Annotated in this window: 38 protein-coding genes and 1 pseudogene; 14 read left to right on the forward strand and 25 right to left on the reverse strand. The window is 55.3% G+C overall.

Features of this window, described 5'->3' with window-relative positions; genetic code table 11:
* Window positions 1–321 (reverse strand): annotated as a pseudogene (locus HNQ59_RS16555) (transposase); the annotation flags it as partial.
* Window positions 322–1,356: 1,035 nt separating this feature from the next.
* Here HNQ59_RS16555 and HNQ59_RS16560 point away from each other — a divergent pair.
* Window positions 1,357–1,668 (forward strand): hypothetical protein, encoded by a 312-nt coding sequence (locus tag HNQ59_RS16560; protein ID WP_184041546.1) that lies wholly within the window; start codon window positions 1,357–1,359, stop codon window positions 1,666–1,668.
* Between the two features lie 198 nt (window positions 1,669–1,866).
* Entirely contained in the window at window positions 1,867–7,734 is a 5,868-nt protein-coding gene (locus HNQ59_RS16565) for a TcdA/TcdB pore-forming domain-containing protein (protein WP_184041511.1), read from the forward strand.
* A 294-nt stretch (window positions 7,735–8,028) separates the two neighbouring features.
* On the opposite strand, the gene acnB is transcribed toward HNQ59_RS16565, so the two are convergent.
* Window positions 8,029–10,617 carry a bifunctional aconitate hydratase 2/2-methylisocitrate dehydratase gene (gene acnB / locus HNQ59_RS16570; protein WP_184041512.1) on the reverse strand — a complete coding sequence of 863 codons (2,589 nt, stop codon included), beginning with the start codon at window positions 10,615–10,617 and terminating at the stop codon, window positions 8,029–8,031.
* A 213-nt stretch (window positions 10,618–10,830) separates the two neighbouring features.
* Here acnB and HNQ59_RS16575 point away from each other — a divergent pair, with 213 nt between their 5' ends.
* Complete coding sequence (locus HNQ59_RS16575; protein WP_184041513.1) at window positions 10,831–11,727, forward strand: transcriptional regulator GcvA; 897 nt, start codon at window positions 10,831–10,833, stop codon at window positions 11,725–11,727.
* Between the two features lie 140 nt (window positions 11,728–11,867).
* On the opposite strand, the gene HNQ59_RS19740 is transcribed toward HNQ59_RS16575, so the two are convergent.
* The 13 genes from HNQ59_RS19740 to HNQ59_RS16640 form a co-directional block, all read right to left on the reverse strand.
* A complete protein-coding gene (locus tag HNQ59_RS19740; RefSeq protein WP_246491050.1) occupies window positions 11,868–12,677 on the reverse strand; it encodes a PEP-CTERM sorting domain-containing protein in 810 nt (269 codons plus the stop codon).
* A 135-nt stretch (window positions 12,678–12,812) separates the two neighbouring features.
* Window positions 12,813–13,625 carry a PEP-CTERM sorting domain-containing protein gene (locus tag HNQ59_RS16585; protein ID WP_184041514.1) on the reverse strand — a complete coding sequence of 271 codons (813 nt, stop codon included), beginning with the start codon at window positions 13,623–13,625 and terminating at the stop codon, window positions 12,813–12,815.
* A gap of 276 nt (window positions 13,626–13,901) precedes the next feature.
* Window positions 13,902–15,773 (reverse strand): alpha/beta hydrolase family protein, encoded by a 1,872-nt coding sequence (locus tag HNQ59_RS16590; RefSeq protein ID WP_184041515.1) that lies wholly within the window; start codon window positions 15,771–15,773, stop codon window positions 13,902–13,904.
* 337 nt (window positions 15,774–16,110) lie between these two features.
* The gene (locus tag HNQ59_RS16595; protein ID WP_184041516.1) at window positions 16,111–17,793 is read right to left on the reverse strand and encodes an ABC transporter ATP-binding protein; all 1,683 of its coding nucleotides are present in this window, start codon (window positions 17,791–17,793) and stop codon (window positions 16,111–16,113) included.
* Window positions 17,794–17,811: 18 nt separating this feature from the next.
* Complete coding sequence (locus HNQ59_RS16600; RefSeq protein WP_425491402.1) at window positions 17,812–18,870, reverse strand: ABC transporter permease; 1,059 nt, start codon at window positions 18,868–18,870, stop codon at window positions 17,812–17,814.
* 69 nt (window positions 18,871–18,939) lie between these two features.
* Window positions 18,940–19,878 (reverse strand): ABC transporter permease, encoded by a 939-nt coding sequence (locus HNQ59_RS16605; protein ID WP_184041517.1) that lies wholly within the window; start codon window positions 19,876–19,878, stop codon window positions 18,940–18,942.
* A gap of 6 nt (window positions 19,879–19,884) precedes the next feature.
* Window positions 19,885–21,900 (reverse strand): M3 family metallopeptidase, encoded by a 2,016-nt coding sequence (locus HNQ59_RS16610; protein ID WP_184041518.1) that lies wholly within the window; start codon window positions 21,898–21,900, stop codon window positions 19,885–19,887.
* An 11-nt stretch (window positions 21,901–21,911) separates the two neighbouring features.
* Complete coding sequence (locus HNQ59_RS16615; protein ID WP_184041519.1) at window positions 21,912–23,783, reverse strand: ABC transporter substrate-binding protein; 1,872 nt, start codon at window positions 23,781–23,783, stop codon at window positions 21,912–21,914.
* A gap of 239 nt (window positions 23,784–24,022) precedes the next feature.
* Window positions 24,023–24,787 carry a TonB family protein gene (locus tag HNQ59_RS16620; protein ID WP_184041520.1) on the reverse strand — a complete coding sequence of 255 codons (765 nt, stop codon included), beginning with the start codon at window positions 24,785–24,787 and terminating at the stop codon, window positions 24,023–24,025.
* A complete protein-coding gene (locus HNQ59_RS16625) occupies window positions 24,787–25,206 on the reverse strand; it encodes an ExbD/TolR family protein (protein WP_137937173.1) in 420 nt (139 codons plus the stop codon). The genes HNQ59_RS16620 and HNQ59_RS16625 overlap by 1 nt, the downstream gene beginning before the upstream one ends.
* Before the next feature lie 2 nt (window positions 25,207–25,208).
* Window positions 25,209–25,910: a MotA/TolQ/ExbB proton channel family protein gene (locus HNQ59_RS16630; RefSeq protein WP_184041521.1), complete on the reverse strand. Its 702-nt coding sequence runs from the start codon at window positions 25,908–25,910 to the stop codon at window positions 25,209–25,211.
* 103 nt (window positions 25,911–26,013) lie between these two features.
* A complete protein-coding gene (locus HNQ59_RS16635; protein WP_184041522.1) occupies window positions 26,014–28,686 on the reverse strand; it encodes a TonB-dependent receptor plug domain-containing protein in 2,673 nt (890 codons plus the stop codon).
* Between the two features lie 530 nt (window positions 28,687–29,216).
* The gene (locus HNQ59_RS16640; protein WP_184041523.1) at window positions 29,217–31,733 is read right to left on the reverse strand and encodes a TonB-dependent receptor; all 2,517 of its coding nucleotides are present in this window, start codon (window positions 31,731–31,733) and stop codon (window positions 29,217–29,219) included.
* A gap of 440 nt (window positions 31,734–32,173) precedes the next feature.
* On the opposite strand from HNQ59_RS16640, the gene HNQ59_RS16645 reads away from it, so the two are divergent.
* From HNQ59_RS16645 to HNQ59_RS16655, 3 genes are all read left to right on the forward strand, one after another.
* On the forward strand, window positions 32,174–33,067 hold the full coding sequence (locus HNQ59_RS16645; protein WP_246491052.1) for an SDR family NAD(P)-dependent oxidoreductase: 894 nt from the start codon (window positions 32,174–32,176) through the stop codon (window positions 33,065–33,067).
* A gap of 104 nt (window positions 33,068–33,171) precedes the next feature.
* Entirely contained in the window at window positions 33,172–33,366 is a 195-nt protein-coding gene (locus HNQ59_RS16650) for a DUF3460 family protein (RefSeq protein ID WP_184041524.1), read from the forward strand.
* 106 nt (window positions 33,367–33,472) lie between these two features.
* On the forward strand, window positions 33,473–34,219 hold the full coding sequence (locus HNQ59_RS16655; RefSeq protein ID WP_184041525.1) for a metallophosphoesterase family protein: 747 nt from the start codon (window positions 33,473–33,475) through the stop codon (window positions 34,217–34,219).
* Between the two features lie 31 nt (window positions 34,220–34,250).
* Here the strand turns inward: HNQ59_RS16655 and HNQ59_RS16660 are convergent, their stop codons facing one another.
* Window positions 34,251–35,180: a LysR family transcriptional regulator gene (locus HNQ59_RS16660; RefSeq protein ID WP_184041526.1), complete on the reverse strand. Its 930-nt coding sequence runs from the start codon at window positions 35,178–35,180 to the stop codon at window positions 34,251–34,253.
* 94 nt (window positions 35,181–35,274) lie between these two features.
* Between HNQ59_RS16660 and metE the strand changes: the two genes are divergently transcribed.
* Window positions 35,275–37,611 (forward strand): 5-methyltetrahydropteroyltriglutamate--homocysteine S-methyltransferase, encoded by a 2,337-nt coding sequence (gene metE, locus HNQ59_RS16665; protein ID WP_184041527.1) that lies wholly within the window; start codon window positions 35,275–35,277, stop codon window positions 37,609–37,611.
* A gap of 122 nt (window positions 37,612–37,733) precedes the next feature.
* On the opposite strand, the gene HNQ59_RS16670 is transcribed toward metE, so the two are convergent.
* Together HNQ59_RS16670 and HNQ59_RS16675 are read right to left on the reverse strand one after the other, a co-directional pair.
* Window positions 37,734–38,213, reverse strand: a complete 480-nt coding sequence (locus HNQ59_RS16670; protein ID WP_184041528.1) for a copper chaperone PCu(A)C — start codon at window positions 38,211–38,213, stop codon at window positions 37,734–37,736.
* A gap of 242 nt (window positions 38,214–38,455) precedes the next feature.
* The gene (locus HNQ59_RS16675) at window positions 38,456–38,848 is read right to left on the reverse strand and encodes a DUF2946 family protein (RefSeq protein ID WP_184041529.1); all 393 of its coding nucleotides are present in this window, start codon (window positions 38,846–38,848) and stop codon (window positions 38,456–38,458) included.
* Between the two features lie 257 nt (window positions 38,849–39,105).
* On the opposite strand from HNQ59_RS16675, the gene kynA reads away from it, so the two are divergent.
* The 4 genes from kynA (at window position 39,106) to HNQ59_RS16695 (ending at window position 42,011) form a co-directional block, all read left to right on the forward strand.
* The gene (gene kynA / locus HNQ59_RS16680; protein ID WP_184041530.1) at window positions 39,106–39,948 is read left to right on the forward strand and encodes a tryptophan 2,3-dioxygenase; all 843 of its coding nucleotides are present in this window, start codon (window positions 39,106–39,108) and stop codon (window positions 39,946–39,948) included.
* Window positions 39,945–41,156: an aminotransferase class V-fold PLP-dependent enzyme gene (locus HNQ59_RS16685; protein WP_184041531.1), complete on the forward strand. Its 1,212-nt coding sequence runs from the start codon at window positions 39,945–39,947 to the stop codon at window positions 41,154–41,156. Before kynA ends, HNQ59_RS16685 begins: the two co-directional genes overlap by 4 nt.
* A 59-nt stretch (window positions 41,157–41,215) precedes the next feature.
* Window positions 41,216–41,485 carry a hypothetical protein gene (locus HNQ59_RS16690; RefSeq protein ID WP_184041532.1) on the forward strand — a complete coding sequence of 90 codons (270 nt, stop codon included), beginning with the start codon at window positions 41,216–41,218 and terminating at the stop codon, window positions 41,483–41,485.
* Between the two features lie 112 nt (window positions 41,486–41,597).
* Window positions 41,598–42,011 carry a hypothetical protein gene (locus HNQ59_RS16695; RefSeq protein WP_184041533.1) on the forward strand — a complete coding sequence of 138 codons (414 nt, stop codon included), beginning with the start codon at window positions 41,598–41,600 and terminating at the stop codon, window positions 42,009–42,011.
* A 22-nt stretch (window positions 42,012–42,033) separates the two neighbouring features.
* Here the strand turns inward: HNQ59_RS16695 and HNQ59_RS16700 are convergent, their stop codons facing one another.
* A complete protein-coding gene (locus HNQ59_RS16700; protein ID WP_246491053.1) occupies window positions 42,034–42,411 on the reverse strand; it encodes a YkgJ family cysteine cluster protein in 378 nt (125 codons plus the stop codon).
* A 52-nt stretch (window positions 42,412–42,463) separates the two neighbouring features.
* Between HNQ59_RS16700 and HNQ59_RS16705 the strand changes: the two genes are divergently transcribed.
* Window positions 42,464–43,156 carry a CAP domain-containing protein gene (locus tag HNQ59_RS16705; protein ID WP_184041534.1) on the forward strand — a complete coding sequence of 231 codons (693 nt, stop codon included), beginning with the start codon at window positions 42,464–42,466 and terminating at the stop codon, window positions 43,154–43,156.
* Between the two features lie 100 nt (window positions 43,157–43,256).
* Here HNQ59_RS16705 and HNQ59_RS16710 read toward each other — a convergent pair whose 3' ends face one another.
* Window positions 43,257–43,679 (reverse strand): DUF1178 family protein, encoded by a 423-nt coding sequence (locus tag HNQ59_RS16710; protein WP_184041535.1) that lies wholly within the window; start codon window positions 43,677–43,679, stop codon window positions 43,257–43,259.
* Between the two features lie 412 nt (window positions 43,680–44,091).
* Here HNQ59_RS16710 and HNQ59_RS16715 point away from each other — a divergent pair, with 412 nt between their 5' ends.
* The gene (locus tag HNQ59_RS16715) at window positions 44,092–46,335 is read left to right on the forward strand and encodes an arginine/lysine/ornithine decarboxylase (RefSeq protein WP_184041536.1); all 2,244 of its coding nucleotides are present in this window, start codon (window positions 44,092–44,094) and stop codon (window positions 46,333–46,335) included.
* Between the two features lie 65 nt (window positions 46,336–46,400).
* Here the strand turns inward: HNQ59_RS16715 and HNQ59_RS16720 are convergent, their stop codons facing one another.
* On the reverse strand, window positions 46,401–47,369 hold the full coding sequence (locus tag HNQ59_RS16720) for a tRNA-dihydrouridine synthase (RefSeq protein WP_184041537.1): 969 nt from the start codon (window positions 47,367–47,369) through the stop codon (window positions 46,401–46,403).
* A gap of 177 nt (window positions 47,370–47,546) precedes the next feature.
* Between HNQ59_RS16720 and HNQ59_RS16725 the strand changes: the two genes are divergently transcribed.
* Window positions 47,547–48,326, forward strand: coding sequence for a DUF2189 domain-containing protein (locus HNQ59_RS16725; RefSeq protein ID WP_343074307.1), 780 nt, complete (start codon window positions 47,547–47,549; stop codon window positions 48,324–48,326).
* Between the two features lie 93 nt (window positions 48,327–48,419).
* On the opposite strand, the gene HNQ59_RS16730 is transcribed toward HNQ59_RS16725, so the two are convergent.
* The 4 genes from HNQ59_RS16730 to HNQ59_RS16745 form a co-directional block, all read right to left on the reverse strand.
* The gene (locus HNQ59_RS16730; protein WP_184041539.1) at window positions 48,420–48,683 is read right to left on the reverse strand and encodes a PAAR domain-containing protein; all 264 of its coding nucleotides are present in this window, start codon (window positions 48,681–48,683) and stop codon (window positions 48,420–48,422) included.
* 28 nt (window positions 48,684–48,711) lie between these two features.
* Window positions 48,712–50,184 carry a hypothetical protein gene (locus HNQ59_RS16735; RefSeq protein ID WP_221320276.1) on the reverse strand — a complete coding sequence of 491 codons (1,473 nt, stop codon included), beginning with the start codon at window positions 50,182–50,184 and terminating at the stop codon, window positions 48,712–48,714.
* Entirely contained in the window at window positions 50,181–52,412 is a 2,232-nt protein-coding gene (locus HNQ59_RS16740) for a T6SS effector phospholipase Tle3 domain-containing protein (RefSeq protein WP_184041540.1), read from the reverse strand. Before HNQ59_RS16740 ends, HNQ59_RS16735 begins: the two co-directional genes overlap by 4 nt.
* Window positions 52,413–52,433: 21 nt before the next feature.
* On the reverse strand, window positions 52,434–54,407 hold a 1,974-nt coding region (locus HNQ59_RS16745; protein ID WP_184041541.1), incomplete at its 5' end, for a type VI secretion system Vgr family protein.

A 54,407-nucleotide genomic window follows, 5' to 3' on the forward strand; every position in this document is an offset into this window, starting at 1 on the left:
AGGACTTGAAGCGGCGGTCGAGCTCCGCCTGGGCGAAAAACGCGCTAGCAAGCTTCAGGATTTCATTGGCTTTGCGAAGTTCTTTGACCTCGCGCCCAGTTCCTTGACGCGTTGCAGCTCCGACGTGGTCGGCCCTTCTGCCTGGCCAATACCCCGTTTGTGCCGTCGCACCCAGGTGAGCAGGGTCTGCGGCGTGCAACCAATCTTGGCAGCGATGGACTCGATGGCTGACCACTGCGACGGATGATCAGCACGGCATTCAGTGGCCATGCGCACAGAGCGCTCGCGAACTTCGGGGGAGAACTTAACTGACTTCTTCATCGCTCTATCTTCTCAAGAGTTAGAGCCTCCATCAAACCCGGGGCGGTTCAGTTCGATTGACTGATTTTGCATATCATCGGTCACCGAACATCAGGCATTTCAATTTTGCTGGCGATGTTGCTGATCGCGTCAGCAGGACTCAGCACCCAGATGAACTCTGTCGGCGCGACACGGCCACATCCCTACACCTACCAAACACCCCGCATCAGGCCACACCCTTCAATTCTTTTTCCTTGAGTAGATCAGCACCGATAGCCTATCCATTGATTTACATGACTCTGTTATCTCAATCCGATGCAGGATGGGCCTTCCCACCCCCCAAGCCAATCCACGCCACTGCAACCACCCAAGCGTCATATCAACAACAATGACCAGCATTCAGCTGAACATTGCATCATGCCAGCTGACTAGGCATTTCCATAAAAGTTCAACCATATTTTCGTAATATGAATCAGATTTTTCAATATATATAAAAATAAAAATTGAATATATATTTTCACCTTTCAGAAATTTCAAAGAAGAAAGTACGGAGCCGATCAAAGACCAATATATAACCAATTCAAGATAAAAAGAACAGGAGCTTAGAAGGCGGTACTGCATCAAGCACCCAGCTATCTTGGACAGCTCACGGTCTACCTTTTTTCGCTAAAAAATAACAATCTATCCCTGCCCACACGACCTCTAACAGTGGTCATGCAGGAGGGCTTTTTTCCAAAAAACCGTAACCACTGATCAGGATCTCCGCACGGAAACCATGAACAACATGCACAAATTGAGATATTCAATCATCAACAACGCAACCTCTTTACGTAAGACACGAAATAGCAATTCCACATGACAATACAAAGTAACTACACTGAAATCATTAAATTTACTTAGGTATTTTTACCAAAACATGATCTTTATAAATTGAAATCATAATTTACTCTGTTACTCACAAACACCAATCAAGATATCGCACTGAAAACGCGGAAATCTCTCCAAACAATCACCATGCCATCTCAAATATTTTTCTCGGAAGCGGAAGGTTCTGAAGTGCATCAAACGATCAGTGGTTTTGCCTATCAGGAAAGGCTGTTGCTGCACTACCGGATACCAGCCGACGTCGAGCCGTCACAGCGTGAGCTGGCGGGCGAAACCGCCGATGGTGAGCCGATGGTCTGCCATTTCAGTCATCTGGATCTCAAGCACCGACTGGTGCCCACCCGCATGTTGAAACAGGACATCAGCTTTGTTTGGGCCGGGATGACTTTCATCGCAGAGATCAAGAACGACAGCCGCCGTGTCATCGACTACCTGCTGTCCCCGATCAAGGAGGTCTTCAGTGAGGCTATTCGCGAGCGCTGAGGGGCAACGACAGGGCGCCGACGCACCACGTGCAGCACTTCGCAGAGTGTCCGGTGCAGGTCAGCTGGATTCGTAATGGATATGGAGGACTCATCAAATGAATGAGGAGGTAACCACCACAATTTGAGCAGCAAATCATGACTGGACGCTATGAATGCCATAGCGTGATTTTGAGAATTAGCTAAGTAGGAAATTTACATGCCACGCGCGCACAGCAAAACAGAAGTCAATGTCAATCGAAATGGATTTAATTTCTCCTGGACATTCGATCCATCAACCGGCCTATCGGAAGGCTTTGATTTTTCAAGAGCAGAAGCAGCCCTGAAAGAAAAAGACTATGTCTTTGTCGGATACCATGGCACGAACATAGCAGCGGCCAAATCCATTGCCGAAGATGGCGTCAGAGACCCCGGAACCCGGAGTAAGACTGATCCGAATAATGTTTTCTATACCTCGCCCTCTGCAGAAGTGGCACATGGCTATAGTTTGCCGGGGGTGGCCAATACCGAAAAGGAGATAAAGGCACTCGGAAACTCACGTGGCGTTCTGTTGAGAGTCTATCTACCTGCTGAGGTAGTTCAGAAATACGGGTATCAGTTTGATGCATCAACTGATGCTCACATATCGCTCGGTGACGCCGATGTTCAAGATCTGCTCCGTCATATGCAGTCAAAAGGCGAACCTTTCCTGTTATCCGGGCCGCAAGGCTCTGCTGCGGAGGACATGAGCCATCGACTACCCGAGACCTTGATCAATTACCGGATGGCGGAACAGGCGATTGCCATCCCGTCGACAGTTGTCGGAACGAATCTGGATTTTGATCTTTATAGATCATCCAGCGCAGAGCCAACTGATCTTGCACATGTCAAGACCTTAGGTGTGTCAAAGAATGCGGCAGGCAAGCTGGTGTTCACACCACAGGAGTCACGTGCTCAATTGATTTCCGACATCTACGAGCCTGGGCTCGCCATGAAAGATGTTCAGCCCGTCCCGCGTGTCGATGTGGACCCAGCCGCTTTCTTTGCGCCCTCCGCCGAACCTGTACGTAATCTACTATTATGGAATGACTTCCAAAATACCCATGCCAAAACATTTTCGGCATTGGCCAATAGTAAATCCGTCGTTTCCAAATTCGTGCCACAGTCATTGTTCCTGAAGCAAGCCGAGGGCGATGCGCGTCTCGGGCTATGCAAAGGATTGAGTCAAATATGGGCTCAGGTCATGATGAAGGGTGGCGATACTGCGGTACAAGGCTTATTTGACAATCTGTTCATTTTGTCAGCAATGGAAGACCCCGCACGAACCTCCGTTGATGACTTGGCCTTTTCCAATATCTTCCGCAGTAATGTGGAGGATATCCACAATCAAATCAGTAACACGGATCTTTCCGCCAAAGGCTCACTCAGTTTGGCCGAGGTGATGTCTGGTCTGGCTGCAGCCAATCAAAGCAAGACATGGATGCTCAATACCGCAAACCACGCCATGGCGCTTTCTGTTACGGTAGAAGGCGGTCAACGTCGCTATTCGTTTTATGATCCCAATCTGGGGCAATTGACCTTCAATACGTCAGACGTGGATGTGGTGCGTAATACCATCCAAACACATCTGAACAACCTGCGGGATCTCTATCAGGTTAGTGACCGTTTTGCCGCAGTCTATGAGGTCAATCCTCCACAGTCCAGCCTAGCAATCGATGTGATGACCAAGCCATATCAGACCACGCTCGAAAAGCTGGTGGCAATGGACAACACGCAAGGTAAGATTTTTGGGGCAGGGCAGACAATTGGTCGCGCAGACTTGTTCAAAGCCGGCGCAACGATCAACGGTAACAGAGTCAACGAACGGACTGATTTCGACGCAGTCAACACGATGTCAGATCTGAAATTTGACAGTGAGCTGTTGTTGAAACAGATGATCGGCCTTTCACCCGAGACCACCGCGCAGTACATCACGCTGTTTGGCAGTAAAGCCAACACGCCGTTGAATGATGCCCAGCTGGTCAAACTGCTGGCAAGTAATGCCAGCCCAGAGGCGCTGGCAACGATTGCAACCTATCTCCATCTCCAGCTCCCTGACGCAGCGACATCACTGATCAATGCTAAACGTTCACCCAGCCTGGCTGAACGTCTTGCAGCCTACGCCAGTAAGTTGCTTACAGATAAAACCAATCCTCCCAGCACCTTTGGGCAGGAAATAGAGCACTGGTTCAAAGTCCAGGTATATGTTGATCAAACCGCGCCAGCAAGCGGGCTAATGGTGAATGATCCAGATACGGTGCGCAAACTTGGCAGCCAGCTGAAATTGGAAAATGGCAAAGTTCTGCTCGACATCAGCCAAGAGTCAGGCCTGTCCCGCACCCAAGCCCAGAGAATGCTGGTCGATGCGGTCAGCGCGGCCTCCATTTCCAAACAATGGAACACGGCAGTCGCAGCCCTGGCGGAAAAGCACGGCTTGGTCGACTGGCAAGCCCAGCCGCAGATCAAGGAAGAGCTTGCAGGTGACAAGATAGCGTTTTATAACCCCAACACGGAAGAAGTATGGTGGGTGGACGTGGACAAACCTGTCTTCCGTGAATTCAGCGATTTTATCAAGGAAAAAGCGACAGCATTCAGCCGTGGCATGCAATATGACCCGAAAACGGGTGAGGCATCCGTGCAGGAGCATGCATCGCCGGCAGTGCACACCGCGACAATGAACGCAGCCTTTCTGATCCAATCTCTGTTGAGCCTGCAGGATCACGGCCTCGATCACGCGGGGCCGGCATTGAAAACTGCACTGTACTTGCAACTGGCTCAGGGCGCACTCGGCATTGCCCAAGATGCTATCAGTGTTGCCTCTGTGGCCCGGGCTGCTATCAACAGTGAAGCGCAGATTGTCAACGCAGTCAGCAGAGCCACATCTGTCGTCAGCAAGGTATCGTCAGCGGCAGGTTCGGTGTTCGCGGTAGCCAATGTAGTCATGTCAGGTGTGCTGCTGGATCAAGCGATTCAAAAAAATGACCCCGTGGCAACTGCAAGTGCTGCAACCCAGCTGGCTTTCGCAATTGGAGGTGCGGGCCTTGCGGCTGGTTCATTGGCAGCCAGCGCTACGGGCGCGGTAGTGGCATCAAGCTTTCTCGATGGGCTGGCCGTACCGTTGGCAGGTATCAGCATCGGCGCAGTTGCGCTCGCTGAAGCCTATGCAGACAATGCCAGGAAATTTGACGAATTGTTGAAATATATCAACAATGTCGGGGAAAGTCTCGAAAACGGTGGCATTGTCAAGGATGCCGGGGCTGGTGTTCTGCGATTCAATGGTGATGTTGCCCTCAGCGAGATCAACCTGAAAAACATGAACATCCACTATGGAGATGTCAAGGCTACCGCCACTACAGGAGGAACCGATCGAACGACCCCTGATGGCTTCCCCAGTTATTTATCATCACCTATCGAGTCCAAAAGTGTTTCGGTTGATGTGTACTACCAACTGAATAAACAAAAGACAGATTTTAGCTATAGATTCAGTGATCCAATAACAACGCTGATTTTGCCATCAGGCACCTCTCGCTTCCTGGCACTATCTGACACTGAACAAGTGCATTTTAAACGCCCTTCTATTAAGCGCTCTGCGGCCTATACAATCATGGAAGGCGATCCGAATTTCATGGTGGCGTGGTTTGCCCCTCCGGGGGATTGGGCCTACACAAAAATAGATGTTCAACATAAATTCACCCCAGTCAATGTCATTCTCGATACCCGAGTCAAGACCATCATGACACCTGTCCTGAATACGGACACATCAGATGGACAAAAAGCAGATTCGTGGATGCGTGAGAATTTGTCGTACACACTGAACGGAGGTGGGGGCCAATACCGATTCGTTCTAGGAGATGGGCCGTTCAACCATTATGTGCAAATCAAGCAGTCCGGCCTCAAGGAGGAGGCTTGGTTGATTGACCCCTCCCCTCGTATTGATCTGAATGCATGGAAAGGCGAGAGCATACCATTTGTTGAGCGGATTTCCGGGCCAATCAATTCTGTATTGAGTACATTGCAGTTTGGGAATCTCTGGCTGCAAGTCAAAGGACAATCAATACGCTTTGATAGCAACCCACACAATGTCATGGTCGGCCTGCCAGACCTCCATGGAATACATTTGTGGGCAGCTCTCGACTTCAGCACCGGCAAGATGAGCATATCAGCCGACTTCCGTCACCCACTATATGATGCGCACGCTCCTGCCCGGAACATGCATTTCTTCGCCAAGGTTTTGCAAAGTTCGAGCATTACAAAAGATGCCCGTGTCACCAATGGAAAGGACATCCGATTCACATTCGGCCCGAACCTCAGCGGTATCTACAATGCCGAGAGCGATAGCATCACCTTCCTCAAGCAAGATGCCAATGGAAAAATCAGCGGTATCTGGATGACAAATGAGAACATGCTATGGGACTTACAAGCTGACCCAACCTTCAGCACTTATCAAAGCTATGATCAGATACTGAGCGCACAGAGCCAGCCTGTTCACCAAGGTGAGATTTTCACCAAGGATGATCATATGTTCATGAAAGCTCGTCTGCCGAATGGGACCAGCGGTCAATACGTGGCGGAAATCACGCCAAATGGTTTGCTATACCGCTATATCGACTTGACTTCACCATCAGACTCGGTGATTTCTGCACTTAAAAAAGGCCAGATCAATAGCCCTGATCAGTTGGCGGCAATACTTAAAGATGAGCTGGGATCAGCCGGTGTCACCATTGCAGCGGATGCGCTGCTGGTCACGGGTGATGCTAGAAATCGCCTATATTTCCAAGGCACGGATGGTAAGTATGCCCTGTCCCAAGGCACCTACACAGACAAGGGTGCCCGTTATACCTATAGCGCCCTTGATAAAGAGCAATTCATTCTGATCAAAGATGATATTGCCAACTATTCAGATACCTTGACCATCGATACCAGCGATGGGCTTTGGGCTGGTTGGGAGCCAACCAATGTCCAATTACTGGTGGAAAGCGATAGGCCTTATATCAACATCACCGCCGATGTAATGAGATTTAAAGAGACATTCATCGAGGCAACCGCCGATGGCGTGCTGCAGCAAGTCAAGTTCCTGTTTGACAAGAGCAAAATGTCAAATCTGAAAATTGAAAAGGATCTCGATGATCTCGTTCTGACCTTCGCTTCAAATGCAATGAACGGGCAGATCTCTCATATCCGGCTCGGGAATGCGCTGAAGGCAGGCTCACCGCAAGCCAATATTCAATTTGGCCAGGGACAGATCTATACACCCACCTCGCTATTTTTGAGCCAGTTCATGGGAACACCATCCACTTCTGGTGCAGGTGACTTGGGCACCAGCAAGCCACTCGTCAGCCAAAATGTGCTGGGTCTGGCGGATGGCGTGATGGTTCCAAAAGAGAAACGAAATGGGCTCATTGATGAGAGCTTCTTGACTGGAGATGGCCAGACCCGATTCGAAATCTTGTTTGACCAAAAAGAAGCTGCGCTATTCAGCCACGAGCTTGGCGCCTACGAAATCGACGACGCTGGCAATATGGTGAATCCCCGCATCCTCTCAACCAACCCGGACGTGATGAGCGATCAGACCATTTCGGTTGATGTAGCCCAAGGTAATCAGCTTGGATTCTTCATCATACCGAAGAATGTACTGCCCGGCGCTGGTGTATTGAGCTTGAAAGGTGCCCGAGGAGAGCAAGCGAATGTCCTGGACTTGAGCATCGGCGACGTGAAACTGACCCTTGGCGGGGTGGAGGTGGCAACACCGCTCCATAGCTATGGGAATTTCCTGAACCCAGATGATGTGGAGCATGTGGTCTCTGGTAAGTCGCAAGATGGTCAACGCCTGGTGATCGGTTTTGAGGACCAAGTGGGTGGTGGTGATTTTGATTACGACGATGTGGTGTTCAGTGTCAAACGGACTCCATCTGCGCCAACTCAACTCACCGCTGACAAATTGATCCAATCCATGGCGGGTATGCCCTCCAAAGGACTGATTACAGATGCCGTGCACGCTCCAGCATCCAGTAAATCCGCCCTGATCAATCTGGCGCCTTCGCGGGTCTGATTGCAAGTTCTCTGCACATTGGTAGTGCTTCGTACAACCGCCCTGTTGGTGATCCGCCGGCAGGGCGGTTTTTGCATGGTGGATGGATTGATCCACGGCATTGTGGCAGCCCCTACTGGCTGCTGGATCACAGAATGGCCATACCTATCCGCACTTCTATCAGCTAGCCATCAACACATCTGGCGCCTGAGTGGATCCTGTACACACCGTACAACTCTCCAGCGCGGTATGCTGGATGGCGCAAAGAAAAACGGCCTGCATCAGCAGGCCGCTTTTTTTATACCCAACAACAGCTTACTTGACAACGACCGTATCTGCGACGTCCTGATAGGATTTGATCTCGTTGAAGTTCATGTAGCGATAGACCTTGTCGGCATTTTGGTTGATGACGCCGATGTTGGCCATGTATTCCTCGTAGGTCGGAATCTTACCCAGCATGGAGCAGACTGACGCCAGCTCAGCAGAGCCCAGGTAGACGCGGGTATCCAGGCCGAGGCGGTTCGGGAAGTTACGGGTCGAGGTGGAGAACGCTGTGGAGCCCTTGCGGATCTGTGCCTGGTTACCCATGCACAGCGAGCAGCCTGGCATTTCCATGCGGGCACCGGTGCGGCCCAGAACGCCGTAATGGCCTTCTTCGGTCAGTTGTTGCGCATCCATCTTGGTCGGCGGGGCCACCCACAGACGTACAGGGATGTCGCTCTTGCCTTCCAGCAGCTTGGATGCGGCGCGGAAGTGACCGATGTTGGTCATGCAGGAGCCGATGAACACTTCATCGATCTTGTCACCAGCCACATCAGACAGGGTTTTCACATCGTCCGGGTCGTTCGGGCAGGCCACGATCGGCTCTTTGATATCAGCCAGGTCGATTTCGATCACTGCGGCGTATTCCGCATCTGCATCGGGCTGCAGCAGTTCCGGTTTGGCGATCCAGGCTTCCATCGATTTGATGCGACGCTCCAAGGTGCGGGCGTCAGCATAGCCATTGGCGATCATCCACTTCATCAGGGTGATGTTGGATTGCATGTACTCGGTGATCGGCTCTTTGTCCAGATGCACGGTACAACCTGCAGCGGAGCGCTCGGCTGAAGCATCGGACAGCTCAAATGCCTGTTCCACCTTCAGCTTGGGCAGGCCTTCGATTTCCAGGATACGGCCCGAGAAGATGTTCTTCTTGCCCTTCTTCTCAACGGTCAGCATGCCTTGCTTGATCGCATACAAGGGGATGGCGTTGACCAGGTCGCGCAGGGTGATGCCCGGCTGCATTTCGCCCTTGAAGCGCACCAATACTGATTCCGGCATGTCCAGCGGCATCACGCCGGTGGCAGCGGCAAACGCCACCAAGCCAGAGCCCGCCGGGAAGGAGATGCCGATCGGGAAGCGGGTGTGGGAGTCACCACCCGTGCCCACAGTATCGGGCATCAGCAGGCGGTTCAACCAGCTGTGGATCACGCCATCACCTGGGCGCAGTGCCACGCCACCCCGGCTGGAGATGAATGCTGGCAATTCGTGGTGCATCTTCACATCGACAGGTTTCGGATACGCTGCGGTATGGCAGAACGATTGCATCACCAGATCAGCCGAGAAGCCGAGGCAAGCCAGGTCTTTCAGCTCGTCGCGGGTCATCGGGCCGGTGGTGTCCTGTGAGCCGACGGTAGTCATCTTTGGCTCGCAATAGGTGCCAGGGCGCACGCCTTTGCCCTCGGGCAGACCACAGGCGCGACCAACCATTTTCTGTGCCAGCGAGAAACCTTTGCCGCTGTCTGCCGGGTCTTGCGGCAAGCGGAATGCGGTCGATACCGGCAGGCCCAGCGCCTCTCGTGCCTTGGCGGTCAGGCCACGGCCAATGATCAGCGGAATACGGCCACCAGCGCGGACTTCATCCAACAAGACGTCCGATTTCAGTGCAAACTGGGCAATCTCTTCACCATTTTTCTCGACTTTGCCGTCATAGGGGTAGAAGTCGATCACATCGCCCATGTCCATCTTGGCCACGTCGATTTCAACCGGCAGCGCGCCTGCGTCTTCCATGGTGTTGAAGAAGATTGGGGCGATCTTGGTACCAAAACAGAAACCACCAAAGCGCTTGTTGGGTACGAACGGAATGTCATCGCCCGTGAACCACAGCACCGAATTGGTGGCGGATTTGCGGGAGGAACCCGTTCCCACCACGTCACCCACATAGGCGATCTGATGGCCTTTGGCTTGCAGTGCGGCCAATTGCTTGATCGGCCCGACCTTGCCAGCCTCGTCCGCCTCGATCCCTGGGCGCGGGTTTTTCAACATGGCCAGCGCATGTAGCGGGATGTCAGGACGTGACCACGCATCCGGCGCGGGGGAGAGATCATCGGTGTTGGTTTCGCCGGTGACCTTGAACACGGTCAGGGTGATCTTTTGTGGCAGCTCTGGGCGACTGGTGAACCATTCAGCATCGGCCCAGCTTTGCAGCACCGCCTTGGCGTTGGTATTGCCCTTGTCCGCCAGCTCTTTCACGTCGTGGAAATAGTCGAACATCAGCAGGGTCTTTTTCAGGCCCGCTGCGGCAACCGCACCAACTGTGCTGTCAGCCAACAGGTCGATCAGCGGCTTGACGTTGTAGCCACCCAGCATGGTGCCCAGCAATTCTGTTGCTTTTTCGCGGCTGATGAGCGGGCATGCCTCCGTGCCGAAGGCGACAGCAGCCAAGTAGGATGCCTTGACCTTGGCCGCGTCATCCACGCCGGGAGGCACACGATGGGTGATCAGATCGAGCAAAGTGGCCTCTTCACCAGCCGGCGGGTTTTTCAATAACTCGACCAGCCCAGCCACTTGCTGTGCGTTCAGAGGCAACGGCGGGATGCCAAGAGCGGCACGTTCGGCAACGTGCTGACGGTAAGCTTCAAGCATGATAATGACCTTTATATGACGGAAAGCAGCGCTGCGGCCTCCTCCACCCCGCGACAACAGGGCGTGATGCTGCAGGCCACCGGTTGACCCAGTGCCAGCCCGACCATCGTCCAGACAGCCAGCCCAGCCTTTTTATCGGCGTGTAGATTACGCTTAACTGCTTAGATACACAAACGAGTAATTGCAACATGACTTGTGAGTTAAAATCACAGGATGAACGAGCATATCCCACCCCTCAATGCACTGCGAACTTTCGAAGTAGCTGCGCGATTGAGCAGTTTTTCAGCAGCTGCTGATGAGCTGTTCGTCACCCATGGTGCTGTGAGTAAACAGATCAAGCAGCTGGAAGACTGGCTAGGCGTCAAGCTGTTCGAACGCACGGGTCGCCGTGTCAAGCTCACTGAGCTGGGGTGGCGCTATCTGGTGCAGGTGCAGGACGGCCTCGATATCATTGCCAACGCCACCGCCCAGCTGCTGCAGCCCAATGTGCAACGGCGGCTGGTGATCAACTCCACGCCGACGCTCGCCATGCATTGGCTACTGCCACAATTGCCGGATTTCCAGCGCCGGTTTCCCGATGTTGAGATCCGCCTGATGACCTCTGACCGCGATGTCGGGCGCCTGGATACCGCATTCGATGTCGCATTGCGCCGCTGGCCAGGGGATTGGCCTGGCTACATCGCTCAGCCGTTTCTGGATGAGTGGGAGATCCCGCTCTGCAGCCCCGCCCTACTCCACGAAAAACCGATCAAAACCGCGAGTGATCTTGCACAGCACACCCTATTGCAAGCCGACACCCGACCCACTGCCTGGCAACGCTGGCTGACCCTGGCCGGCGTGCCGGATCTCAAACCCGCGCATACACAGCAATTCGACCATTTCTATCTCGCACTGCAAGCTGCCATGGATGGCCTGGGTATTGTGCTGGGCCCACTGCCGATGATGCAGCCCGAAATCGAGGCGGGTGGCCTGATTGCGCCCTTACCGTCACCCCGTGTACCAGTCAGAGGCTACTGTTGGGTGGTGCCCCGCGCCGTCATGAACGACCCCGCCATCGAAACATTTTGCCAATGGTTGGAAAGCCGCTCGAAGCCATCAACAAGCTACTGAATTTATAGACCAGGCATGCCGATAGCCACCATTTTTCGCATGATGATCATCACAGCCATTCGGCTCGATGGTCGTTCAAATGCGCCAAAAGCCGCTTACGCGGCTTTTGTGAATGGCTTGCTACCGTCAGGTGCCCGCCCTCAACCCATACCGGACATGATCCGACGACGTCTTTGAATTGCGAAGCCGACGATACCAAGCCCTGCCAACATCATGGCGTAGGTCTCTGGCTCCGGCACGGGTTGCCCCCACAGCGCATTCGCCACATTGACGCGCGAGAAATCGGTCAGGAAGACATCCATGGCACTGCTACCCAGATTCTCGAAAGTCACGAACATGCTACCCACACCTTCCGCGAAGCTGCCAATCCGCCCACCTGGACGGGCAATCTCGAACGCGTCGAAGCGGCGGGTGGTGGCGCCGTCTGGCGATGGAGCAGAGGCGGAGACTTCTAGACTGGAGAAGAAGTTGAACGCTGGCTCGTAGATGGATTTGGGAAAGTTACCCGCCTTATAGCCATAGTTCAGCATGATCTCCAGCCGCCCAGCTCCGAGCAATGTAAAGTGCCGGGTGAATGAGGAAATGCTTTGCACGCCCGCTGCAAAAGGCATCTCCCCCAGGGCGACACGCTGGGTGGTGGTGGTGCCGTCGGTGCCGGAGTAGCCCGATACCTTGCCACCCTGATAGCTCAATTCACCTGCTTCACCACCCAGCACCTTGGTGTCATAGCGATCCACCTTGCGCGGTACATCGACACCGATGGCCAATACACGATTCGGGTCTTCCACATCACGAATCGTCGGGGATTGCCCATCATTCGGATCGGTATCGATCAGCCGGTACTCCAATCGATGCCAGTATTCTGCATAGGGCGAATTCGCCCATGCTGGCGCACTCAGCATCACAAGTGCCGCGCAACTTGCCAATCCCAGTTTTTTCTTGTTCATCATCAATGAGTTCCTTCCCTTGCGGCCTGAGCCATACAGGCATGCCCGTCAGCAGGCCGATCTACATCCCAATGGCGGCTTGGCTTGGCCGATAGTTGCAATGTTGTATCGGCTGTCCGTTTCCGCCTACCAACCTGCTTATACGCCCTGGCCAGCCTTATGGCGGCGTGATCGCCGCACAGCGAACGCCACCATCAAGCCCCCAACCAGCATGGTGGCGTAGGTTTCCGGCTCGGGTACGGCTGCCACGGTCAGCCCGGACTCGCTGCCCAAAGTAGTACGCAGCATGAAGGTGGTCGGGTCTGTACCAAACGATTGAGCCGCCACGAACAGGCGTCCGTCTCCCGTTTCGGCCAAGTCCGGCCTGACGACAAAATTGGCGTGATCGGTGCGCGTCAAATACCCGCTCGGCGAATCCATGGCGGTGGACAGACTCAACTCGGCAAAACCAGCCGCCAGCGTGTTCTCGCCGTCATGCTGCTTTTCCGAAAAACCCCGATAGTGGTAATTCATGGAAATTTCGAGGCGCCCTGGGCCGGACAGGATCATTTCTCCATAACGAACCAAGTTGGCAAAGGTCGCGAAATGATTGTTGCTGCCCTGAGGCACCGGAGACATGACTACCGCCGTGTCTGCTCCCATGGCGGCCCCATTCACTTCTGCAGAGACCTCCATGCCTTGTGCCACATGCGAGACAGCGAGCGGCGATAACCAATCGGTGACACTTTTGTTGTCTTGCCAATTGATCGGTGAAGTGGCACCCGACACCTCGCTACGCACCGTTCGGAACGACAAGGTCGGGACAATGCCATCCATCGGATCGGTATCCACCACCCTGATATTGAATGAGCTGAAATCCGCCCACACACTCATGGATGATTTCACCGACCCCGCTACAGCCGGCAGTGACGCGGCCAGCAGCAATGCGGGAAGGGTAATATGTAGTTTCACAGCGCTTTCCTTATCAAAAATATTTAACAATGAAGCACCAGCCAACCAATAAAAGCACAATCCACGCCATTGCATGCTTTTCTCAATCCCACCAGCCAGCTACATTCAAGTAATTAATTTCGATAGAAAATATCTGTAAACCAAGCCGACATGGAATTTCAATCAATCGACATTTAATCAAATACGAAAATTCATTAAATCCACTGCTGACAGCCATGAAAAACGGCACTGGAACCCTGTCCCAGTGCCGCTTTGAACATCTATATGATCAAATTGTCAATTCAGGTATTTACCAAAGAATTTCTCCATTGCCTCATACGCCTCGAAACGATTTTCTTCATTGTGAAAACCATGACCCTCATTTTCCTTGACGATATATTGCACATCCACACCACGCTTCTTGAGCGCATCGACAATCTGGTTGGACTCGGCAATATTCACGCGTGGATCTTTCGCACCTTGTAGAACCATCAATGGCGTTTTGATCTTATCGGCGTGCAGCGCGGGTGAGCGTGCGGTAAGCAGTGCTTTGTCACGCACTGGGTGGCCGACCATGTCATGCATCTGATCCAGGAACTGCTTCCAGTAAGGCGGGATGGTTTTCAGGAAGGTGAACAGATTGGATACCCCGACATAATCGACCGCACACGCATACAGATCCGGCGTAAAGGTCACCCCAGCCAAGGTCGCATAACCACCATAACTCCCCCCGTAGATGCAGATCTTTTTCGGGTCGGCAATGCCCTGCTTCACCAGCCAATTCACCCCATCGGTGATGTCATCCTGCATGGTGCCGCCCCACTGTTTGAAGCTGGCACGCCAGAACTGCTTACCATAGCCGGTGGAGCCCCGGAAATTCATCTGCAATACTGCATAGCCACGGTTGGCCAGCCATTGCACTTCTGGGTTGTAACCCCATTGATCGCGTAACCATGGGCCACCATGCGGGTTCACGACCACGGGTAGGTTCTTCGCCTCTTTGTCGAGCGGCAGCGTCAAATAGCCATGAATCGTCAATCCGTCACGAGAGGTGTACTGGATAGGCTTCATTGGTGCCATCTGCTTCTCATCAAGCCAAGGAGTCACATCTGCAAGCTTGGTCAGCTGATCCGTCTTTGCTTCATACAGGTAGCGAGTCCCGCGTGTGCGATCGTTGTAGGCCACGATAACAAAGGTGTCTTCATCCTTGTTGGCGGCCCCGATCAACACCTCATATCCAGGCAATTTCTCTTCCAACTTTTTGTATAGCGCCTGGGTTTCTTCATCCAGATAGGCACGCTGCGGTTTCCAATCGATATAGTCAACCGAGGTCAATTTTTTACGCTTATGTGAATATTGAACCCCACTCACATCCACATCCGCACGCTTGTAGATCACCTCCTTTTCCTTGCCTGTTGCCGGGTCCACAACGACAAGCTCGGACTTGTCGCGCCCGATATTGGAAGTTGCATACAGGTATTTGTTGTCAAAGGTGAATAACCGTGGCTCCATTGATTCGGTGTAATTGGTGGTCAACACAGTCTTGAATGGTGACTTTTCGTCTTTCCGGTACAGCAGGCTGGTATTGACGCCATCCGAGCTGGTGGCCACGCGGATACGCCCTTCGTGGTCGGTGACCCAGCCGGTGATCTTGCCGGGGTTTTTTGCAACCAGGGTCAATTTGCCGGTCTGGACATTCAAGCGATAAGCATCGAATATTTCCGGGTTGCGTTTGTTCAAACCAATCAATACATCTGTCGGATGATCTTCCAGCTCGTCGATCAACTCCACACGTACCTTGTCGAAAGGTGTCAGATCGCGGGTCGTGCTCCCCTGCTTGTCCACTGCATACAGGTGATAATTCTCATCCCCCCCATTGTCTTTCAGGAACAACAGGTAATCATTGCCCTTCCACATGTATTGGGTGATATCACGGTCCTTGACCTGCGTAACCTGCTTGGGCTCGCCACCACGGGTTTGCACATAGATATTGAGGCGATGTTCAAATGGCTGTGTGAATGACACCATCTTGCCATCTGGTGAAATCTGGAAATTGGCCTGCTGTGGGTTTTTGAAAAAATCCCGGACAGGGATTGGTTCAGCTGCATAGCTGGATGCCCCCCCCAGCAGGGAAAACATCAATAATGTTGCTTGTGTTGCGCTTTTCATCTCGACCCTCTCTCATTGTGGCTTTGGCAAAACTGTTCTGTTCCCATCGGGGCAAGCCCGACCGAATCACTTTGTACTGCATCATCCGAAAATGTTCCTGCCTTGCTTTAAAAACACGCCAACCAGAATCTTTCATTGAAAGATATCTTTTATAGAAAGCTACCTTTTATAACAAGACACATCGGTAAAATAACGCGCATCTGATCAGGATGCGCGCTGAAAAGTCTATCGGAATTCACAACACCGGACAAGCAGTCCTATCGATATTCTCCATGAACCAGTGCTGTCCCCCTGCCCACACATCGCAACAAAGCCATGTCCGGGCAGAAAGCCACACCTAGTCTTTACCAGGAATGGCTGACAGCAGCTTTTTGGTATAGTCATGCTGCGGATCATGGTAGATGGCGTCGGAATTGCCATACTCCACCATCTGCCCTTGATTCATCACCAGGACTTCATCAGAGATATATTTCACCACAGACAAGTCGTGCGAGATGAAGATATAACTCATACCGTATTCATCCTGCAGCTCTTGCAACAGGTTCAACACCTGTGCCTGTACGGACACATCCAGGGCAGATACCGATTCATCGCACACGATGATTTCAGGCTTCAAGGTCAGGCACCGGGCAATCCCGATACGCTGCCGTTGTCCGCCTGAAAACTCATGCGGATATTTTCCGAAAGCCCGTTCATCCAGACCGACCCGCTTCAACAAGCCCAATGCGGTAGCACGGCGCTCGTCATCGTTGGCCCCGATGCCATGGATCTGCATCGGCTCTGTCAGGATCTGGCCGATGGTGAACCGTGGATTCAGTGAGGCATAAGGGTTTTGGAAGATGATCTGCAGCTTCTTCTTGTATGGCTGGAATTCCTTTTCGGATAACTGCAGCAGGTTCTTGCCGTCATACATGACCTCACCACCCTGTGCAGAGTGTAGTCTGAGCACTGCCTTGCCCATGGTGGTCTTGCCCGATCCGGACTCCCCGACCACGCCCAGGGTTTTCCCCTTGCGCAGCTTGAAAGACACGTCCTGTACCGCCGGGATCTCGTGCTTGCCAAACAAGCCACGTTTTTGCGTGTATACCTTACGCAGCCCTTTGACCTCCAGCACGATCGGGTCACTTTCACTGACACCCCGCGCCCGCTCTTCCTTGGGAAGCTGATCCTCCCGACCTTGCAGAAAATCATCCACCACCGGCAGGCGTACCGGGCGTCGATCCAGGGTCGGACGGCAGGCCAACAGCGCACGCGTGTATTTATCCTTTGGATCAGTAAACACCTGCGCGGCCGGGCCCTGCTCCTTGATCACGCCATGATGCATCACCACCACATGGTCTGCGATTTCCTTCACCAGCCCCAGATCATGGGTGATAAACAGAATCGACATACCGTGTGTTTCACGCAGCTTCATCAGCAGCTCGACGATCTGCTTTTGGATCGTGACATCCAACGCGGTGGTGGGCTCATCGGCAATCAGCAGCTTGGGCTCACATGCAATCGCCATGGCGATCATCACGCGTTGCTGCTGGCCCCCTGACATCTCATGCGGATAGCTGTTGACCCGCCGCTCTGGGTCGGGAATGCCTACCTCGCGCAGCAACTCGATCACTCGGGCCATGGCTTGCGATTTGCTCATGCCTTTATGCAAGCGCAGCACCTCGGCAATCTGGCTGCCAACTGTATAGACCGGATTCAAAGAGCTCATCGGCTCCTGAAAGATCATCGACATCTGATCACCGCAACGGTCGCGGCGCTGCAGGCGACTTTCGTCGAGCAGGTTCTTGCCTTCGAAAATCAAACGACTTTCTGGTGCGATGACAGTGTTCTCATGAGGCAGCAAATCCATCACCGCCATGGCAGACACGGACTTACCGGAGCCGGATTCACCGACCAGCGCGACGACACTGTTCTTGGGAATGGTAAAACTGACACCTTTCAGAGCAGTGAAAATCTGCCCCTGGCCCAGCTTGAATTCCACCTTGAGATCTCGAACCTCAAGCAATGCTTCATTGGACATGGTTGTTTCCTCGGGGCTTTATTTACGACGCGCTTTCGGGTCGAGCGCATCACGTAACAGATCGGTGAACAGGCCAAATGTCACGACAAACAGCGACATCACACCAGCAGCGGCAGCCAACTGCCACCACTTGCCCAATACCAGCTCGGCTCGCACCTCGCTGATCATCACCCCCCAGGAAACCGAGCTGGTCGGCACACCAAAGCCGAGGAAGGACAACACCACCTCGGACTTGATGAAATCCACCACCAGCTGCGATAGCTGAACCAGCATCAAATGGCTGACGTTCGGCAGAATATGTACAAACATACGGCGGCTATTGGATGCACCAATCGCATTCGCAGCCTGGATATATTCACGCCCACGTTGTTTCACATACTCAGAACGGATCAGACGATAGGTTCCTGTCCAGCCGGTCACACCAAGGATGAAAATGACGGTCGAGATGCCAGGTGTCCGTACAATCGAAGCAATGGCCATGACCAGCAGAATGTACGGCATAGCCGTAAAGACACTGTAGAGCCACTCCAACGCCGCATCGACCATGCCACCGAAGTAGCCGGCCATGGCACCCAGAAACGTACCGATGATCACCGCCAGCAAAGCAGCCAACACCCCGACAGTAATCGACACCTGCGATGCCTTGATCACCTTATCGACAACGTCGCGCCCCTGCTTGTCGGCACCCAGCGGGCGTGACCAATCCAGTGGCTTTTCTTCTTGGTGATATTGTTTTTCTGCCTCATCGAACTTGCCATAGTTGGCCGCCAGCGGATCGACACTGCGTAGTGCGTCATCGATTTCCAGCTTTTCATAGGTCAGACGGCTCGATTCACCTTGCGGGTTCGGCGCATCCTTCATGAAATCTGGGTTGGCATAGGAAACCGCAATCGGTTCATCCCAGTTGTTGGCAATCAACCCGACCCACCCAGCCAGCGTCGCAGCCAGAAACACCAACAGGATCAACACGCAGGCGCGTGCCAGCCATCCTGAGAACAGACGGCGCATGGCCTGCGCCCAAAACCCTTGACTATTGGACATGTTCAAGTCCTTGCTTGATTTCGACCCACCAGACATGAACCCCATGGCCCCCGCCCAGAGCAGCACACGCACCCAGAATCCTTGATGATTGGACATGTTCGGCTCCTATTTCAGCTCAACACGTGGATCGAGCACTTTGTAAAGCACATCCACAAACAGGTTGGCGAACATGGTGACGAAAGCAACCATCATGGTGATGGCTTTGATCACTGGGAAATCGCTCTTTTCAACAGCAACAATCACTTCCCGCCCAATGCCAGGGATCGAGAAGATCTGCTCGATGATGAAAGAACCCACCACCAGGCCAGGCAACGACAACGCCATGTTGGTGACAATGGGGATGGCCGCGTTGCGCAACACGTGAACATACATGATGCGGTTGTCGCTCACCCCTTTGGCACGGGCAGTACGCACATAGTCCTGATTGATTTCCTCAACCACGAACGAGCGATACAGGCGCAAGCTGGGGGTGATGGCCACGAACAGGATCAACATGATCGGCAGCCATGCATAGGTTGACAGGTTCGTCGCCAGACTATCGCCCCAACCTTGAACAGGCGCCCAGCCCAGCACCGAACCGAATACCCACTGCCCCACCACTGCGTACAGCAGCAAGCTGATCGACATGGATGCCGTACAAATCGCCATGACCACACGATCTGTCAGCGTGCCGCGCACATACGCGACACCCAGTGCCAACACCACCGCGATTGCGGCTTCCAATACCCATACCGGCAACATGATGGTCAAGGTGGCGGGCAGGCGTGCTGAGAGGATCTGCCCGACCGGCTCGTTGGTTGTCCAGCTACGGCCATAGTCAAATGAGATCACCTGCTTGAAGAACACCCACAGCTGCACAAACCAAGGCTCGTCCAGCCCCAGCTCCTTGCGGATGGCTGCAATCCGCTCTGGATTGGGCATTTTACCTGCCAGAATCTGGGCAGGGTCACCGGCGAAGAAATTGAACAATAGGAACAGCATCAAAATCACCCCGAGGATGGTCGGGATCATTTGCAGGATGCGTCGCAGGAAGTATGCGAACATGATGGCTTACCCCTTGGTGCCAGACTTGGCGTCGGCTGCCTGTGTGGTAGTACGTTGCCCGGTGATCTCGCGGAAGAAGGCATCTGGGCTGGTCTTACGACCCAGGAATTCTTCAACCAGCTTCATCGGGGGCACCTGGCCACCATTTTCAAGAATGATGGAACGATAACGGGCACCTGCTTTGGCATCCATCACGTTATCCCCAAAGCCGGACAACATATCGAGCGCCAGCACTTCCGACCACATGTATCCGTAGTACCCAGCCTGATAGCCGCCGATGACATGCCCGAACGCAGCAGGCGCCATCGTGCCATCTACATGACCCAGCGGCATTTCACGCTCACCATCCCGCCATAGCTGCATGGGGTCGCCTGGGTTGGCAGTGTGCAACGCCATATCCCACGTTGCAAAGAACACCTGGCGGGCATATTTCACACCCTGGCCAAAGCTGCGTGCGGCATTCATCTTGGCGATCAATGCCGGGTCGATCGGCTTGCAGGTGCTGCATACCTCATTGAACAGCTTATGTGTCTCGGGACGGCGGGCCCACTCTTCATACATCTGTGAGGGGGCTTCCACAAAGTCACGTTTGACCGATGTACCAGCCTGCATGCTGTATCGGGTTTTGGACAATACACCGTGCATCACATGACCAAACTCATGGAAGAGCGTCTCCAACTCATCCTGATCAAACCCATTGCGGTTGAAGTTGGTCACCAAGACCGAGATAGGGGTACGTTTGGCGATGGTGCTGACACCAATGGTCGGGAAAGCGGCGGCGTGCTTGTATTTGCCATCGCGTGGGAACAGGTCTAGATAGAAACTGGACAGATATTGCTTGCTCTTGCTGTCGTATACATCAAAAGCCCGCACATCAGGGTGCCATACCTTCTGTTGCTTGTTGGGGCGGAAATCCACACCATACAGCGTGCTGGTGACTTTCATCATCCAAGCCAATGTCGGCTCGGTCGGGAACTGCGCCCGTACTTCTTGTTGATCCAGGCTGTAACGCGCTTTCTTCAAACGGGTCTCATAGAAGAGCAGATCCCAGCGATACATCTTGGCGTCCGGATTGCCGGTGAATTTGGCCTTCTCTGCCGCCAATTCGCCAATTTCACGCTTTTCCAGCTCACCAACCCGGGTTTTCACATCGCCCAGGAACTGATTGACCGCCGCGGCGCTGCCAGCCATCTTGCGCTTCAACGACCAATCGGCAAAATTGTCATAGCCAAATAAACCAGCCAGCTCCTTCCGCAGGGTCACCACCTGTTTCAGGATGGTCAGGTTCGCTTCACCGCCACGTTTGTTGAATGCCTCATACATACGACGACGAGATTGCTCATTCTCGGCGTAATTCATGATCGCATCGTACTCAGGGTAATCCAATCCAAATACGAGGCGCCCTTCTGCATCCTTGGCCCGGCCTTCAAGCGCATCTTTCGGCACGCCAACCAGCTCGGCCTCTGTGTAGGTCACCTTCGCCTTGGTGTCGCGAACATTGCGTTGAAATTCCTGAGCCAGTTTATCCAACTCATTATTGATTGCAGCCACACGCTCGCGTTTGTCTTTAGGCAGGCTGACACCACGCGACTCAAACTCATCCAGAATGCTCTGGCGAGCCATCTCATCAATGGCATCCGCAGGCTTCAAAGCCTTGACCCGTTCATACAAGGCCGTGCTTTGCAGCATATCATTCAAATAGCCAGAAATCCGCAGATCGCATGCCTCGGCGGCTTTACGCACCGCCTCGTCCGGGCTGGTTTCCGACAGCAGGCCAATTGGCCCACCAGTGGCCTGAAGCTGGATATCCAACTGGTTCCAGGTAAGCAAGGTGTTGTCCTTGCTGACTTTACTCAAAGGTAATGATTCGATCTTGGCAACACGTTTTTTGGTGTCGTTGATTGCCTTGTCACACATTTTGCCGATTTCATCAGCCTTGGGCTGCACAATGGCACCGGGCAGCGCTGCATAGGTCTGCCCAATCATCGCCATTGCGGCCAGCGCAATCGCAGTCTTCTTCATGACCTCAATCCTTATTGCTGTTTCTTATATGCCTCGCGCTTGGCGAGGTCGATGTCGTAATACATGAATTTCACGTGATCCACTGGATGAGCAAGGAAGCCGGTGGTCCAGCTGTGCTCCATATGCGTACGAATACGGTGGACATTGAAATTCCATGGCGCGTAGGCCGCTACCAGCCGCACCATGCGCATCACCTTGGCTTGTCGCTCCGGTGAATCCGGCATCTGGCTGATCTCACGATAGAGGTCGTCATATTCCTTGAGTTTGAAGCAGGAATCGTTCCCCTCTCGGCAGTTAGGGCCATACAGCAGCTGCAGGAAGTTTTCGACATCGGGGAAATCCGCCCCCCAGGCACCACCTGTCAATTGGAATTTGCCATTCTGCTTGCGCTGGATCTGATCAGGGAAGGAGGTCTTCTCGGTGCGAAGGCGGATCTTGACCGCCTTGAAAGCCTGCTCCATCAACTCCTCGAAATCCCTTCGCCCACCAGTGGTCGTCCCGAGATAGGTGATCTCCAAAGGTTTCCCATTAGGCAGCTCACGATAACCATCACCATCTACATCCTTGTACCCGTAGGTATCCAAAATGGCGTTGGCACGCGCTGGGTTGTAGGCATGCAATGCATTTTTGAAGTTGGGATCGTAGCCGACAATGCCTGGGCCCCAAGGGGCCTCTGCTTCAATGGCTTGTCCAGCACGGGTGACCATGGCCTCTTTTTTAGAGTTGTAAGACATGGCAAGCGCACGTCTCAGTGCAACCTTCTCCGGCTCATACCCCCCCACCACCTCGTCTTCCATATTGAACTGGTTGAAAGTCACTTCAGGCTCCAATTCACGGAAAACCTTGATGCCTTTCTTGGCGTACTGCGGCTTCAGCTTGCCGCCAGGGGCCGATTGCAGGGCATATTCCGACCCAACCCGGTAGTGAATGTCGGTATCACCACGCAGAAAACCCAACCATTGTGCCTGGCCGTTTTCCATCACAGGCAGATCGATACGTCCAATCAACGGGAGGCGCTTGCCGCGCAACTCTGCCATCACTGTCTGATTGACGCCCGTTGCGTCTACCGGTGGCTCATACACCATCCCGCGATAGCTGGGACTCGCTACCAGCGAAGTACGATGTCCCCGCTCCCATTTCTGCAGTATGTAGGGTCCTGTTCCAACTGGGTGCGCACCAATATCAACCTTGCCATATTTATCCACGACCTCTTTAGCAAGCGCCCCGGTCGTGGTCATAGCAAGAATGTAGTTCAAATTGTAATCAGGCTTGGTCAACTTGATCTGCAGGGTATAACGATCCAGCGCCTTCAATCCCTCGACAGGAGTAGAAGGGTCGAAGGACCCTGCCGCCTTTGCAGCCTCAAGCTTCTCATCCAAACCAACGATCTTGCCACGCAGTAACCAGGAATTCGGGCGCTTGGTAGTTGGATCGACAAGGCGTTGCAAAGAGAAGACATAGTCTTGTGCGGTCAGCTCTCTTTTTACACCGTTGAATGCAGGGTCATCTGCAAAATAGATCCCTTTTTTCAGGCGAATGGTATATGTCCTGCCATCTTCGGAAACCACGGGCATGGCTTCCGCTGTTTGTGGCACCACTCTTGCAGGGCGTGACAAATAGTCGAACGTCAACATCGATTCGAACATTTGCGCCATGATGATATTGGAGTACTGATCTGAATATTCGGCTGGGTCAAAACCTGTTTCTGGAACTTCCAAGCCGAAGTGGAGGGTTTTATTCATGTCTGCGGACACTGCAACATTGCAGGCCGCCATGCCAAGAGCAGCGACGGTAAACGAATTCAGCAACGTCCAAGACAGACGCTGCCAGGTTGTCCGATTGCCACTCCCGCTGATTCGAGTAGAGCGAATGGAAGTGTTCATGGCCAAAATGTAGGTTGCAGGCAATGAAAAAGGCGGTAACGTCACCGCCCATCAGGTTGTGCACCAGCAAAGCTGGAAACACACCTTCAAACGAAATGCCAGCCAAACCAAGTATCGTTATGCCGCCAACAAATCAGACAGAATGCCAATTCGTCGACATCCTGCCCGCCAAAATGATCACATCAGCGACCACCTTGGCAGGCAGGAACACCTCAACTTAGCCAGCAAATCTGCCTAGATTAATTGACGTCGACGATTTCTTCTTCTTCACCACTGAGTGTGAAGTTCACCTCGTAGACACCAGTATGGGCTTGGCCGTCAGCATGGAATTTCCATTGCATCAGCTTGCGTTTGACCTCATTGGCCAACGCAGACCCACCTGGAGGAGATTTCTTGATTTCTACGTCAGTGACATCGCCATTACCATCAATGTGCGCCCAGGCAATAACCAAGCCCTGTACATCATTCTCACGCGCTTTCCGCGGATACTCGATGCCGACTTTGGACTTGGGTGCCAATCCCTTCACCGGGCCTGAGTTGACAGGCGCAGGTTTGGCATCCGGTGTCGGATTGCCAACTGCCGGCTTGGACTCACCTACTGCTGTTGGCACCGACATCCCTCCTGTCGAGGTAGCCGGCGTATCAACAGGCTTCGGTGCCTCCATTGGGATGGGGGCTTGCTCTGGTTGAGATTGTGGCTTTGGCGCCTCTTGTACCTTTTCGAGAATCTTTTCGACCTCTTTGGGTTTTTCCTCGACGATCTTCTCTGGCTCAGGCGGTGGTGGCGGCTCTTCTTCCACCACATCCACTACCTCCATGATCTGTTCCTTCTCGGCAATATGCTTGCCAGTAGGAGGGAACATGAACACTGCGGAGATAAAGGCGACCTCGATGACCGCAGCAATGGCCAGAGCCTTGCCGAAAGTCATGCCTTTACCAGTTGAGATGTCAGGGTCTGCCCAAAGAGGCACGCCAGGTTTTCCCGCAACAGTCATGGCGGTCATCAGGCTCCTCCTGCTTCCTTCTTGGTCGCGATGCCAACGGCGGTGATGCCAGCAGCCCGCACATCATCCATCACCGACATCAAAGTCTGCAGGGAAGTTGTCTTGTCACCAGCGATGATCACTTCAACCTTGGGTGCAGAAGCTTTCTTTTGCTTCAACAAGGCGGTCAGTGATTCATGCGTGTGTGCCTGATTATCGACCAGGATCGAACCATCTTCCTTGACACCGACTGCAACCTTCACAGGAGGCTGCATTGTGGTGGCCGTCTTTGAGGACGGCAATTGCAGAGTGATGCCTGCGCCTTCCATCATCTTCAAGGTCACGACCATGAAGAAGATCAGCAGGAACATCATGATGTCGATGAGCGGGATCACTTCGATCCGCGCTTCTTTATGCTCCAAATAACGGCCCGCGCGCATGATCAAGCACCTTGCGCAGCAACGTTAGGCTTTCCATTGGAAGCAGCTTGTGCAGCGGCTTTTTTGCCTTGGAGCACAGCATGATCAACACCACCACCGTGCAGACGGTTGATCAACATGGTCTTCACCAGCTCAAGCTGGTTGACTGTCAAGCGGATACGTTTATTGAAATAGTTCAGGAAGCCAACAGCAAAGATGGCGATCAGCAGACCACCAGCGGTAGCGATCAGCGCATGGCCGATACCACCTGTAATTGCATTCGGGTTCGATACGCCATGGTTACCGATCGCGCCGAATGCTTGAATCATACCGATAACGGTACCGAACAGACCGAGCAACGGTCCCAGCGTCACGCCTGTGTCCAATACCCACAAATTCTTGTCGAGCTTAGGCAGCTCCCACAGCAACGCCTCTTCAATATGGCGCTCCATGTCTTCTGCGCTTTCACCACGGGAAGCAACTGCGGCCTTCACCACGTTTGCCTGAGGGGAGCCCTCGTAATGTTTTGCAACTTGTTGCAGTTGCTCAACGCTTTGATACTTGACCAACAGAATGTCGTGCTCGATGGCATCACCAATCTTCACGACTTTGGCGATATACCACCAACGTTCGATGATCACCGCAAGGCTGATTAACAGCACCAGCGCCAGAACCGGCACCAGGCCACCTGAAAGTACACTTACCTCGATAATGAAATCCAGCATGTTATTTACTCCTAAGTTTATAGTGGGTTGCTGCTAAGACTGCCGCCACCCGCTGGTGGGTGACGGCAAAATTTCGAACGAGATTATCACAAACCCTTGGACATTAGAACTTATACGATGCAGAACCGTAAAAAGTTCTACCCAGGGGGTCTGTGTAGCGGTTATCAAACCCAAGCTGGTGCCCGCCTTGCGTTTTCACAGTAAAGGGCGGGCGTGTGTTGAACATGTTCTTGATACCGAACGTCAGCTCCAATGATTTGATACCAGCATACCGTGTCTGCCAGTCATAGGTACGGTAACCAGCAACGTACCTCGTGAGGTTATAGGTTTGCCCGGTTGCCAGATTATCGACATCTTGCGGCTGGTCCCAGTATCCAGACTTGTAGTTGATGGTAAAGGTATTTGAAAACTTACCGACATCCCATGTATTGATCAGCCGCCCTGAGAATTTAAAGGTCACCTCGGAGTCATTGTAACGGCCCAGGTTATTGAAGATGCCGTCACCAGGTGTTCGCTCGTAATCATTCTTCAGCATGTATGTGGCGATCAGCTGGGTTCCAAACCGTCCCACGCCGGAATTGACCGACAATTTTGAGTCAAAGTCGATGCCTCGCGTTATCTTCTTCCCCAAATTATTGTTTTTCAACAAGATTGCCAGATTCGTGGCATTAGATAGCGGATCCGTGTAGAGGATATAGAGGTCGCGATACTTTTGTGCATTCCCAAAGACGACATCCTCCTGAATCTGACCGATGGTGTCTTTCAGGTTGACACTCCAGATATCCACACCAAATGAGGCATTTTGTGACGGCTCGACTCTGAACCCGAACGTCCATTGTTTTGTTTTTTCCGGTTTCAGATTCGGATTCCCAGCAACGTAGACGTTATATTGTGAACCAGGTGGCTGACAGTATTGAGCAAGGGGATCTGACGCTGAGAACGGACAATCATATGTCCCGCCAGTCACACCGAACAACTGTTGGACATCCAGCATTTGCGCAACGGATGGCGCCCTGAACCCACTTCCCACAGAACCACGTAGTAGTAAAGCGCTGACCGGCTGGTATCGGACGGAAAGCTTGTAGTTGGTAGAGCCACCGATCTTCTGATACCGGTCATGCCGTAATGACCCGGTCAGCTCCAGATCTTTGATGACTGGCGCAACGATCTCAGCGAATGTTCCCCATGCATTTCTCGTCTTGTCCCACCCGAGATCCTGTGAATCATCACCGGCAATCCCGTTGGCTACGCCCTTCGCCAACTCACCGGGTGTGTATTTGGTCCCCTCCCGCCAGGCATTGATACCCGCCCCCATCTGAACCGAGCCGCCTGCGATCTCCATCAACTCCCGCGAGCCGTGCAATCCAAAGAACGTCAGTGAGCTCTCTCGCTCCTTGAACTTGCCTTTCGACAAAGCCTGCTCAATTGCAGCCTTGCCCGCCGCGCTTTGCCCACCGGGCTCGACAAAGGGGTTGATCAAACCGGAATCCAACGCGTCTTTCAGCTCATTTCGTTTCAGCCAACCAGCCAGATGTGTCTGCGTCCATTCATTGACGGAATGCGTCAGCGATGTCGTGTAATCCCACCCTGCGAGCGTCCCCCTCAGCCCTACATTCAGGTGCTTGGCGACATTCTCGTCCTCAGACGTACGATTGCCTGCATCAACGGCCCGCCATCTGGCGCTTACATCACCAGTCGCGCCCAATGACTGGGCGATACTATAGAAGGGTGAAGTGGTCGGGACAGGAATATCAACCGGTGCAGGTGCAATTCTAGAGGTCACCTGAAACCTGGAGATCATTGCGTCAGCAAAGAGTGTATGTTTATCGCCCAACGACTTGTTCACCGACAACAAGAAGTTGTCACGCTTGGCCTCTGGGTTGATTTCAATGGTACTGGTGTAGTCAAAGTAACATGCCGTACCCACTTGCTGGTGCGTCGGCGGGCACTTTCCGTTTGCCACGAGGTAGGGGTTTTTCAGCACGCCTCCAATCAATACGTTTGCGGGCACGCCTCTTGTGGAGCCATTGAAAAACTCATGCGGCTGCCCTTCGTGATCAAAGTGCAGAATCCCGGTTTTGGCAAAGTCACGATCCGTCGCCTTCAACTGCTTGGTCTGATCATGACTGAAAGAGGCCAGGATATTGAATCCGTCCTCCTGCAGATTCCCAAAACCCTTGACGATGGAAAACCGTTTCTCTCCCCCGCCATCACTCGAAGGATGGGAAATCGAAACCGATACATCCCCAGCAGTCTGGTTGTTCCTCAGAATGAAATTGATAACACCCGCCACGGCATCTGACCCATATAAGGCGGATGCGCCATCAGTCAGCACCTCAACACGCTCCACTGCGGCCAGGGGGATGGTATTCAGGTCGATGCCAGCCAAAGCACCCGTCATCTCCTGGCCAGCAAACGTCGCGACACGCCGCCCGTTCAACAGCACCAAGGTACGCGTTTCGCCAACATTATGGATGGACGCTCCTCCAAAGCCATTTCCCCCGCCCCCGGCGGACTGGGACACCGCTGTAAAACCCTGTATTGCAGGTAGCTTCTGAATCAACTCAGTCACCGAGACGGCCCCAGTCTTCGCAATTTCCGTCTTGCTGAATGTTTGAACAGGTACAGAGCCTTCCTTGGCAATCCGTTTGATACTCGAACCGGTCACCTCGATCCGCTCTGCTTTTTTGGCTGTCTCCTCTTCAGCAGATACCGACTGAATCAAACTCACATAACCAATAGCCGCCATGGCCAACGTCAAGCGTTTCATCTTCATCAAGCCGTCCCCTCTCTTGTGTGTGGGCATTTTTTGTAGCATCACAACGTAAGGGTTTTCCTGTACGTCGCGCGTAAAGTAACAAAAATCCGATTCTGTGAAAAATGCAACTGATGCTGCATTGCACACAAATCCACACATCAACAAGAGGAAGCAACTTCAATGCCAGATTCAAATAAATAAATATTCGAAATAAAAAATATAAAGCCAATTTGTATTAAATTTTAAAATCAACAGCTTAACCCATACAAATAATCACACGAATGCAAATGGCATCAAACACACTCCGACGTGGTTACTTCATGATCAAACAAGAAACCCCTATCAAAACAATGTATTTAAAATCAACACCTACAAAACAGCATAAAATTGCGTTTTATGATTTCTTACCGTACCGCAAAATTCGCCATAACAGATTCATCAGGTTCGACATCTCTGCGCATGGCAATAAAAAAGGGCGGCAATCAAGCCGCCCTGAAATGAAAAATACCTAGGATATCTATTCGAATGCTTATACTCCGCTACAGCGCTTATTTGAAGCGATAGCTGCCTGCCGCGTAGAAGAAGCGACCACGTGAGGAATACAGCTCAGCAAAGCCCATCTGGGTATTGGAGTTGCTGTCAGCGTTGGTCAGTGAGAACGGCGGCATTCTGTCTGCAAGGTTCTTGACACCCATATCCAGCTTCACGCCTTTGATCCCTGTGTAGCTGCCAACCAGATCCACTTCAGTATGAGATGGAATCTGCCGTGCGTCCGCTGCGACACCATGGGCGGCGGTCGGCAAGTCTGACACATCCTTCAGACCACTGATGGTGCGGAACGCGGTACTCAACGACCACGTTCCTGCATCCAGGCCCACGCTGAAGGTATTGCGCCAGCGAGCGGTCGGGGTGGTGCCATAGACGCCTGTCAGATACTCAAAATCTCCGGCGCCGGTACGCTGTTTGATGTATCGGTAGTAAGTCGCCGCATCACGGAAGGTCAGGGTGCCAAGGCCGGTCTTGAAGCGCAGGGACATATCGGTATCCAAGCCACGGCTTTCAGTCTGCCCGATATTCCTCAAGGTCTTTGACACAAATGGGCGACCGGTGACCGGATCGCGTCCGAATTGGCCATTCTTCAACGCCTCCATGGTGGATGGCGAGTTGATCGAGTCTGACTGCTGAATGGCCCACCAATCTACCGACCCAGAGAAAACGCCCAGATCCAAGACCGCGCCAATGTTGAAGGTCTTGCCTTTTTCAGGTTTCAGTGCCGGGTTTGCACCACCGATATTGTCGCCTTGTAAGTCACATGTATCTGGCTGCCCAAAGAACTGGCACTGGTCCTCTGTGAAGTTTGTTGCGCCCTTCTCCTCTGAGCCGTACAGCTGTTTCAGGCCTGGCATCTTGAAGCTGGATGTATAAGATGAACGCAGCAACAAATCCTTGGTGGGACGAATGCTCACCGCCACTTTGGGTGAGGTCTTGGAGCCTGTTGGGTAATGGTCATACCGCAGCGCAGTCTGGACCTCTACCATGTCGGTGACCGGCATGGCCAATTCACCAAATACTGCATAAGCCGAGCGCTTGGCATCGGCAGATGCCTGCTTGATACCACCCAGAACATTGTCATTGACCAGGTTCTGATCAGGCCGGTCGCTGAGCTTCTCGGTCCAACGGGAAGCGCCGACTGCATATCCCAGTGGCCCACCACCCAGCTTGAACAGCTCGCCAGACAGCTTCGCGTCAAGAGAGGTCAGATCATATGTCCCTTCTCTTTTCGGTGAGAGGCGCAAGCTATCCACCAGTGCTGCATCATTGTTACTGATGGTGGCATCCAGTTTGCCAGACCTGGCGGCAGCCCGGAAATCTTTTTTATTGAAATAGTTGCTGTCGCTATTGGTGACTTTGCTACGGCCTTTGGTGGCGGAAACGCTCCAATCAATACCTGCCGTTGCCCCTTCCAGCCCTGCTGTCAGCTGGGTTGTCAGGCTCTTGCGATCGGTAATGCGCGGGCCGCCTTGAACAAATCGGCCCAGGTATTGCCTGCCATCAGGCAAGATAAAGGTATCGGGCACGGGGTGAGCTTCGAAATGATCTTTGCTTTGCGCCAATACAACCTGCGCACTTGCTTTGATCGCTTCATTGATTTTCAGCGAACCGACCGACATAAAGGATGTGCGATCCGCGCCATTATAGGCGGTCAGCAGTTCTGCGTTGAAATCATAGCGGCATGTTCTATTTTTCAACTCTGGAGGGCACGGCTTGACCGTTAGACCTGTCGTTGGATTCCCCTCATTATCAAGAATATTGCCAAAAGGTGATGCAGAGCTACGGCGATCCGGCCCGCCCAGGCGGCGGAAGTCAACCGACTTGGACAGCTCGCGGTCTTTACGGTAGATCGGGTCACGTTTGAATATATCCAGCGCGGCAAAGACATTGAAGCCTTGCTCATCGTAATCGCCAAAACCACCGGAAATGGTCGCGCCTTTTTCCGTGCCGTCATGGCGGCTGGATGTACCCAGTCTTCCACCAATATCGCCGCCAACGTAGTTTTTCTTGGTGATGAAGTTCATCACCCCTGCGACGGCATCTGCACCATAGATTGCGGAACCGCCGTCCTTCAGCACTTCCACCCGCTCGATGGCGGAGATGGGAATCATATTGATATCGACAGCATCGCCAGCACCGGAGCTATCTGCCAACGCATTCCGTGGCAATCGCTTGCCATTCAACAATACCAATACCTGGTTTTCAGCCATCCCGCGCATGCGGACGTTAGCAGTACCCGAGCCGGACGGTGCGTTACTTGCGAGCTCCCCTTGATCAAAGATGTCGATGGTTGACATGGTTTTGATCAGCTCGTTGACCGTCGTCGCCCCGGTTTTTTCGATCTGCTTACGTGTCAAGACCTCAATCGGTGCAGGCCCTTCTTTCGCAACACGTTTGATACTGGAACCCGTTACTTCGATACGCTCTGTCTTGGCGGGCGCCTCGTCAGCAGCCCAGGCAGATGTCGCCAGGCCAATCGTTGCTACTGCATATGCTAGACGTGTCATCTTCATGCTAGCCGTCTCCCTCTCACTAACTTCGTTGATTCGCGATATTGTTTAAAGTCAGGCGATACCTAACGGGTGATAACTTAGCAAGAAAGCCATCAAAATGGCGAGAAACTTGTCAAAGTCAATTATCGGTTGCCACCACTTGAATGAGGTATCACAAGCCGCTCGGATGCAGCGCCGCCTCATCCAACCCGCATCAAAACGCTTACAGAGCCTCATAAAAATCGTTAATTATCATGAAATTACAAATCATGACAATTTCAACAGAAAGCGGACACACCCGCGAGGACATGACATGTTCAATATGCTTTTTCAGATGAACCATGGATAAACCACACAAGAAAGCTAGATAAATTTACAGCCAGTCTTGTTGCATACATACAACATTTGCTGTGCATTATGTTTTTTCACACCCTTGGTTACGTAGATTGACGAGGTTAAATTTGACTACTTATGGTGATGCAAATCTGGAAAAATCCACTGGTCGCCGCAGCATCCTGATCACCGGCTGCTCATCCGGCATTGGTCTGGCATGTGCCAAAGGCCTACAGGCGAGAGGCTGGCAGGTCTTTGCTGGCGCACGTCAGGCCGATGATCTGCATCGGCTGGCACAACTGGGGCTGAGCCCGATCGAGCTGGATGTGACCAATCAGGCGCACATCGAGCGCGCTTGCGACCATGTCCTCAACATCACCCAGGGCCGGCTGGATGCTTTGTTCAACAATGCTGGCTTCGGGCAGCCCGGCGCGGTCGAGGATCTGCCGATCGCAGCGGTCAGACGCCAATTTGAAACCAATCTGTTTGGCCCGATAGCGCTGACCAATCGATTGCTGCCCGTCATGCGACGCCAGGGATTTGGTCGGATCATCTGGAACAGCTCCGTGCTGGGCTTTGCAGCCATGCCGTATCGGGGTGCCTACAATGCCAGCAAGTTTGCGATGGAAGGATGGGTGGATACGCTCAGGCTGGAGCTGACCGGCAGTCATATCCATGTCTCGTTGATCGAGCCGGGGCCGATCTTGAGCCGCTTTCGTGAGCACGCATACCAGGCCTTTCTCGATCATATCGACCGAGATCAAAGCTTTCACCGCGCAGTCTATCTGGAGATGGAAGCACGGCTGACCAAGCCAGGAGCGACAACCGGCTTCACCTTGCCAGCCGAGGCCATCCTGCCACCGCTGATCCACGCCTTGGAATCACCACGTCCCAAGGCTCGTTACCGCGTCACAAAACCAACCCAATGGTTTGCGATCGCCAAACGGATCTTGCCGACACGGTGGCTGGATAAGCTGCTGCTTGCGGCGACAGGCGGGGAAAGGCCACCAACCGCACGTTGATTGCGTGGCTGTGCAGCGCACATTTATCGTTGCAGTATTCGATTCTGGATCGGCTACGTTATAATCCAGGTATCTGTATCCATCACCTCGCTAGGTAACGTCTTATGGCAATTGATCGCGAGTACGTCTCCGAATTCACGCAATTCATGAATGGTTTTCTGGATAAGAACCCGGAAGTCAAACAATCACAACAGGCCAATCGCGCAACGTGGTGGGATCGGGAAATCGATCGTGACCTGTACCGCCGCTTCAGCGAATCCCGTGAGAAGCAGAAGCCTTACGTCTATCAGCCTGACTGAGCGCAGACACCTGATCTACACAACGGCGCGATAACGCGCCGTTTGTGTTTGTACTGACGGCACCATTCATCTTCAAGCCCCGGGCAGAATCAAGGAGGATTGCCACATGCGATTTGCTGTTCTGTCCGATATTCATGGCAATCTGCCCGCACTGGAAGCCGTGCTGGCCGACTTGCCGCGCCATGACATCACGCAGTGGGTCAATCTGGGCGACATCCTCTCTGGCCCACTCTGGCCTGCCGAGACAGCAGCACGCTTGATGTCGGAAAATGCCGTCACCATCCGTGGCAATCATGAGCGGCAATTGCTGGCGTGTGCTGAGCGCCCGGGCCAGCCTTCCGATCAATATGCGTTCGATCGCCTGAGCGCACACCAGCTGGCGTGGCTACAAAGTCTTCCGAGTGAGCACTGGTTGGCGCCAGATGTCCTGATGGTCCATGGCATGCCAGGTGATGACCTGAATTATCTATTGGAAGACGTGGCCCATGGCGGCACGCTTGTCCCACCCGAGGCAACGCTCGAAGCCCGTCTGGGAAACCATGCCGCGTCACTGGTGCTGTGCGGGCACTCGCATCTGCCACGGGCGGTCTGGCTGAGCAGGGGGATCCTGCTGGTCAATCCTGGCAGTGTCGGTCTGCAAGGCTACGATGACGATGCGGGTGGGCCGCATCTGGTGCAGAACTATAGCCCACACGCCCGTTATGCCATCTGCGAGCAGCAAGGCGGCCACTGGCATGTCCAGCAATTGATGGTGCCCTACGATTGGGATGCCGCCGCCCGACAAGCCGAGCGAAATGGTCGCCCAGATTGGGCGTATGCGTTACGCACCGGTCGGGCACGTCTACCCGCTTAGTCGTGGGGGCATGCCCCTCGTCACCACGGCTTCAATCGAGTGATTCAATCCCTGGCAAGGTCTGGAAGCAGACATTCCGCATTGTCGCCAGGAAGTCCGCCAGATAGGCCCGCCCGGCATCCTGCTGGCGGATCGCGCCATACAAGCGCCCCCACAGCCCCTTGCTGGTAATCGCCTTGGCCGCAAGATAGCCTCGCTCCACATAGCCTTGCACGGCCCAGGCGGGCAAGGCAGCCACCCCGCGCCGGCTGGCTACCAGTTGCAAGATGGCCACGGTCAATTCGCTGGTGCGCCGCGCTGGTGCCACTCCAGCAGGCTTCAAGACCTGCCGGATCAAGTCGAGCATGTCATCTGGCACGGGGTAGGTGATCAGCGTCTCAGCGGCGAAATCAGCGGCTGCGAGATTCGGTTTGGCCGCCAGCGGATGGTCGTTGGCCACCAGCCCGACGATTTCATACATGAACAAGGGATGGTAGAGCACTGCGGTTTCCGTCTCGTCGCGGTCGGACACAATCGCCAGATCTGCTCGATCCTCCAGTAGCAGCCCGACAGGGTCGGCATGAAAGCCCGACACGATATCCAGCTCGACCTCTGGCCATGCCGCCCGGAATCGATCCATCGCGGGCATCAACCAATCAAAGCAGGTGTGGCATTCCACCGCAATCCGCAGCTGCCCGGCTTGCCCCTCCAGCAGGCGGGCCAAGTCCCGATCCGCCGCAGCGACCTGGGGCAATACCAGGGTCGCCAATTGCAATAGGCGCTCACCGGCCAGTGTCAGCTTGATCGGCTGGGTTTTACGATCAAACAGCTCCAGGCCGTAGTGCAGCTCCAGGGCTTTGATCTGGTGCGAAACAGCTGATTGGGTCAAATGCAGACGGGCACCCGCGCGAGATACCGAGCCGGTTTCGGCAATCGCTTGCAGCGTACGCAGATGGCGGATTTCAATGATGGACTGAGTCATGAATAGATTTGATTGAAACCATAAAAATAATGAGATTGAATCATATGCCATATCAGCTCATCATGCAAAGCACTCATACACAAGGGGCTAAGCAATGACAACGATTCATACACTAGGTTTTCCTCGCATCGGTGCACAACGCGAATTGAAACACGCCGTTGAGTCCTATTGGCGTGTCGATCAGTCGATCGACGCACTCAAGCAGACGGCAAGCGCATTGCGCTCCCAGCATTGGCAATGGCAACGTGAGGCAGGGCTCGATGTCGTCACGGTTGGCGACTTTGCCTTTTACGATCAGGTGCTCAATCACATCGCCTTGTTCGGTTGTGCGCCCAAGCGCTTTGGCTTTGGCCCCCGCCTGTCCGTGGATCAATACTTCCAGCTGGCGCGTGGCAATGCAGATCAGTTCGCGTTGGAAATGACCAAGTGGTTCGACACCAATTATCACTACCTTGTCCCCGAGTTCCATGCTGACACACACTTTGAGCTGGATAGCCACTGGCTGCTGGATGAGCTGAAGCAAGCACAAGCGGAAGGCCATCGCGTGAAGCCCGTGCTGATCGGGCCGCTGACCTTTTTGTGGCTGGGCAAGGCGAAGGGGCATGCGCATCAACACCAGCACGCCCAACACGCAGATTGCTGCGGGGCACCGACGCAAGCCGATGCCTTCGACAAGCTACCACTGCTGGCGCGCCTGCTGCCTGCCTATGTCCAGCTGCTGCAGGAATTGACCGCCGCAGGGGTCGAGCTGGTTCAGATCGACGAACCCGCATTGGTATTGGATCTGCCCCAGGCCTGGGTGGATGCGCTCGATCACATCTACGCGACATTGCGCGCCAGTGGCCCCAAGCTATTGCTGAGCACCTATTTCGGCGCGGTGGACAATCATGCCGCACGCCTGAGCAAGCTGCCCGTCGCGGGCCTGCACCTGGATCTGGTCCGGGCCCCTGAGCAGCTGGCCGCTTTTGCGGACAACTGGCCAGCAGACAAGATTCTGTCAGCGGGTATCATCGATGGGCGCAATATCTGGCGTGCTGATCTCGACCGCTGCTTGGAAACACTGTCCCCGCTACGCCGACAACTGGGCGACCGCCTGTGGCTGGCACCCAGCTGCTCGCTGCTGCATGTGCCGGTTGATCTGGCCCAGGAAGGCAAGCTTGATCCAGAGCTGAAGAGCTGGTTGGCGTTTGCAAAACAGAAACTGAATGAGCTGTCGGTGCTGAAACGCGCACTGGATCTGGGCCGCACCGCTGTCCACCAGGAGCTGCAGACAAGCCGCGCCGCACTGGATGCCCGCGCAGCCAGCCCGCGGATTCACAACCCAGCGGTGGCAGCACGGGTAGATGGCATCGGTGCGCAAGACGACCGTCGCCAATCAGGCTATACCACACGCCAGCTGGCACAACGCGAACGCCTGAATCTGCCCCCGCTGCCGACCACGACCATCGGCTCGTTCCCACAGACCGATACCATCCGCCGGGCCCGCGCCGCATTCAAACGTGGTGAGCTGGGCGGTAGCGAGTACCATCAGGCCATGCAAGCGGAGATCCAGCACGCGGTAAGCCGCCAGGAAGCGCTGGGGCTGGATGTGCTGGTGCACGGCGAAGCAGAACGCAATGACATGGTGGAGTATTTTGGCGAGCAATTGGCAGGCTTTGCGTTCACACAATATGGCTGGGTACAAAGCTATGGCAGCCGTTGCGTCAAACCACCCGTCATCTTTGGCGATGTCTCCCGCCCGACCCCGATGACCGTGGCCTGGACACAATACGCCCAAAGCCTGACCCAGCGCCCGATGAAAGGCATGCTGACCGGCCCGGTGACCATCCTGCAGTGGTCGTTTGTCCGCGATGACCAGCCGCGCAGCCAGACAGCCACCCAGATCGCGCTGGCGATCCGTGACGAGGTGGTGGACCTGGAGGCAGCCGGCATCGCCGTGATCCAGATCGACGAGCCTGCTTTCCGCGAGGGCCTGCCGCTCAAGCGTGCCGACTGGCCGCAATATCTGGACTGGGCTGCCCGCGCCTTCCGCCTGTCTGCAAGCGGGGTGCGTGACAACACGCAGATCCACACCCACATGTGCTATTCGGAGTTCAACGATATCCTCCCGGCCATCGCCGCACTGGATGCGGACGTGATCACCATTGAGACTTCGCGCTCCGACATGGAGCTGCTGGACGGCTTTGGCGAGTTTGCCTACCCGAACGAGATCGGCCCGGGCGTCTACGATATCCACTCACCTCGCATTCCAAAGGTGGAGGAAATGACGCGCCTTTTGCGTAAAGCAGCGGCGGTGATCCCCGCTGAGCGGCTGTGGGTGAACCCGGACTGCGGTCTGAAAACCCGTGGCTGGGCAGAGGTGGATACTGCGCTGCAGAACATGGTCACTGCGACCAACCAGCTGCGACAGGAGCTCGCCGCCACCCTCTGAGCGGCATCTCAGCAGCACTGTCTGACCCTGTGGAGAATGGCAGCAACGCCATATCCACAGCAGAAAAAGAAACAGCCCGGCTTGCCGGGCTGTTTTCGCTGACCTGTCGATGCAAACTCAGGTCATGATCCATGTGTGCCGTGCATCGTGGCAGGATCAGCATCGATCGGCTCCACCGTCACCTCCACTTTCACCTCGCCAGCCTGTTTGAAACGCAAGGTCATCGGCACAACATCACCCACGACCAATGGCTTCTTCAGGCCGAACAACATGATGTGATAGCTGTGTGGCTTCAACATCACCGTGCCACCGGCAGGCACCGCAACCTGCGGTACCTGCCGCATGCGCATCACACCATTGTCGTTGATGTGATTGTGAATCTCGATCTCTTCCGCCAGACTGGGGCTACTGGCCTCCAGCAATGCATCTGCCGTCTTGCCTGCATTGTTGATCTTCATATACACCGCCCCCATCTGTGCGCCTGGTGTCGATGCGCGCGCCCACGGGTGATCGACCGTCAAGCCGCTTTGCTTGAAATCATGTGCGAACACTGAACCAACCAATGACCAGGCCAACACAGACAGCGCCAAACGAGATTTCATAACACAATTCCTTATTTTTCGATTCGAATGAATGGCTCGAACAAACCTGCACCCAGCGCCAACCCGCAATGGGGCTGGACATGCCGGTGCAACTGACAACATGTGGATTCCGTAGAGATCGGCCCGATGCGGCCCAACCGCAACCATGAATCGAGCTGGATAGCACAGGGCCTCCGCCTTGCCACCCAGCCCATGTGAGCCAGGCAGCAAAACCCTATCGGCAGAACAGATGGGGTGAACGATCAACCCAAGATCAACGGTGGTGCGCGTCCAGGTGGAGGCAGGTTCCCATCCTGCTGGACGACATCCATTGTCAGGTTGATATCGGATGCCGGTGAAGACGTGATCGACCGGGGAAAAGCTGCGACACTGGACGTGGGCGGCAACCCGGCCTGTCCATGCTCATATTGTTGGCACAGGGGGCAGCCCTGCTGGAACACCTTGGCAGGTTGCTCTGGTTTGCCGCCTGGCGCATCAGCCAAGGCAGCAACGATCTCAGGCGTCAATTTGCCACAGAAGGCAAGCCCACCCACCCCATTGGTCGGGATCGCGCCATGCAGGAAAGACATGGCGGCATGCAACCAGAGCGCAAGCAAGGCGAGGTAAAGGCCCAGATGCTTCCTAGAAACGATCATGCGTCGCCAAGACCTGGTCATAGTCGGGAAGCCGTCTATTATAGGCGCTCCAAGGCATGGCCACAATGCAAGCGCCGGCAAGGCTTGCCTGGAAGCGCCACCAGGCAGACAATTCCCTTATCGACATGATAAGGCGCACATCGATAGCGATGCGCAACCGTCATGCAATACAAGCGGCACCGGTGGGGCAGCTACAACAATTCCTCAATACCCGCCGTCCACGCCCCTCTTCCCATCCATCAAAGGATCAAAACCAGATGAATAAACGCGAACTTGAAGACGGCATCGTGACAGAGTTCTCCAACCGCATGAGCTATGGCGGCTACTTATGTCTGGATGACCTGCTGGCCTACCAGAAACCCTTGTCCGATCCACCTCACCACGATGAAATGCTGTTCATCATCCAGCACCAGACCTCCGAGCTGTGGATGAAGCTGATGCTGCACGAGTTACACGCTGCCATGGCTTTTGTCCAACAGGACAATCTGGGACCTTGTTTCAAGATCCTGGCGCGCGTGAAACAGATCCAGCGCATCCTGTTTGAGCAATGGGCCGTGCTGGAAACCCTGACCCCCTCTGAGTACCTCGAATTCCGTGGAGTATTGGGCAACTCGTCCGGTTTCCAGTCTCACCAATACCGCTCCATCGAATTTCTGCTGGGTAACAAAAACGAAAAGATGCTCGATGTCTTCCAGCACGAGCCGGACAAGTACGCCTCGCTGAAAGCCATTCTGCATGCGCCCAGCCTGTATGATGAGTTCCTGCGCCACCTGCATCGGCAGGGGTTGCCGGTGCCTCAGGCCTGCATCGAACGTGACTGGTCGCAACCCTACGAGCGCAACCCTGCGCTGATCCCTGTCTTCAAGGCTATTTACGACAACCCGCGTGAACATTGGGCAGCCTACGAAATGGCGGAAAAACTGGTGGATGTCGAGGAATATTTCCATCTCTGGCGTTTCCGCCACATGAAGACGGTGGAGCGAGTGATCGGCTTCAAAACCGGCACAGGTGGATCAAGCGGGGTCAGTTTCCTGAAACGCGCGTTGGATCTCACCTTCTTCCCTGAATTACTGGATGTCAGAACGGAGCTGGGCAAATGAGCGCAGACTACCTCACCCACGCCCTCCACGCGCTGGGCGACGGCCCACTCACCGAGGCGGGCATCCACCAGCACCTTGCGCCGTTGTTCTCACAGGTGCTGTCACGCGATGAAATCTACCTGGCCAACCATTCATTGGGCCGCCCGCTGGATCAATCCATGCACGATGTCGCAGAGGCCATCAGCCTTTGGCAGCATCGGCTGGATGCAGCCTGGACACCCTGGCTGGATGAACAGCAAGCCTTCCGCAGCCGCCTGTCCACGCTGCTGAATGCCCAACAAGCAGACTGCATCATCCCCAAAACCAGCGCGGGCCAAGGCTTACGCGCTGTCTTGAACAGCCAGCCCAATGGCATCAAGGTGGTCAGCACGCGTGGGGAATTCGACTCGATTGATTTCATCCTCAAGCAATATCGCGAGCAAGGCAGGATTCGCCTCAACATGGTCGAGCCCGATCCGCAAGGGTACTTCAGCAGCGAGGCGATCCTGGCTGAAATCGACGCGGACACCCGGCTGGTGGTGATTTCCCAAGTCATGTTCATGACCGGCCAGATCCTGCCTGAGTTGCCACGCATCATCGCGCACGCTCATGCGCAAGGCGCACAAGTCTTGGTGGACGCATATCACGCCGTTGGGGTGATTCCTGTCGATGTGCGCCAGCTGGGGTGTGACTTCCTGATCGGGGGCAGCTACAAATACCTGCGGGGTGGTCCTGGTGCCTGTTGGCTATACATTGCCCCTCAAGTTCTGGATCAACACCTGACAACACTCGACACCGGCTGGTTCGCCAAACAAGCGCCCTTCTCCTACGCCCGCCCCGACACCCCAGCCTTTGGCCCCGGTGGTGACAGCTGGCTGGAATCCACCCCTCCAGTGTTGACCTGGTATCAGAGCCGCGCCGGACAGCAACTGGTATTGGGCATCGGCGTGGAACGGCTGCGTGCCTATTCACTACAGCAACTACGTGAGCTGAAAGCCAGATTGCGCGTTGCCGACATCCACTGCGAAGGCGCAGACGAACAGTTCGGTGCCTACCTCACTATCCACCATCCGCATGCAGCAGCACTGGCACAGCAGCTGCTGGCAAAAGGTGTGAACACCGACGCCCGCGCAGACCGCTTACGCCTGTGCCCAGATCTGCTCAATACCAGCGAGGAATTGCAACGCGCCAGTGAAATCGTCGCACAGGTCATTCAACAAGGGGCTTGATAATTGGCGAGGTGATCGCATATGAGTGTTATCACCATTTGTATGCAATCACACTCGCCATGAAAAAGCCGTTGCACTCAGACATCCTGGTCTACCTCAATCGGGCCGATCTGGTTCAGTTCAATGACGAACTCGTGCGCCCTGATTACATCATGATCCCCGACGACGACAGCCGGCGTGATGATATCGTGCTGGAATGCACCGTCAACGGGCAGTCCGTTGATTTCACAGTCGAAGACCTCGCCAATGCAGAAAACCTGGGCGATGGCGGCTACCTGGTCAAACATCGCGGCGTGGTGAGATTTCTACAAGTCACCTCCATCCACTGACAGCCAGCCGCGCTACACGCCGCTCACACATTGGCAAGGAACCTGTCTATACTGATCTTCAACGTGAACAGGGGCGCCAACTTGGTGGCCCCATCCAGCCAAAGACGGTTCGATGAAGCACTCCACCCTGTTATTGAGCGCCTTATTGGTGGCGCTGACCGGTTGTAAGCAACAAGCAGGTTCTTATCAGATCGACAACGCACGCTCATTCACCTTGCAGCGCGTCAAGCCCTATGTCTGGAGCAAGGAATGGGATCGCTGGCTGCTGGTTTCCCGCATGCCGGATTGCCAGCGCAAGCACCCTATCGAATCAGAGAGTGAATTCGAGCCACTGAAGATCTATCTGGTCGAGGATGGCTTATACCAGATCAAAGATGGCTCGACAGTCTATCAGGCTGACTTCAACAATTGCACGCTGACCGAAATGCCCAGAAAGACCAAGGTCAGCGGAAGCCTGGTCGGCAGCTTTGATGATCCGGTCAAAGAGAAAATCCCCTTTGAAGTAGCCGAGGGCAAAGAAAAATAACCCCTTACAAACAAGCACCTCTTCAATCCACCACCAGCAGCGCCGTCAGACCATGACAGGCGCGCGCTCGGTTGCAAGCCTCAGGAAAATACCCAACATCTGCCAGCGGCGCGAATTCACGGCAAGGCGATGGCCGCTCCTGGTAGATCCCACAGGACACCGCCTGACCAATGACGCCCTGTAGCGCCACACAACGTGGGCGAGCATGATCTGTCCCGCGCAGGCGATAGGTGGATGAAGTCTCCGGCACGGCCAACCCATCCGGCACGCACCCACCCTCACTCTCCAGCTCAGACTCGTGGAAGCTGACCCGAAACGCGGCGCAGCAAGCACCACACCGCATGCATTCAGAAACCATCACACTCACCTCTTCGATGACGAAGGCATTGCCGAAAATCATTATTTTCTAATATCATAACTTATCTTGATGCCAACACCCCAGGGTTCACCAAATGAAACAACCACTTGCACGATCTTTCATTCTAACCGCCACCTTGCTTGGTTTGACCGCATGTGGCGGTGGTGGCGGAGGGGATGGCGGCTCGTCCACCACTACGGGCGGGAATCCTCCCCCGACCAATCCAACCACTCCAACACCGCCGGTGCCACCTACACCGACGCCGACGCCAACGCCGCCCCCCACTCCTACCACTCCGGTTCCCGATGGAGTATTGCCAGCTGCCGTGGCATCCGCGTTGTTGAATGCCCACAATGCAGTGCGGGATGCGGAACAAGTCAATCTGCCTAAATTGAACTGGTCAGAGCCACTCGCCAAATTCGCACAGGAATGGGCAGACCATCTGAAGGCATCCAACTCGTGCACCATGCGCCATCGTGCTGATAGTCAACGACTGTTCAACAATCAAGTAACAGGCGAAAACCTGTATTACTCGTGGTCCAGCGTGCCCTATACCGGCTTCCAGTCCACGCCCGAGGCCGTGATCAAACTCTGGGCGGACGAAAAACCCGATTACAGCTTTGTCACCCGCAACTGTGCCCCCAACAAGGCGTGTGGACACTACACGCAGATCATCTGGAAAAGCACTACCACGGTCGGATGTGGCCGCGCGCAATGCAACACACAGGAAATCTGGGTCTGCAATTATCTGCCTGCTGGCAATGTATCAGGGCAAAACCCCTACTGATCCGAATCCAGACAGATCGCCCGTACCATTGAAAATGGCGAGCCAATCGGGCTCGCCATTTTTTGTCATCATCGCCAAGCCGTGCTGACCACAAGCAGGCTCAGTGCAGGTTGTCATCCACCGGATCAGGGAATGGCATGACAGGGACACCCTCTTCCAGCAACTCGACGACCTCGTCACGGCTCACCACGCCACGGATCATACGCTCAGGCGCGTTTCCTGCGTGGATCTTCCTGGCCTCAGCCGCGAAACGCGTGCCAACATCTTCGCTTTGAGTCAGCACCTGCGCGCGGACTTTCATAAGTAGTGCCCCCACGTCGATGGTTTCTGACTGCTCCGCGCCGGTTTTGCGCTCGGTTTTTGTGTTCAAAAAAGCAGCCGTCGGCACTTTGCGCACGCGTTGTGAATTGCAGATCGGGCATTGCACCAAACCCCGGCTCAGCTGATCATCAAAATCATGGCGGGATGCAAACCAGCCTTCAAACTTATGCCCATCATCACAGCTGATTTCATAAACGACCATAGCAGACCTGACACACTTGAACGATTGGAATCAGAGTCGAATATTATCTGAATATAGTTAAATATGAAAATAGGATGACAAGCCTGCTTTACGACAAGGCACGCAATTCATCGTATCTGGCCATCTTATCACCCAGGCAGGCAGGGAAACCGCTCTGACACCTGATTCCATGACCCCCCCCCACGCCCGACACCGAGGATTTCAAGCATGCCACTAGCATAGTCAGCACGCTACCCCACACAAGCGAAAAACAAAAATATTATTAAAATTCAAATAGATACACAAGAAGCAAACATTTTCACTGACAAGCACAAAACTATGCGACAATCCGCGCCTTTCCAACAGGCCAAAGAGCCTCTTCAGCCCGCTTCCAGCGTCGGCTGAACCGGACTCGCAGAACGAGGTAAGTCCAATGAAATTCCGTTTCCCGATCGTCATCATCGACGAAGATTTCCGCTCCGAAAACGCCAGTGGTCTGGGTATCCGTGCCTTGGCAGAGGCCATCGAACAGGAAGGCATGGAGGTATTGGGGGTGACCAGCTACGGCGATTTGTCGAGCTTTGCCCAGCAACAGAGCCGGGCTTCCGGTTTCATCCTGTCGATCGATGATGAGGAATTTCATTCGGATGAGGCTGCCGAACACGCGGTCAAGCAGCTACGTGCCTTTGTGGAAGAGATTCGCTGGCGCAATCCAGACATCCCATTGTTCATCTACGGTGAAACCCGCACCAGCCGCCACCTTCCCAACGACATTCTGAAAGAGCTGCACGGCTTCATCCACATGTTTGAGGATACGCCCGAGTTCGTGGCGCGCTATATCATCCGTGAGGCCAAAACCTATCTGGACACGCTGGCACCGCCTTTTTTCCGCGCGCTGCTGAACTATGCACAGGATGGCTCCTATTCCTGGCATTGCCCCGGCCACTCCGGCGGGGTTGCCTTCCTGAAAAGCCCGGTGGGTCAGATGTTTCACCAGTTCTTTGGTGAAAACATGCTGCGCAGTGATGTATGCAATGCGGTGGAAGAGCTGGGCCAATTGCTCGATCACACCGGCCCGGTTGCCGCCAGCGAGCGCAACGCAGCCCGCATCTTCAATTCGGATCACTGCTTCTTTGTGACCAATGGCACCTCGACCTCGAACAAAATGGTATGGCATGCCACAGTGGCACCAGGCGATATCGTCGTGGTGGACCGCAACTGCCATAAATCGATTTTGCACTCGATCATCATGACCGGTGCGATTCCGGTGTTCCTGATGCCTACCCGCAATCACTACGGCATCATTGGCCCGATACCGAAGGAAGAATTCGAGCCGGAGAACATTCGCAAAAAGATCGAGGCCAACCCATTCGCCAAGGATGTGAAGACCAAGCCCCGCATCCTGACCATCACCCAAAGCACCTATGATGGCGTGCTGTACAACGTGGAGATGATCAAGGACACACTGGGCGACACGATCGACACCTTGCATTTCGACGAAGCCTGGTTGCCCCATGCAACCTTTCATGATTTCTATCAGAACATGCACGCGATTGGCCGTGATCGGCCACGCCCGAAAGACCCGCTGGTGTTCTCGACCCAATCCACCCACAAGATGCTGGCTGGCTTGAGTCAGGCTTCGCAGATCCTGGTGCAGGAATCAGAAACCCGCTCTTTGGATCGCTACCGATTCAACGAAGCCTACCTGATGCACACCTCCACAAGCCCACAATACGCCATCATCGCGTCCTGTGACATTGCTGCCGCCATGATGGAGCCCCCCGGCGGTACGGCGCTGGTCGAAGAATCGATTTTCGAGTCGCTGGACTTCCGTCGGGCCATGCGCAAGGTGGACGAGGAATACGGTGACAGTTGGTGGTTCAAGGTGTGGGGGCCGGACGAGCTGGCAGACGAAGGCATGGGCAACCGCGCAGACTGGCTGCTCAAAGCCAATGAGCGCTGGCATGGTTTCGGCAATCTGGCGGAGGGCTTCAACCTGCTCGATCCGATCAAGGCTACCATCATCACCCCTGGGCTGGATGTCGATGGTGACTTCGACGATTCAGGCATCCCTGCGGCCATCGTCACCAAGTACTTGGCTGAGCATGGGGTGATCGTCGAAAAGACCGGACTGTACTCGTTCTTCATCATGTTCACCATCGGCATCACCAAAGGTCGATGGAACACGCTGGTGACGGCATTGCAGCAGTTCAAGGATGATTACGACAAGAACCAGCCGCTGTGGCGTGTCTTGCCGGAGTTCGTTGCCGCTCACCCACGCTATGAGCGGATCGGCCTGCGTGACCTTTGCCAGCAGATCCATGATGTCTACAAGGCGCATGACATTGCGCGCCTGACCACCGAGATGTACACCTCGAACATGGTACCCGCCATGAAACCGACCGATGCCTACGCCAAGATGGCGCATCGGGAGATCGAGCGCGTGCCACTGGACGAGCTGGAAGGCCGCATCACCGCGATCCTGCTGACACCTTATCCACCGGGCATTCCGCTGCTGATCCCTGGCGAGCGCTTCAACAAGACCATCGTGCAATACCTGCAGTTTGCGCGTGAATTCAACGAGCGCTTCCCTGGCCTGAAGACCGACATCCACGGCTTGGTCGAGGAAGAAGTCGATGGCAGGACTGCCTATTTTGTGGATTGCGTAATGCTGTGATCCGCGCATCAGGCGCAGCACGAAAAACGGGAGGCCCTGCCTCCCGTTTTTTTGGTCCAGCTCGCTCAACACACCAGCGGTTCATCCACCTGCAGGCCCGCCAGGATAGCCTGGATATCCGGCACCGCTTTCACGGCGCGGATCCGCTCAAACAACCACCCCGCCTCGGGGTAATGTTGGCGCAACATACTCAACCATTGCTTCAGCCGCCCTGGCGCGTGCTTACCCTCGACTTTGCCGGCGACTTGCCCCACAAAACGCTGTAAAACCGGCACCAGCTCATGCCAATGCATCGGTGCCACAGGTTGCCCAGCCAGATGCTGTTTGATCTGTCTGGCCAGATCCGGCCTCGCCACCAAGCCACGCCCCAGCATCACATCGTCACAGCCACTTTCCGCTCGGCAAGCCAGATAATCCTCAACCGTCCAGATCTCACCATTGGCCACCACCGGGCACGCCACCGCAGCTTTGATCAAGGCAATCCAGTGCCAGTACGCAGGGGGTTGATAGCCCTCGACCTTGGTTCGGGCATGCACCACCAGCTCTGCTGCGCCTCCCATCGCCAAGGCTTGTGCGCATTCAATCGCCAGCGATTTGTCTTCATAACCCAGGCGCATCTTGGCTGTCACGGGGATCTTCGACGGCACAGCAGCGCGCACCGTGGACACGATGGCATGCAGCAGATCGGGCTCGGTCAGCAATACCGCACCACCACGGTGCCGATTCACACATTTTGCCGGACAGCCAAAATTCAGATCGATCACCGGCGCACCCAGCTCGGCAGCACGGGCTGCATTCTCCGCCAGGCAGGTCGGATCCGACCCCAGCAATTGCAGGCGGACCGGGGTACCTACCGCTGTCACCGCACCATTCAGCAGCTCTGGTGCCAAGCGGTGATAATACTTGGGTGGCAACAAAGTCTCGGTCACACGGACAAACTCCGTCACGCACCAATCCACCCCGCCCATTCGCGTGAGCACGTCCCGCATCACGTCATCGACCAGCCCTTCCATGGGCGCCAGCGCAATTCTCACCCTGCTCATCCTGCACAAAAAGGCGGCATTATACGCAAAACACGGCCAGCCATGCTGGCAATCCTTTGTCGTAAAAGACTTTTTCACCACAAAATCCACAACCAGCTGGTCATTTCCGACCTACACTCAAGGCAGGTGCAACAGCACCAGCCCCAATACCGTCAAGGAGGATGCATCGTGGCCAGTCACCATCTACCCGGTTTAGACGAACACTTTTCGGTTCCTGAAGTACACCATGTTGCAGCCAGCCGACCATTGGCTTGGCTGAAACAAGGTTGGCAGGATCTGATGGCCCACCCCGGCCCCAGCTTGATCTACGGCGTGCTGGTGGCAACAATGGGATGGTTGATCGTCACGCTTGCTGCTCCCCGCCCTTATCTTGTCACAGCGGCTGTTTCCGGCTTTCTGCTGATTGCGCCACTCATCGCCACAGGCGTATACGAGCTTACCCGCCAGCGGGCCAATGGCCGCACACCCACCTTTCTGGATTCACTGATCGGGCTACGCCGCAACGCCAGTGCTGTCGCGCAGATCGGCATTGTGCTGGCACTGGCTGCGCTGGCCTGGGAGCGCATCTCGGCTATCCTGCTGGCCTTGTTTTACGGGGGTGAAATGAGCACGGTGGAAGGCTTTGTCCGGCAAGTCCTGTTCTCAGGCGACTATACCGGGGTGGTCATCGCCTGGTTTGCAGGCGGCGGCTTGCTGGCCGCCCTGGTGTTTTCACTGACCGTCATCGGCATGCCCATGCTGATTGACCGCGACACCGATGTGATCACCGCCATGATGACCAGCCTGCGCACGGTTGCTGACAATGTACCTGCCATGTTGGTGTGGGCAGGGCTGATCGTGGCGCTGACAGCAATCGGCTTCGCCACCTTGATGCTCGGGTTGATCGTGATTCTGCCATGGCTGGGGCACGCGACATGGTGTGCGTACCAGGATCTGCTGGATAAATGAAGTGATGCTGCCAAGGGGCGTCGCCCATTGAGTTTGACATGGTTTCATCGCTCACGGGTCTGGGCGAGTACGATGAAACCGTGTCAACTGCACCTAAACCGTCCCCGTCCCGCTGATCGACGCAATCAGGGTGGCGCCACAGCTGGTGTGATGGCCCTCATAAGCCACAGGAATGCCATCGATCAGATGATGTGGATGCCCCTCTACAATCACACACCCGCCATGCCCAGGGATCGGGCAGGAACAGACATCCCCCACCCGAGCCACCACCTTGCCCCTCACCAGGCTGCGGCTGCTGGCGCTGATGACCTGCCCACCATGGCTGGTCGGATCGCCCAATCGGATCACACCCTTCATTTCCCCTCCAGACACACGTGCCGAGCCCTTACTGTGAATACCCTTGCTGATACTTTGACCAGTCCAGATCCTTGCGCAACCCCCACCAGGGCAGGTAGGTATAGCCCTCGCCACGGGCACGGAACCAATCCCTGCTCGGATCTTGCAGACGCGGCTTGGCGGGTGGGGTGACCACCACTGCCGTGGCGCGGTCTGGTTCCGTGGTGCCCGCCACCAGCACCGGCTTACCCTGCTGGTGCGACCAGGCAATGGCCAGCGCCAAGTTGGTCACGGCGCTGCCTGCCCGCATATCACCCAGTAGTTTGGCGGTGTTGAAGGTCTGTTTGCTGAAATCCAGCTCCGGCAGGCTCAACGTCAGCGTCTGCCCCAACAGGCCCAGCCGCTTGCTGTGGATATCATCGCCATGCCCCGCATCGTGAATCACATAGCCGATCTGCTCCGGGCTGATCGCCGCCTGCTCACTGGCGCTGTGCAGCGCAGCCTGCCAAGCCTGGGCAATACGACTTTGGCCAGCCTTGGCCGTGAACGCCTGCTCCGACTGGAAAGCCGGGCGACCAATCCAGGCCAAGGGCTCACGTTGCGTGTCAAACTGCGGCCCAGCCAAGATCAGCAACGTGCAGTTTTCGCTGATCTGTTTGTATTTTGGAAAATCCGGGGCGTCCCAGTTCATGACCCAGGCGGTCTTGTCCGGGTGGGCCTGCAAGTAATCCATGGCCCCGGCCAGTGAGTGGAAACCCGCGCTGGCCCCGCCGGTAGTCACTTGAACATCAGCGGGGATGTTGGCGGCGGATAGATTGGGGTTGTAGAACTCGAATTCGTCATCCATAGCCTCTCGAACAATCTCGACAGCTTCATTTACAGGTAACTCAGGCACAGCTGGAAGCGCGAACTGCACATGAATGCCATGCAGTTCGCGCCACTGGCTACGGCTATCTGGTTGCACCGTATAAAAATACCTACCGAACCGGGCATAGCCACGGCCAATAGGCCTTATAGTATCCGCCAAGTACCCTCCGAAAAAACGCGGAATATTAACCTTACCAGTATCATTCACGATGATCGCCGAAATAGGCTGGATAGTAGTGAATTTCCCAGGCTTATCCCTGACCTTCTCGTCGTTTTTATTGGGTTTGGTCAAACCTAGCGTCCACAGCAACTGCCATTCGGTCGGATAGTCACGTCGGATCAGCGGGTTGAGCCATTGCACCCCCACTACCTGTACTTTGAAGGGCCCGCTGGGAACCGCAGGCGTGGCGACGGTGGCCTGCGTAGAGCGGGTAGTGTGGCAGGCGGTGGCCAATGCCAGGCTGGCCAGCGCCAACAGTGAGGGAAGACCGATCCAACGCATGATGAAAGCTCCATCAGATAAGGATTGCATAGTGGCCGCAGGCAAGCTGCGTAGCCACAGGGTGCTGGCCAACATGGCCAGCACAAACACCACCAGCGCCACGCCAATGCGACGTGGCCAGGAGGCAATGAGGGAGGATCGCCAGGATTTCATCGATCTCTCCCTTGTTGATTCGCGCGCTCCCACACCCGGCGATCGGCCACGGTGACTGGCATATTAGCCTCAGCATCAGCCCATACCCATTGGTGCAACGGCTGCTGATTCATCATGCCAGTCTCAAAATACTTACTGTACTGCCCATGTGGATGACCATCACGGGCCAGCTTGTTCGAATAACGCCAATCCGCCTCGATCCGCAACTCCCGCCAATCCGCATCACTCAACCGACACACCCCAATCGCCACATCATAGGCCAGCGCCAGCTCGGCGTGCAGCGGGTTGGTAACGATGGTGGAATGATCGGTGGCGGGGATATCCACCCCCTCTTTCAAGTAGTCACGAATACGCTGGTTGCGCCAGTCGCGGTAACTCTCGCTGACCTCGCCACCAGGGTCTTCGCCAGGTACGCTGCCATCCTCCTGTTCCCGGTCTTCCCGGCGCGCCTGCATACGCAACCGGGCCCGGTCTTCATAGCGCTGCTGGGCCTCAGTGTCGGCGTTACCTTGTGGGGTGTCGGTCTGCTGCGCCACCCCGGTGTGGATGGGGGTGCTGTCGTAGGGGTCATCGGCCCGTTTGTCCGTTTTGCCGGCATCGCGAGTGCTGCCAAGTGGATCATAGCCTTCGTCGAATTGCGATGACACCTGGCCATAACGCATCGCCTGGGGGTGGAAGACCACCGGCAGCGCCGGGGCGGTGATCGGTACGCTCCAGTCCGGGCTATCGCGCTCTGCCTTGGGGGGCTCGGCATTGATTTTGGCATTCGCAAGCCCCATGATCGGCGCCACCAGAATGGCGCCGATGAGGGTGAAGACTTTGCCGATGACGCTTTCCGACGCGGCCAGCCCTTGCGCAACCGAATAGCGCGCTGCGGGCGAAGGCGGCACCCAGAAACCCTGATAGTCGGGTTTGCCATTGGAGCTGGGCTGGGCATTCCAGCGGTCTCGCCAGTAATCATATTTCCCACCCGCAGCTTGGCCAACCAAGTAGCCGCAGGCAAACACCCGCTGACTGAAATACGCAGCGGACCCAGCCGCCAAGGCGGGGTTGTGCGGGTCGGCAGCACCAGGCCGGTTCAGCCGAGCCAGCTCAGCCTCGCTGACCCCACGCCAGCCGATGCCTTGCACCGGTGAGGCCGAGATCACTTGATCATGCGGATTGCAGTACAGGGTGACCCGGCCATGGCAGTGCCCGTCGATACCATATTGCTGCCGATCCGCCGCCGTGCTGAACCCACCGGGGCTGCACTGGCCACCCGCCATGGCCCGGTCGATCATCGCCTCGGGCTGCGCATGGCTGGCCCGCGCCTTGAGCATGGCCAGATAGCGCTGCAGATTGGTGACGCGGGCCTCGATATGCTGGCGACCACTACGTCCGTCGCTGTCGCGCATGTCCCGCTGGGCATAGCTTTCCATGAAATTGTCCTCCAACAGGCTGAGTGGCGGATTGCACATCACATAGCTATCCGCCTGGATGCCAAGCCGATCTGCCAGAAACGCTGCGCCCATCCCCACCATATTGCCTTGGCTGTGGCAGACCACGGTGACCGGGCAGTCTGCCTGCTTGGCGCGAATCGACTGGATCAGCTTGGCCAGCCGCAAGGCCGCCAGCACGTAATAGGTGCGAGAGGGGCAGCTATATACATCACGGCCAATGGCCGGATTGACGTGCTGCGTGCTGAGCCATAGAAACAGCTGATCGTTGATGCCGCTGTTCCACAGATCCGGCAGGGTGGTGCAGCCATTGGCAAACGGCCCGCCGCCCCAGTAGTCGAATTCATTCAGCCACACCCGCTCGCCCCACAGCTTCAGCTCGTCTTTGCTGCATTTGTAGCCATAACGAAACCGGATCACTGGGGAGTAATTTGGCTCGGCGGTCATGAAATTTTCACTATCGCGTTCCGAATCGACAAACCCAGTATCGGTCAGCTCGCGGGTATAGTGCACCGGGGTCATCAGCCCACCCTCGATGCCGAGCAATGGTTTGCCCGGAGCCAGATCCGCCGACCGTTGGGTATGGCGTTTCAACCGGGTATTGAGGCCCGTGCACAGGCCCTGCTCCGCCGCGTCGAACCACTCACCATCAGAATTGACGCCATGCACCAAGATGATCACCCCCGGCAAGGGGAGTTTGCTGTAAAAGGGGGCATCGCTTTTGTCCGGTAGCAAGACGCAATGCCCATCAGACAAGACTTTGGAGCTAGGTGTCGAGTTAGTGTCGCTCATGGTTAAAACTCATTCATTCAATCAGTCATCCGAATCCATAAAACGGACCCGCAAGTTTTCGAAGGCATTGTGTGCAATGGGCGCCACCCGGCCTTGTTCATCGGTCACGCCATGGATCACGCTGCCATCGTTACGGGTGATTTCGTAGCGCACTCCTGGGATACCCGCCTGGGTGAGGGGATGGAGCAATTGCGGGGTGCGCCCGACATCGCCCTTGTCGAATTGAGGCAGGTCTGCGCTGTCCGTTGCGGGCCCCACCCAGTGGTGGTTGGCGGCATGAATGGTGGCGGTGCCACTGCACCCCATGGTGATCTTGCCGCCACCGAGCCTGATGAAGGTGCCATCGCCGGTCACTAGCATGATTTCGTCACTGGCCATCACCTGCACCTTGCCGCCACTGGCGCTGATCTTGACGTTCTTGGCGGCTTCCAGGTGGGCATCAGCCTGCTGGGACTGTCCCAGCCATCTGCCCTGATGGGCGATCAGTTTCATGTCTTCACTTTGTGCAAACAGCGACACGCCTCGACCGGCATTGGCGACAATGCGCTCACCTGCTGCAAGCTGCCAGTGCTGTTGCGCAACGGTGTCGATGTTTTGCCCGGCATGGGTCGCCACCGTCTGCGGGGTGTTGAAGATCAAACCACTTGGCGCGGTCATGGCCACCATGGGCTCTCCGCCACCCGAGCGGTCTGGCGCGGTATTATTCCCCTCCTCCCACTGTTTGAGGTATGACTGCATTTGCTGGTGTGGCTCGCTTTGTGTGGCCTGTGCCTGATGCTTGCAGGCATATTCCCCCAGCTGCCTGAACAGTTTCAGGCACTCTTCCATTACCCGCAGCGTCTCATCACGTGACAACTGTGGCCCCTCGGCACGCAACTGCTCAAACGCGCTGATCAACATCCCCTTGCCCGAGCGCAACGCCAAGCTATCGTCGGTACGCAGCTCGGCACCGTTGCCACGTGGCTGGGCGCGGCCATCCTGGCGCGGATGCGCCAGCCATCCCAGGTTCAAGGCACTCTGCCCGACCGTGGTCGCCAACCGGGCCCGTACCTGGCCGGTGCTGTCATCGAACAGCAGCTCCGAATAGCTACCCCCCCGGTACTCCTTGCTCTTGAAGCCGCTCAGTGTCTTGTTGCCCGGCAGACTGCCCTGCGCGCTGAACTCCACCGCCGGGTGCTGCGCGTTGTGCACCACCGAACGCACGATCGGTCGGTCGATCTGCCCATCCAGAAAGTCCACCACCACTGCCTGCCCCACCCGTGGCAGGTAGCGTGCGCCCCAGCCCGCCCCGCTGATGGCTTGCTCCACCTGCAGCCAGCACGAGCTGTTGTCGCTGTGGCTGGCCCCGCTGCCGGTGTCGGCAGGGCGGTGGTCTTGCGGGCGCTGCCAGGGAAACTGGATCTTGATCCGGCCCCAGCGGTCGGTGTGGATCTCTTCCCCCGGGGGGCCGACCACGATGGCGATCTGCGGGCCAGGGGCGGTCGGCCCGGCATGGTGGTGCGGGTCGAACCAGGGCCGATAAGGCACTTGCCGCCGTTGCGCAGTCAGCTGGTTGTGGTAGATCGGCTGTTCCGTGTCCGCCAGCACCGGGAACAGGGTGTGCAGGCCCTGTCGGAACACGTCCTCGAAGTTGTTGCGGCCCTGGTGGCGCACCCGCAAGACGGCGAACTGGCGGTTGGCCGGTTCGTCCTGGTCATGGATGGCGTGCTCGGTCAGCTCGAACCATTGCCCGACCTGTAGCTCGGGCACGCTGCTGCAGCCAGTGAATTGTTTGGCGCGGGCTTCGAGGGCCTCCATGCGCTGCTTGGCATAGCGGTCCAGATCGGCTTGGTCCGCCCCATACAGATTGCCGGGGCTGTCATAGTCCTCCAGGGCCGCCACCAGGGTCTGGCTGCCGGCACTGTATTGATGATGGGTCGGCAGCTGGCTGTGCGCACTGCCGGCTGCCTTGAAGTCATAGCTCTGCAGGCTGACTGCGCCCGGTTGCAGGCTGCG

Source organism: Chitinivorax tropicus (assembly GCF_014202905.1).
Taxonomy (GTDB): Bacteria; Pseudomonadota; Gammaproteobacteria; order Burkholderiales; family SCOH01; genus Chitinivorax; species Chitinivorax tropicus.

Bases quoted from the DNA above. Each gene is read 5' to 3' on its own strand.
- HNQ59_RS16660 (WP_184041526.1), bottom strand. From the start codon at position 35,180: ATGACTCAGTCCATCATTGAAATCCGCCATCTGCGTACGCTGCAAGCG.
- HNQ59_RS16695 (WP_184041533.1), top strand. From the start codon at position 41,598: ATGAAGCACTCCACCCTGTTATTGAGCGCCTTATTGGTGGCGCTGACC.
- HNQ59_RS16615 (WP_184041519.1), bottom strand. From the start codon at position 23,783: ATGAACACTTCCATTCGCTCTACTCGAATCAGCGGGAGTGGCAATCGG.
- HNQ59_RS16575 (WP_184041513.1), top strand. From the start codon at position 10,831: ATGAACGAGCATATCCCACCCCTCAATGCACTGCGAACTTTCGAAGTA.
- HNQ59_RS16610 (WP_184041518.1), bottom strand. From the start codon at position 21,900: ATGAAGAAGACTGCGATTGCGCTGGCCGCAATGGCGATGATTGGGCAG.
- HNQ59_RS16685 (WP_184041531.1), top strand. From the start codon at position 39,945: ATGAGCGCAGACTACCTCACCCACGCCCTCCACGCGCTGGGCGACGGC.
- HNQ59_RS19740 (WP_246491050.1), bottom strand. From the start codon at position 12,677: ATGATGAACAAGAAAAAACTGGGATTGGCAAGTTGCGCGGCACTTGTG.
- HNQ59_RS16600 (WP_425491402.1), bottom strand. From the start codon at position 18,870: ATGTCTGGTGGGTCGAAATCAAGCAAGGACTTGAACATGTCCAATAGT.
- HNQ59_RS16565 (WP_184041511.1), top strand. From the start codon at position 1,867: ATGCCACGCGCGCACAGCAAAACAGAAGTCAATGTCAATCGAAATGGA.
- HNQ59_RS16705 (WP_184041534.1), top strand. From the start codon at position 42,464: ATGAAACAACCACTTGCACGATCTTTCATTCTAACCGCCACCTTGCTT.
- HNQ59_RS16710 (WP_184041535.1), bottom strand. From the start codon at position 43,679: ATGGTCGTTTATGAAATCAGCTGTGATGATGGGCATAAGTTTGAAGGC.
- HNQ59_RS16635 (WP_184041522.1), bottom strand. From the start codon at position 28,686: ATGAAGATGAAACGCTTGACGTTGGCCATGGCGGCTATTGGTTATGTG.
- HNQ59_RS16735 (WP_221320276.1), bottom strand. From the start codon at position 50,184: ATGAAATCCTGGCGATCCTCCCTCATTGCCTCCTGGCCACGTCGCATT.
- HNQ59_RS16715 (WP_184041536.1), top strand. From the start codon at position 44,092: ATGAAATTCCGTTTCCCGATCGTCATCATCGACGAAGATTTCCGCTCC.
- HNQ59_RS16670 (WP_184041528.1), bottom strand. From the start codon at position 38,213: ATGAAATCTCGTTTGGCGCTGTCTGTGTTGGCCTGGTCATTGGTTGGT.
- HNQ59_RS16650 (WP_184041524.1), top strand. From the start codon at position 33,172: ATGGCAATTGATCGCGAGTACGTCTCCGAATTCACGCAATTCATGAAT.
- acnB (WP_184041512.1), bottom strand. From the start codon at position 10,617: ATGCTTGAAGCTTACCGTCAGCACGTTGCCGAACGTGCCGCTCTTGGC.
- HNQ59_RS16655 (WP_184041525.1), top strand. From the start codon at position 33,473: ATGCGATTTGCTGTTCTGTCCGATATTCATGGCAATCTGCCCGCACTG.
- HNQ59_RS16700 (WP_246491053.1), bottom strand. From the start codon at position 42,411: ATGATTTTCGGCAATGCCTTCGTCATCGAAGAGGTGAGTGTGATGGTT.
- HNQ59_RS16640 (WP_184041523.1), bottom strand. From the start codon at position 31,733: ATGAAGATGACACGTCTAGCATATGCAGTAGCAACGATTGGCCTGGCG.
- HNQ59_RS16625 (WP_137937173.1), bottom strand. From the start codon at position 25,206: ATGCGCGCGGGCCGTTATTTGGAGCATAAAGAAGCGCGGATCGAAGTG.
- HNQ59_RS16630 (WP_184041521.1), bottom strand. From the start codon at position 25,910: ATGCTGGATTTCATTATCGAGGTAAGTGTACTTTCAGGTGGCCTGGTG.
- HNQ59_RS16620 (WP_184041520.1), bottom strand. From the start codon at position 24,787: ATGACCGCCATGACTGTTGCGGGAAAACCTGGCGTGCCTCTTTGGGCA.
- HNQ59_RS16690 (WP_184041532.1), top strand. From the start codon at position 41,216: ATGAAAAAGCCGTTGCACTCAGACATCCTGGTCTACCTCAATCGGGCC.
- kynA (WP_184041530.1), top strand. From the start codon at position 39,106: ATGAATAAACGCGAACTTGAAGACGGCATCGTGACAGAGTTCTCCAAC.
- HNQ59_RS16675 (WP_184041529.1), bottom strand. From the start codon at position 38,848: ATGATCGTTTCTAGGAAGCATCTGGGCCTTTACCTCGCCTTGCTTGCG.
- HNQ59_RS16730 (WP_184041539.1), bottom strand. From the start codon at position 48,683: ATGAAGGGTGTGATCCGATTGGGCGATCCGACCAGCCATGGTGGGCAG.
- HNQ59_RS16590 (WP_184041515.1), bottom strand. From the start codon at position 15,773: ATGAAAAGCGCAACACAAGCAACATTATTGATGTTTTCCCTGCTGGGG.
- HNQ59_RS16740 (WP_184041540.1), bottom strand. From the start codon at position 52,412: ATGAGCGACACTAACTCGACACCTAGCTCCAAAGTCTTGTCTGATGGG.
- metE (WP_184041527.1), top strand. From the start codon at position 35,275: ATGACAACGATTCATACACTAGGTTTTCCTCGCATCGGTGCACAACGC.
- HNQ59_RS16605 (WP_184041517.1), bottom strand. From the start codon at position 19,878: ATGTTCGCATACTTCCTGCGACGCATCCTGCAAATGATCCCGACCATC.
- HNQ59_RS16595 (WP_184041516.1), bottom strand. From the start codon at position 17,793: ATGTCCAATGAAGCATTGCTTGAGGTTCGAGATCTCAAGGTGGAATTC.